General features: G+C 33.6%; 48 protein-coding genes (1 of these 48 running past the window's edge). 26 read left to right on the top strand and 22 right to left on the bottom strand.

Features of this window, described 5'->3' with window-relative positions:
* The 4 genes in view from FS85_RS0104690 to FS85_RS0104675 are tightly spaced (at most 33 nt apart) and all read left to right on the top strand, a layout consistent with a single transcriptional unit that may run on beyond the window.
* Positions 1–1011: the 3' portion of a hypothetical protein gene (locus FS85_RS0104690; protein WP_029489274.1), read on the top strand. Its footprint begins 435 nt before the window's first position; 1011 of the gene's 1446 nt are visible here — the last part of the coding sequence; its start codon lies beyond the left edge, outside the window; its stop codon occupies positions 1009–1011.
* 7 nt (positions 1012–1018) lie between these two features.
* The gene (locus tag FS85_RS0104685) at positions 1019–1573 is read left to right on the top strand and encodes an RNA polymerase sigma factor (protein WP_010134918.1); all 555 of its coding nucleotides are present in this window, start codon (positions 1019–1021) and stop codon (positions 1571–1573) included.
* 33 nt (positions 1574–1606) lie between these two features.
* Complete coding sequence (locus FS85_RS0104680; protein WP_010134916.1) at positions 1607–2074, top strand: hypothetical protein; 468 nt, start codon at positions 1607–1609, stop codon at positions 2072–2074.
* 2 nt (positions 2075–2076) lie between these two features.
* A complete protein-coding gene (locus FS85_RS0104675; protein WP_010134915.1) occupies positions 2077–2532 on the top strand; it encodes a hypothetical protein in 456 nt (151 codons plus the stop codon).
* On the opposite strand, the gene FS85_RS0104670 is transcribed toward FS85_RS0104675, so the two are convergent.
* Together FS85_RS0104670 and FS85_RS0104665 are read right to left on the bottom strand one after the other, a co-directional pair.
* Positions 2529–3569 (bottom strand): isochorismate synthase, encoded by a 1041-nt coding sequence (locus FS85_RS0104670; RefSeq protein ID WP_010134914.1) that lies wholly within the window; start codon positions 3567–3569, stop codon positions 2529–2531. The genes FS85_RS0104675 and FS85_RS0104670 overlap by 4 nt on opposite strands.
* 11 nt (positions 3570–3580) lie before the next feature.
* Positions 3581–3997: a PaaI family thioesterase gene (locus FS85_RS0104665; RefSeq protein WP_010134913.1), complete on the bottom strand. Its 417-nt coding sequence runs from the start codon at positions 3995–3997 to the stop codon at positions 3581–3583.
* Positions 3998–4077: 80 nt separating this feature from the next.
* Here FS85_RS0104665 and FS85_RS0104660 point away from each other — a divergent pair, with 80 nt between their 5' ends.
* Positions 4078–4596 (top strand): IS1096 element passenger TnpR family protein, encoded by a 519-nt coding sequence (locus FS85_RS0104660; protein ID WP_010134912.1) that lies wholly within the window; start codon positions 4078–4080, stop codon positions 4594–4596.
* On the opposite strand, the gene FS85_RS0104655 is transcribed toward FS85_RS0104660, so the two are convergent.
* Both FS85_RS0104655 and FS85_RS0104650 read right to left on the bottom strand, forming a co-directional pair.
* Complete coding sequence (locus tag FS85_RS0104655; protein WP_010134911.1) at positions 4593–5504, bottom strand: GYDIA family GHMP kinase; 912 nt, start codon at positions 5502–5504, stop codon at positions 4593–4595. The genes FS85_RS0104660 and FS85_RS0104655 overlap by 4 nt on opposite strands.
* The gene (locus tag FS85_RS0104650; protein WP_010134910.1) at positions 5504–6775 is read right to left on the bottom strand and encodes a hydroxymethylglutaryl-CoA reductase, degradative; all 1272 of its coding nucleotides are present in this window, start codon (positions 6773–6775) and stop codon (positions 5504–5506) included. The genes FS85_RS0104655 and FS85_RS0104650 overlap by 1 nt, the downstream gene beginning before the upstream one ends.
* Positions 6776–6918: 143 nt before the next feature.
* On the opposite strand from FS85_RS0104650, the gene FS85_RS0104645 reads away from it, so the two are divergent.
* The 4 genes from FS85_RS0104645 (at position 6919) to FS85_RS0104630 (ending at position 12494) form a co-directional block, all read left to right on the top strand.
* Positions 6919–8700, top strand: a complete 1782-nt coding sequence (locus tag FS85_RS0104645) for a hypothetical protein (RefSeq protein ID WP_010134909.1) — start codon at positions 6919–6921, stop codon at positions 8698–8700.
* An 11-nt stretch (positions 8701–8711) separates the two neighbouring features.
* Positions 8712–10049: a DUF5723 family protein gene (locus tag FS85_RS0104640; RefSeq protein WP_010134908.1), complete on the top strand. Its 1338-nt coding sequence runs from the start codon at positions 8712–8714 to the stop codon at positions 10047–10049.
* A gap of 101 nt (positions 10050–10150) precedes the next feature.
* The gene (locus FS85_RS0104635) at positions 10151–11914 is read left to right on the top strand and encodes a peptide MFS transporter (RefSeq protein ID WP_010134906.1); all 1764 of its coding nucleotides are present in this window, start codon (positions 10151–10153) and stop codon (positions 11912–11914) included.
* Between the two features lie 52 nt (positions 11915–11966).
* On the top strand, positions 11967–12494 hold the full coding sequence (locus tag FS85_RS0104630; RefSeq protein WP_010134905.1) for a thioredoxin family protein: 528 nt from the start codon (positions 11967–11969) through the stop codon (positions 12492–12494).
* On the opposite strand, the gene FS85_RS0104625 is transcribed toward FS85_RS0104630, so the two are convergent.
* From FS85_RS0104625 to surE, 4 genes are read right to left on the bottom strand one after another with little or no spacing between them, the layout of a single operon-like run.
* A complete protein-coding gene (locus FS85_RS0104625) occupies positions 12478–14496 on the bottom strand; it encodes a ComEC/Rec2 family competence protein (protein ID WP_010134904.1) in 2019 nt (672 codons plus the stop codon). The two genes, FS85_RS0104630 and FS85_RS0104625, sit on opposite strands and share 17 nt — an antisense overlap.
* A gap of 24 nt (positions 14497–14520) precedes the next feature.
* Positions 14521–15627, bottom strand: a complete 1107-nt coding sequence (lpxB, locus tag FS85_RS0104620; RefSeq protein ID WP_010134903.1) for a lipid-A-disaccharide synthase — start codon at positions 15625–15627, stop codon at positions 14521–14523.
* Positions 15628–15921: a hypothetical protein gene (locus tag FS85_RS0104615; RefSeq protein ID WP_010134902.1), complete on the bottom strand. Its 294-nt coding sequence runs from the start codon at positions 15919–15921 to the stop codon at positions 15628–15630.
* Positions 15914–16693: a 5'/3'-nucleotidase SurE gene (gene surE, locus FS85_RS0104610; protein WP_010134901.1), complete on the bottom strand. Its 780-nt coding sequence runs from the start codon at positions 16691–16693 to the stop codon at positions 15914–15916. Before surE ends, FS85_RS0104615 begins: the two co-directional genes overlap by 8 nt.
* Positions 16694–16849: 156 nt before the next feature.
* On the opposite strand from surE, the gene FS85_RS0104600 reads away from it, so the two are divergent.
* The 4 genes from FS85_RS0104600 to FS85_RS0104585 all read left to right on the top strand — a co-directional run bounded on the left by FS85_RS0104600 (position 16850) and on the right by FS85_RS0104585 (position 24526).
* On the top strand, positions 16850–18949 hold the full coding sequence (locus FS85_RS0104600) for a carboxy terminal-processing peptidase (RefSeq protein ID WP_033194568.1): 2100 nt from the start codon (positions 16850–16852) through the stop codon (positions 18947–18949).
* 5 nt (positions 18950–18954) lie between these two features.
* Positions 18955–19998, top strand: coding sequence for an ABC transporter permease (locus FS85_RS0104595; RefSeq protein ID WP_010134898.1), 1044 nt, complete (start codon positions 18955–18957; stop codon positions 19996–19998).
* Between the two features lie 72 nt (positions 19999–20070).
* Positions 20071–22992 (top strand): glycoside hydrolase family 2 protein, encoded by a 2922-nt coding sequence (locus FS85_RS0104590; RefSeq protein ID WP_010134897.1) that lies wholly within the window; start codon positions 20071–20073, stop codon positions 22990–22992.
* Between the two features lie 202 nt (positions 22993–23194).
* Complete coding sequence (locus FS85_RS0104585) at positions 23195–24526, top strand: PhoH family protein (protein ID WP_010134896.1); 1332 nt, start codon at positions 23195–23197, stop codon at positions 24524–24526.
* Positions 24527–24612: 86 nt separating this feature from the next.
* On the opposite strand, the gene FS85_RS0104580 is transcribed toward FS85_RS0104585, so the two are convergent.
* The 5 genes from FS85_RS0104580 to FS85_RS16065 form a co-directional block, all read right to left on the bottom strand.
* Positions 24613–25083: a YehS family protein gene (locus FS85_RS0104580; protein WP_010134895.1), complete on the bottom strand. Its 471-nt coding sequence runs from the start codon at positions 25081–25083 to the stop codon at positions 24613–24615.
* A complete protein-coding gene (locus FS85_RS0104575; protein ID WP_010134894.1) occupies positions 25073–26020 on the bottom strand; it encodes an NAD(P)H-dependent flavin oxidoreductase in 948 nt (315 codons plus the stop codon). The genes FS85_RS0104580 and FS85_RS0104575 overlap by 11 nt, the downstream gene beginning before the upstream one ends.
* A 17-nt stretch (positions 26021–26037) precedes the next feature.
* Positions 26038–27657 (bottom strand): S8 family peptidase, encoded by a 1620-nt coding sequence (locus tag FS85_RS0104570; RefSeq protein ID WP_010134893.1) that lies wholly within the window; start codon positions 27655–27657, stop codon positions 26038–26040.
* 10 nt (positions 27658–27667) lie between these two features.
* Complete coding sequence (gene mnmA / locus FS85_RS0104565) at positions 27668–28858, bottom strand: tRNA 2-thiouridine(34) synthase MnmA (RefSeq protein WP_010134892.1); 1191 nt, start codon at positions 28856–28858, stop codon at positions 27668–27670.
* Between the two features lie 78 nt (positions 28859–28936).
* Positions 28937–30532, bottom strand: coding sequence for a toxin-antitoxin system YwqK family antitoxin (locus tag FS85_RS16065; RefSeq protein WP_010134890.1), 1596 nt, complete (start codon positions 30530–30532; stop codon positions 28937–28939).
* 160 nt (positions 30533–30692) lie between these two features.
* Here FS85_RS16065 and purB point away from each other — a divergent pair, with 160 nt between their 5' ends.
* Positions 30693–32036: an adenylosuccinate lyase gene (purB, locus tag FS85_RS0104555; protein ID WP_010134888.1), complete on the top strand. Its 1344-nt coding sequence runs from the start codon at positions 30693–30695 to the stop codon at positions 32034–32036.
* Between the two features lie 4 nt (positions 32037–32040).
* Positions 32041–32412, top strand: a complete 372-nt coding sequence (locus FS85_RS0104550; RefSeq protein ID WP_010134886.1) for a hypothetical protein — start codon at positions 32041–32043, stop codon at positions 32410–32412.
* 41 nt (positions 32413–32453) lie between these two features.
* On the opposite strand, the gene sppA is transcribed toward FS85_RS0104550, so the two are convergent.
* Entirely contained in the window at positions 32454–34190 is a 1737-nt protein-coding gene (gene sppA / locus FS85_RS0104545; protein ID WP_010134884.1) for a signal peptide peptidase SppA, read from the bottom strand.
* A 63-nt stretch (positions 34191–34253) separates the two neighbouring features.
* On the opposite strand from sppA, the gene folK reads away from it, so the two are divergent.
* Together folK and FS85_RS0104535 are read left to right on the top strand one after the other, a co-directional pair.
* Entirely contained in the window at positions 34254–34754 is a 501-nt protein-coding gene (gene folK / locus FS85_RS15110) for a 2-amino-4-hydroxy-6-hydroxymethyldihydropteridine diphosphokinase (protein WP_010134882.1), read from the top strand.
* A gap of 10 nt (positions 34755–34764) precedes the next feature.
* Positions 34765–36066: a leucine-rich repeat-containing protein kinase family protein gene (locus FS85_RS0104535; RefSeq protein ID WP_010134880.1), complete on the top strand. Its 1302-nt coding sequence runs from the start codon at positions 34765–34767 to the stop codon at positions 36064–36066.
* Between the two features lie 53 nt (positions 36067–36119).
* Here the strand turns inward: FS85_RS0104535 and FS85_RS0104530 are convergent, their stop codons facing one another.
* Together FS85_RS0104530 and FS85_RS0104525 are read right to left on the bottom strand one after the other, a co-directional pair.
* Positions 36120–36839, bottom strand: a complete 720-nt coding sequence (locus FS85_RS0104530; protein WP_010134879.1) for a 3-ketoacyl-ACP reductase — start codon at positions 36837–36839, stop codon at positions 36120–36122.
* 179 nt (positions 36840–37018) lie between these two features.
* The gene (locus FS85_RS0104525) at positions 37019–38098 is read right to left on the bottom strand and encodes a serine hydrolase domain-containing protein (protein WP_010134878.1); all 1080 of its coding nucleotides are present in this window, start codon (positions 38096–38098) and stop codon (positions 37019–37021) included.
* A 276-nt stretch (positions 38099–38374) separates the two neighbouring features.
* On the opposite strand from FS85_RS0104525, the gene FS85_RS0104520 reads away from it, so the two are divergent.
* Positions 38375–39463: a dsDNA nuclease domain-containing protein gene (locus FS85_RS0104520; RefSeq protein ID WP_010134877.1), complete on the top strand. Its 1089-nt coding sequence runs from the start codon at positions 38375–38377 to the stop codon at positions 39461–39463.
* 44 nt (positions 39464–39507) lie between these two features.
* Positions 39508–41202, top strand: a complete 1695-nt coding sequence (locus FS85_RS0104510) for a coiled-coil domain-containing protein (protein ID WP_139062151.1) — start codon at positions 39508–39510, stop codon at positions 41200–41202.
* Between the two features lie 559 nt (positions 41203–41761).
* Here FS85_RS0104510 and FS85_RS0104505 read toward each other — a convergent pair.
* The 5 genes from FS85_RS0104505 to FS85_RS0104485 all read right to left on the bottom strand — a co-directional run bounded on the left by FS85_RS0104505 (position 41762) and on the right by FS85_RS0104485 (position 47439).
* The gene (locus tag FS85_RS0104505) at positions 41762–43504 is read right to left on the bottom strand and encodes an alpha-amylase family glycosyl hydrolase (RefSeq protein ID WP_033194572.1); all 1743 of its coding nucleotides are present in this window, start codon (positions 43502–43504) and stop codon (positions 41762–41764) included.
* 4 nt (positions 43505–43508) lie between these two features.
* The gene (locus FS85_RS0104500; protein ID WP_010134873.1) at positions 43509–44720 is read right to left on the bottom strand and encodes a glycosyltransferase family protein; all 1212 of its coding nucleotides are present in this window, start codon (positions 44718–44720) and stop codon (positions 43509–43511) included.
* Positions 44721–44723: 3 nt separating this feature from the next.
* Complete coding sequence (locus FS85_RS0104495; RefSeq protein ID WP_010134872.1) at positions 44724–45878, bottom strand: glycerate kinase type-2 family protein; 1155 nt, start codon at positions 45876–45878, stop codon at positions 44724–44726.
* On the bottom strand, positions 45871–46668 hold the full coding sequence (locus tag FS85_RS0104490) for an HAD-IIB family hydrolase (RefSeq protein WP_010134870.1): 798 nt from the start codon (positions 46666–46668) through the stop codon (positions 45871–45873). The genes FS85_RS0104495 and FS85_RS0104490 overlap by 8 nt, the downstream gene beginning before the upstream one ends.
* Positions 46669–46971: 303 nt before the next feature.
* The gene (locus tag FS85_RS0104485) at positions 46972–47439 is read right to left on the bottom strand and encodes a Dps family protein (RefSeq protein ID WP_010134869.1); all 468 of its coding nucleotides are present in this window, start codon (positions 47437–47439) and stop codon (positions 46972–46974) included.
* Positions 47440–47554: 115 nt separating this feature from the next.
* Here FS85_RS0104485 and FS85_RS0104480 point away from each other — a divergent pair, with 115 nt between their 5' ends.
* Positions 47555–48496 (top strand): hydrogen peroxide-inducible genes activator, encoded by a 942-nt coding sequence (locus FS85_RS0104480; RefSeq protein WP_010134867.1) that lies wholly within the window; start codon positions 47555–47557, stop codon positions 48494–48496.
* Positions 48497–48552: 56 nt separating this feature from the next.
* Complete coding sequence (locus FS85_RS0104475) at positions 48553–50334, top strand: AMP-dependent synthetase/ligase (protein WP_029489269.1); 1782 nt, start codon at positions 48553–48555, stop codon at positions 50332–50334.
* Here FS85_RS0104475 and FS85_RS0104470 read toward each other — a convergent pair.
* The gene (locus tag FS85_RS0104470) at positions 50331–50825 is read right to left on the bottom strand and encodes a metallophosphoesterase family protein (RefSeq protein ID WP_010134865.1); all 495 of its coding nucleotides are present in this window, start codon (positions 50823–50825) and stop codon (positions 50331–50333) included. The two genes, FS85_RS0104475 and FS85_RS0104470, sit on opposite strands and share 4 nt — an antisense overlap.
* Positions 50826–50934: 109 nt before the next feature.
* On the opposite strand from FS85_RS0104470, the gene truA reads away from it, so the two are divergent.
* The 5 genes from truA to FS85_RS0104445 all read left to right on the top strand — a co-directional run bounded on the left by truA (position 50935) and on the right by FS85_RS0104445 (position 57654).
* Positions 50935–51687 carry a tRNA pseudouridine(38-40) synthase TruA gene (gene truA / locus FS85_RS0104465; RefSeq protein WP_010134864.1) on the top strand — a complete coding sequence of 251 codons (753 nt, stop codon included), beginning with the start codon at positions 50935–50937 and terminating at the stop codon, positions 51685–51687.
* Positions 51674–53443 carry an ABC transporter ATP-binding protein gene (locus tag FS85_RS0104460; RefSeq protein ID WP_010134863.1) on the top strand — a complete coding sequence of 590 codons (1770 nt, stop codon included), beginning with the start codon at positions 51674–51676 and terminating at the stop codon, positions 53441–53443. The genes truA and FS85_RS0104460 overlap by 14 nt, the downstream gene beginning before the upstream one ends.
* A 3-nt stretch (positions 53444–53446) precedes the next feature.
* Complete coding sequence (locus FS85_RS0104455) at positions 53447–53827, top strand: Rid family detoxifying hydrolase (RefSeq protein WP_010134862.1); 381 nt, start codon at positions 53447–53449, stop codon at positions 53825–53827.
* A gap of 3 nt (positions 53828–53830) precedes the next feature.
* Positions 53831–56101, top strand: coding sequence for a transglycosylase domain-containing protein (locus FS85_RS15105; protein ID WP_010134861.1), 2271 nt, complete (start codon positions 53831–53833; stop codon positions 56099–56101).
* An 89-nt stretch (positions 56102–56190) separates the two neighbouring features.
* Positions 56191–57654, top strand: coding sequence for a potassium/proton antiporter (locus tag FS85_RS0104445; protein WP_010134860.1), 1464 nt, complete (start codon positions 56191–56193; stop codon positions 57652–57654).
* The last annotated feature ends 17 nt before the right edge of the window (positions 57655–57671 follow it).

The following is a 57671-nucleotide window of genomic DNA, read 5'->3' as shown; positions in this document are numbered from 1 at the left end:
TACAACGAAATTGTTTTGCACTTACGATTTAAGCAAACGGATGCTACTTTACAACAAGAAACCTTAGGAAAGTTAGGTGTAAACTTAATTTATGGTGCTTTTTATAACAACGACAATCCTAAAGACTTAATTTTGTCTTTGTATGACAACATTGAAAAAGACGAGTTAGAAATAGACATGATTAACTTTTCTGGACCTCGTTTTACCTATGTAGACAACCGTTTGATGAGCTTACAATTGGTAAAAAATGGCATGACCAATGCTGTGATGTTTAATGATAGTGGTAAAAACTTGTTGCCCGCTCAAGAACTTTACAAAAAGAATATTCTTGCCTTAAGAGGTCGTTTTAGACCTGTTACAAGAATTAATATGGATGTATATGAAGAATCTAAAAAGCTTTTTCATGAAAACCCAAAAGTAGATCCTAAAAATACTCGTACCATATTTGAAATTACCCTATCTAACCTAAAAAATGAAGGGCAAATAAATGAGCGTGACTTTTTAGATAGAGCAGACTTGTTGTGTTCTTTGGGACAAATGGTAATGATTACAAACTTTCAGGAATATTATAAATTAGCTGATTATTTTGGGGAATTTACCCACAAGCAAATATGTTTTGCTATGGGAGTAGATAGTATTATGAATATTTTTGATATCAAATACTACCATCACCTAAAAGGAAATATATTAGAAGGGGTAGGTAAGTTATTTTCTAACAACTTAATTATTTACCTATATCCTATTTTAGATAAAGACGGTAAAACCATAATAAACAGCAATAACTTAAAAGTAAACCACAGAGTAAAAGAACTGTACAAATACTTTAAACAAACCAATAAGGTAATAGATATTCCTAATTACAATGTAGAGTATATGGACATTCAAGGACCTGATGTATACAAAAAAATTGGTACCAACGAAGATGGTTGGGAAGATATGTTACCAGAAGGAATTGCAGAAACAATTAAATTTAAAGGATTATTTGGTTACAAAAAGCAAATAAACGGGTAGATAGAGCTTGGTAAAATTGACGACGGAAGAACAACAATTAGTAGCAGACCTTAAAAACAAACACAAACAGTCTCAAGCATTTGACAAACTAGTTTCACTGTACAAAGAAAGGTTGTATTGGCACATTCGTAAAATTGTGATAGATCACGAAGATACGGACGATGTGCTGCAAAATACATTTATTAAAGTTTATAAAAATATTCAGGGTTTTAAAGAAGAAAGTAAACTCTATTCATGGATGTATAGAATTGCCACCAACGAAGCCATTACATTTTTAAATAAAAGTGCCAAAAAATCTAACTTGCCTTTTGATGAATATCAAAAAGAACTAAGAACCTCTGTACAAGACGATGAGCTTTTTGATGGAGATAGCATACAAATTATACTACAAAAAGCCATTGCAGAATTGCCTCACAAACAACAGTTGGTTTTTAATATGAAATATTTTGATGATATGAAATACGAAGACATGTCCGAAATATTACAAACCTCTGTAGGTGCATTAAAATCCTCTTATCATCACGCAGTAAAAAAAATAGAAGCCTTTATAAAAAAATATTAAACCTTTTTTCACAAAAAACATCTAAAGTACAAGATGGAAAAAGAAACACAACATAGCGAAGATTTCTTAAAAGGTTTTACAAAAGGTAAAAATCCTTTTAAAACACCAAACAATTACTTTGATAATTTTGCTGATAAATTATCTGTTGCTAAAACAGAAAATCAGCTTCCTAAAAGTGATGGGTTTATTGTTCCCAAAAATTATTTTAAAGACTTTAAAGTTCAACAACCAAAACCCAAGCTAATACAACTAATGCCTTACGTTAGTATTGCTGCTGCTTTTGTATTAGGATTGTTTGTTTACAACCAAAACCAACAAAACACTGTACAACTAGAAGACCAAAATGTAATTAATTATCTAACTTACGAAGAGTCTATAGAATACGATGAAATACTAAACACTTTAAAAATAGAAGACTCTAGTACTATTACAAACGATTTGAATGGTGATTACGTAAACATAGAAGAATTATCAAAAGAATTAGATGTACTCGATTTTTAATTATGAAAAAACTACTATTATTCTTTTTCTTAATCCATGTAGTGAGTCTAAGTTATTCACAACAAAAAAACAACAATCAAAAGATTGATTATAAGCAAATTTATGCCTTAAGAAAAAGCTACATAACCGAAAAAATTGCCTTAACTCCTGAACAGTCTAAAAAGTTTTGGCCGGTATACAACAAATATCGCACGGAAACTTCTAAGCTAAATAAAGAGCGAAATTTACTGCAAAAAGGCATCAAATTTAAAGACTTATCCGAAGAACAAGCGGATGTTTTATTAAATCAAATACTAGACAAGGAATTAAAACTTGTTGAGGCTAGAATGGATTTAAGTAAAAATCTTAAAACTATCATCCGCCCTAAGCAAATTTTACGATTAAAAATGGCCGAGATTAACTTTAAGAAAAAGTTATTAGAACATATCAATAAGAAAAAGAAAAAACAGCAAAACTAAACTAAAATCTTTTTCATTACTTGACTTTTTGCTTGGGTTTCTTCCCACTCTTTTTCTGCTATACTTTGTGCTGTAATTCCACCTCCTACGTATAAGTTAATTAAATTGTTGACCCAGTTTAAACATCTTAGATTTACAAAAAGTTCTGTTTTTGCATTCCAGTTTACCACTCCCAAATAACCTGTATAAAAAGAGCGATTGTAATTTTCGTTGGCTAAAATAAATGCTTTGCTCTGCTCTTTAGGCAATCCGCAAACTGCTGGTGTAGGATGCAATAAATCAACAATATTTTTTAAAGAGTTGCAGTGGTCTAAACTTCCCGATATTTTGGTTCTTAGGTGTAATAAATTTCCTGCCTTTACAGTTTCAACATCAGACAAAGATAGATCGGAAACTACTGGTTTTAAATGTGATTCTATATAATCGGTTACCATTTTTTGTTCTTCTAACTCTTTTGCTCCCCAAGTTGCATTTATACTACCTTGATAAGGTAAAGTACCAGCCAAAGCCATTGTGGTAAATTGTTGTTGATGCACTTTGAGTAACGTTTCTGGTGTTGCCCCCATCCAAAGTCCAACCTTGGGATGATACCAAACATAACAGTATGCATTGGTATAATGGGCTAGTAAATTTTTAAAACTCTGAACACAATTAAAATTAGCTCTCTTTATGGTTTCTTTTCTAGACACCACAACCTTAGAAATCTCGGTAGTTTTTATAGTTTTAATTGCACTATTAACTAAGTTTATATGCTTTTGCTTGTCTTGTTTGTTATCTTTTATAGAAACAGAAGAAAACGGCTTTACAGATTCAGAAGTAAGTGTATCAACAAATACTTTGTCCGGAAACAAGAGATAAGCGGTTTGTGCATCATCAAACGGAGCAAACACAAACCCTGATTGATTAAAATCTGTAAATAGTTTTAATTCTTTAGAATTTTGCACCCATAAATGAAGTTGTTTTTCGTTTGGGTTTCTATAACTAACAAAAGGCTTTTCTTCCGCAATTGCTTGGGTTATTTCTTGTAAAATTTTCAATGTCTGTATTCTTATTTTTTAGGAAGTACAATATTGGTTATTTTACATATAGAAATCATTGCACCTTCCTCATCTCTAATTTCTACCTGCCACAAGTGTGTGGTTTTTCCTTTGTGTAAATTAATTGCTTTTGCAGTTACCAATCCCTTCTTTTTACTTTTAAGATGATTGGCAGAAATTTCAATACCCTTTACAATAAATTCTTCTGGATTTACAAATAAAAAAGATGCTGCACTTCCTACACTTTCAGCCAAAGCTACCGTTGCTCCCCCGTGTAATAATCCCATGGGCTGATGTACTTTACTACTAACAGGCATAGTAGCCACCAAAAAGTTTTCTCCTATATCTGTATACTCTATCTCTAAAGTCTCCATTAAGGTATTTTTACTAAATGCATTAACTTGTTGCAAAGCTTTTTTAAAATCCATGAAATTGTAATTTTAATCCTAGCAAAATTAAGTAATATTGAGTTTTATACCTACTTTTGTGACACAAAGTCGTAATTTATATGGTATATAAAATAAGAGTCATTTTAGACACTGAAAAAGATGTAATTAGAACTTTATTAGTAGATGCAAACGATACATTAGAAACGTTTCACTTACTTATTGCAAAAGTTTTTGGATTTAATGGTCAAGAAATGGCCTCTTTTTATAGATCTGATGATGAATGGAATCAGGGTGAAGAAATCCCCCTATTTTCTATGGACGAAGATCCTGATGCTCTGTCTATGTCCAACACCACACTAAAACAAAATATAGAAGATGTTGGTGAAAAACTAATTTACGTGTACGATTATTTAAACATGTGGACGTTTTTTTGTGAGTTGATTGAGGTAAGCCCTAGCACCGATACTGAATTGCCTAAATTGATTTTATCAGTAGGTGAAACACCAGATGAAGCCCCGGTAAAAGAATTTACCGCTCAAAAAAATGACGACGATGATTTTAACTTAGATGACGATGATTTTGATAATGATTTTGATGAGTTTGACAGTTTAGACGATGTTGATTTTGACAAATACTAGTTCAACAATAATTCATTAAAAGAAAAAATAATTGAATATCCTTTAGGTACAAAATAAGAAGCTACTTCTTCTTTTGTACCTGTTACCATTACAAAATCTCCCCCCCAAGCACCCAAGCTTTTTACTGATCCTAAATAATCAGAAAACAATTGTGTTTTTACAGGCTGTATTCCTAACAAATTAGCAATAATTGTTTCATGTTCGGTTACACATTGCTCAAAAACAGACAGTTCATCAGCTTGAACCATTGTTAGAGTTAATTGATTAATTTTAGAAATAGAGTTCTTTTTATCAATGGTTAAAGAACGATACATTTGAATTCCTTCTTTACTATCTTGCTTTTGATTTAAGTACACAAAAAACAATTGGTCTTTAAATTTAGGATTAAAATTTACAGGTTCAATTGTTGGACAAACTCCGTTTCTTTTAAAAAATATAGGAGTATCGTATTGTGCACAAGCAATATCATATCCACTACCTCCAAAAGATTTTTCTAGCAGTTCAAAAGCGTTAATTTCTGCCCATTGTGCAATGTTATTGATTAAGGTTGAAGATGTACCCAAGCCCCATTCATTAGGGAAATTCAAAGTTGTTTTTACAGACAGTCCTTTAGATTCTTTTAAAAAATTAGGATTCAATTTTTTGGCTGTTTGCAATATTTCCAGAAGTGTAGCTGCTATTTTTTTATCATTAAAAGTAAGTAAAGTTAGTGTGTTAATGTTAAAAGTTGCACTAAACCAACATTCTTTATTTACATTGTAACTGTGCCATTCAATACAATTGCTTTGGTTCTCTTTTAACTCTAGTGTTTGCCCGTATTTTGTAGGCACTGCCAAAGACAAAGCTCCGTCTAACACTAAATATTCACCTGAAATCAATAATTTTCCGTTGCTGTAAAATGTCTTCATTAAGCTCTTACTTTTTCTAACGCTGCTACTACTCCGCTATAACTAACTGTTTTTCCTTTCATGGCTAAGGTAACTTTTTCCTTTTCTTCAGCATCTGCTTCTAGCTGATTTAGGATGTTTACCAAATGCATTTTCATATGTCCCTCCTGAATACCTGTAGTTGTTAAAGCTCTTAAAGCAGCATAATTCTGAGCCAGTCCTGCCACAGCAATAATTTGCATCAACTCTTTGGCGGATGGATTGCCTAGTATTTCTAATGACAGTTTGGATAATGGATGAGTACTAGTTAAACCTCCTACTGTTCCTAAGGCCAAAGGAATTTCTATAGAAAATGTAAACACATCATCTTTTATTTGACATTTGGTTAAACTTTTATATTTTCCCGATTTGGCTGCATATGCATGAACCCCTGCTTCTATGGCTCTAAAATCATTACCCGTTGCAATTACCACAGCATCAATTCCATTCATCACTCCTTTATTGTGCGTTACTGCTCTATGTGGTTCTACATTGGCTATAGCTACTGCCTGCTCCATTTTTTTAGCGAACAAAGCTCCATCTGTAGGATGTAAATCATCAACATGGCAACTTACCGATGCTTTTACCAAACACTCTGGCACATAATTAGACAAAATACTCATTACTATTTCTACCTCATTGTTTTTAAACACATTGGCCATAGCTTCTAAGCAGGAATTGATAAAATTTGCTCCCATAGAATCTACCGTTTCAAAAGTTACATGTAGTTGATAGTAGTTTTCTAAATGACTGGTTATGTCTCTAAGTTCAATGTCTAAAATTCCACCACCACGTTTTTCCATGTTTTTGGTAATGTCTTTAGTAGCTCTGTATAATTCGTCTTTTTTAGCACTAAAATAACGCTCCAAATCAGCTTTAGATCCTTGATACATAAAATGTACTTGTCCAACTTTTACTGTATTTATGACTTTAGCAGTAAACCCACCTTTGTTAGACCAAAATTTAGCAACCAAAGAAGCTGCTGCTACTACAGAGCTTTCTTCTATAGCCATTGGTATGGTATAATGATTTCCGTTAATCATAAAATTTGGAGCAATTCCATAAGGCATATAAAAGTTAGAAATGGTATTCTCTATAAAATCATCGTGTAACTGTTGTAGTTTTTCATCAGAGTTCCAATAGGTTCTAAGAATTTCTTTGGCTTCTTTTGTGTTTTGCAAAAAATTTTGAGCCAACCAATCAATTTTTTCAGTTTTGGTTAGTTTAGAAAAACCAGAAATCAGTGCTGCCATTTGTTTTTGTTCAATTAGTTTTCATGCAAATATACATCCTATAAAAATATTATGGAGCAATAAGGGATTTTATCAGTTAACATATATTAATTATAATTTAGTACTTTAGTATTAGACTTTTTGTACTACTAAACCTTTTTTATATGAAAAACTATACCCTAAAAACATTGGGAGTTTTGGCTACCTGCTCTGTATTACTGAGTAGCTGTGCAGACTCTTTTGATACTTCCTTTTTTGAAAAGGAAATTGTAGATCCCGAACTACAAATTGCCCTACCCGTAGGATATGTAAGCTATACTGCCACAGAATTGTTTGAGGAACTTGGAGAAGATTTAACCGTAGGAGAAACACAAGATGGAACCAATTCTCTGATTTCTTTTACCTACAGTGAAAGTTTGAGTGGCTCTGGTAATGACGATTTTGTAAAGGTAGATAATCAAGGCTTTGAAGGAGAATTTAAGCTTTTTGACAATACGGACGAAATTCCGGATGGTGACTTTAACTACGCCTTAGGTACTGTTTCAGGAGATCAGGTAGAAGAAAACTTTTACGAAATTGAACCTTTAACACAAGCAGACAACACACCGTTAAATGAAGATTTTAAGCAAATTCAGTTTCGTTCAGGGAATTTAGCCATCAACCTATTTACCAACACTAGTTCAGAAACTGTGGTTACGTTTACTATTCCATCACTGATAAGAAAATCTGATAATTCCGAATTTTCAGAAACTTTTGTTTTGAACAACAACTCTGGTAGCGATATTACATTGGCCGATGTAGATTTAAGTGAATATATGCTAGAACTTACTTATGATAGCTTAAATCCAAAAACAAAAAATGGTTTTAACAATCTTGCTGTAGAATTAAATGCAATCATCAATTTTGAAGAAAACGATGCCATTAATAAAAACAATCTTTTGGCCTACACCATTACAACAGCTGGGCTTGAAATAGAAGCAGCTTTGGGTGATTTTAAAAACCGTTCTTTTCAAGTAAATAATCAAACGTTTGAGTTGGATTTTTTTGAAGAATTAGGAGATGGAAATATTGCTTTTAAAAACCCAACACTAAAAATTTCTGCCAACAACACTTATGGATTTCCTATTGGTTTGGAACTAGACAACATTAGCACCAATGCCAATACAAACAATAATTTAATGATTATTGACAATGGTAGTACTAATGATCATATTCTTAAAGATAACGGAATTAATTATGTTGTTTTTGATGCAGGAACATCAACCGATGGTGGAGTGACATCTACGAGCACAACTACAGAAATTATACTTAACAACAAGAACTCTAACCTTGTTGATTTGTTAAATCAAAAGCCTACGGAATTCAACCTAAATGTTTCTGGAATTGCCAACCCAGGAGCTACTACCACAAACGATAACTTTTTTAACCCAGCAAACAGCCTAGATGTAACCATTGATGTAGAAATTCCACTACACGCCTCTTTTGATGGACTTAGTTTTAGTGAAGAAATTGACTTTGATAATGCAGAAGACATTCAAGAAAACGCAAAAAGCATCACGTTAGATGTAAGAACCATCAATGCCATGCCTTTGGCAGGAACTATTCAATTGCAATTTTTAGACAATCAAAACAACAATTTAGGTATTGACAAAACTGTAGAAGCATTCAACGCTTGTCCTATAGGAAATGATGGTTATTCCACCGGAAGCATTGATGCCAATGGTACTGTTACAGGAACTATTTCTGACCAACATACAGAACTTGTTTTTACAGAAAATGAAATTGATCTTTTAGCGCAAGCAACCAAAATTAATTTGATTGTTACTTTTAATTCTACCGATAACAACGGAGACAACACACCTGATGCTATTAAACTAAGAACAACAGACACTGTTAGAATGCAATTAGGACTGGTAGGAGATTTAAAATTTAGTGATAACGAATAAAAGTAAAGACAATGAAAAACACAATTAAATTGATAGCCTTAATGGCAAACACTGTCTTTACAAGTCACAGTGTTTGTGCACAAAATAGTCAAGTTTCCTTATTCCATTTAGGAGATTATGTTCTTCAAACCACCAATATCTCTCCAGTTTACATCCCAAAAAATTCTTTTTCTTTAGGGTTGCCTGGTTTAGGAGGTGTAGGTGCACAACTTAGTAACGGATTTACTGCTTCAGACTTATTAAAGGAAGTTCCAGGCACAAACAGATTAGAATATGATTTTTTAAATACATACAATACAATTAAAGGTGATTACAATACATTAAGTCAAACTGCCAATGTTACTCTTCTAAACTTGGCTTTTAAAAGAAAAAAAGGGTCAATTAGTTTCTTTATCAATGCTAGAGAAAATGTAAACTGGCAAATGAGCAAAAAAGGACTGATTCATTTAATGGCAAATGGATTGACCCAAGAAAGCAATGGGATTTTTATAGACGACCAACTTAATACAACAGCATATATAGAAAGTGGTGTAGGATTTACACAACAATTTTTTAACAACAAACTGGCCGTTGGTATAAGAATAAAATCTTTGATTGGACTAGCAAATGGGTCAACTCAGAACAACGCTTTTGCAAGCATACAAGTTAACGACGATTATACATGGACAATTAACACGAGAAATGCTGTAGCTAGAGTTACTGGAATTCAGCTAGCAGACAACAATGAATTTGAATTTACAACTGACAACACAGGATTGGGCTTTGATATAGGAGCAACTTATGAAATAATCCCTAACCTAAACCTAGAAGTTGCAGTAAACGACATAGGCTCTATCACTTGGAAAAAAGGAGTAAAAGAATACTATATTGAAGATACCCAAAACTTAATTGTAGACGGAGTAGACCTAAAAACCGATGATGACATTTTAGACAAATTAGAAGACGAATTGGACGAAGACCTAGAAATGGGCGAAAGAGAAGGAAAATCTTATACCACTAAATTGGCAACCAACTCTTACGCTTCTTTAAGTTATTTGCTGGCAAGTAAACACCTTTTTAGAGCTACAATGTTTAACAAACACACTATTAAAAATACTGAGTCAGTAATTGCTTTGGGATATAATATTGCTTTAGACAAAACAACCTACGGTATTGTAGGTATTAAAAATGCTCAAGGTAATTTGGACTTTGGTTTTAACCTTGCCACCAAACTAGGACCTTTACAATTGTATTTAGTATCAGACAATGTAAACCAAATATTTGCCAAACCCGAAGATGCTCAAAATATCAATCTTCAATTTGGTATTAATTTAGTATTTGGCTACAACAAATGGCTAAATGCTAATTAACAAACCTATTTTATCTACATTTGTAAATTAAAAGACTGCTAAACAGCAGTCTTTTTTTATGAATAGGATGATATCTTTGTTGTTTTTAATTTGATGATCGTATGGAGTATATTTATGGTGGTTCAGAAACCAATCAAAAAACAATCTTAGGACACCCTGCAGGATTGTTTGTTATTTTTTTCACAGAAATGTGGGAACGTTTCTCTTTTTATGGAATGAGAGTCTTATTAGTTAACTTTTTAACCATGGCAATTACAGGAGTAAACAACCCTGGTTGGGGATGGAGCCCTGAACAAGCAGGTGCTTTATTTGGTACTTATGCCAGTTTGCTATACATTACTCCTATTCTTGGTGGAATTATAGCAGATAAAGTTACAGGATACAAATGGGCTGTAGTTATAGGAGCCTTTATTATGACCTTAGGACATGCTTCTATGGCTTTAGAAACAGAAGCCTCTTTGTATGTAGGTCTTGCTTTATTAGTATTAGGTACTGGTTTTTTTAAGCCTAATATGACTTCTATTATTTCTGAAATGTACAAAAACGTTCCTCAAAAAAAAGATGGTGCATACACAATTTACTATATGGGTGTAAATGCAGGTGCATTTTTTGGAATGATGCTTTGTGGTTATCTAGCCGAAACAAAAGGTTGGGCTTATGGTTTTGGTTTGGCAGGAATCTTTATGCTGTTTGGAACTTTACAGTTTTGGCTTGCTTCACCTTTATTTGGTGAAATTGGAGCTGTGCCAAAGCGTGAAAAAAAGGTAAAAGTAAAAACTGAAGACACTAACAAATTTACAATAATTGATAAAGTCTTAATTGTTATTTGTTCTGTTGTTGGTTTATTGTATTTGCTTAACGATCCTATGTCAAAAATTGCTAATATGCACTTGCTACCTCAAAAGTTTATTGGAGAATCAGATAATCTTGCAGGACCAACTCAGATTATTTTAATCACCTTAGGTTTATTTTTGGTATTAGCCATTAGCCGAATTGTAAGATACGAAAGAGTGGTAAGAGACCGAATGGTAGCTCTTATTATTTTTGCAATATTTACCGTTTTCTTTTGGATGTCTTTTGAACAAGGAGCAACTTCATTGGTTATTTTTGCTCGTGATTACACACAAAGAGAACTAACTGGAAACTATGCTGTAATTTTTAACATTATCAACACTCTACTTACCGTTATTCCTTTAGTTATTATCTCTTGGGTATTGTTTTTATTGTACAAGCAAACTCATAAACTTATCAAGATTTCTAACTTTATGCTTATCATAAGCTTTTTGCTTATTTGGGGAATTGTAGGAGGTATGGTTTATAAAGAATTTTCTGCCGATGTTACCACGGTAACAGTTTCTTGGTTTAGTACTTTAAATTCCTTTTTTATTATTGCTTTTGCTTCTTTGTTTTCTAAATGGTGGGAAAGTAAGTACAACCCTACATCAGCTCAAAAGTACGGTCTTGGTCTGGTATTATTAGGAGTTGGATTTGCCTTTTTAGCTTTTGGAGCCAAAGCAGTACCATCAGATGCATTACCTGGTGCCGTAAGAGTGAGTATGATTTGGTTAATTTTCGCTTATCTTTTCCATACTTTAGGAGAGTTATGTTTGTCTCCTGTTGGGCTATCGCAAGTAAGTAAGTTAATGCCCGCAAGAATGATTGGTTTTATGTATGGTATGTGGTACTTGGCCATTGCCATTGGTAACAAAATAGCAGGATCTTTAGGTGGACAAATTGAAAACATTACCCATCAGTATGACTTATCTACCTTTTTCCTTATTTTTACTTTTGTTCCAATTGTTTCTGGAATTTTGGTAGCATTATTGAACAAAACTTTGGTTAAAAAAATGCATGGAATTACGTAGCATTGAGTAAGGCTATTTTAGTAAATTCGACTGTTCTAACAAACATAATTTTATGAAAAAAATTTTCTCTGCTTTATTGCTATTTTCTTCATTGCTATTAGTAGCAAACAATCCAAAGCCTGTAAAAATTAAATGGATTAGTTTTGAAGAAGCCATTACTCTTAACAAAACCAATCCAAAACCTATTTTAATTGATGTGTATACAGATTGGTGTGGTTGGTGTAAAAAAATGGACCAAGCAACTTATGGACATGACAAAATTGCTGCGTACATCAATAAAAATTATTATGCGGTAAAGTTCAATGCAGAGCAAAGAGAAACCCTAACCTACAAAGGTGAAACGTTTAATTACATTAACAATGGAAGAAATGGGGTGCACGAACTTGCTTATGTACTTTTAAAAGGTAAATTAGCTTATCCTGCCACTGTTTTTTTAGACAAAGAGAACAATTATGTTGAAGCTGTTCCAGGGTATTTAAAACCTACCCAAATGGAAAAAATTATAACTTTTATGGCTCAAGAAACGTACAAAAATAGTGACTGGGAAACTTTTGAAAAACAATTTAAAACTCAGTTGTAAGTACAAAAGCACCTTTTTCGCTTATACTATAAAAAGGCACTTGTAAAAAATTACAAGTGCTTTTCCATTTTTGGCTATTGGTGTTGTAATTGTTTGCTTCAATTATTACAAGTCTGGGTTTTAAAGCTATTAGCAGCCTTTCTAAATGCACCTTAGGATTGTTTCTTAAAATCAAAACCATTCCTTTTTTACTTAGTTTTTGGTAAGCTAATGACTCTGAAACAATACAATACCACTGTTGCTTAAAGACAAAAACCTCATCGGATAAAACCTGTAGACTATCCACATTAGATTTATGAATCAATGGCAATATTGCATTTTTTATTTCTTTTGATGTTTCTTGCTCTCCATAAACAATCAATTTTGTTCCTTTCTGAACACTAATCAAGTTTGTAAAATAATTATTCTGAACAATCAATTCTTGTTGTCGACTTGCTATAAAACTATCAATTATTAAATAGGTCTGAAATACAATAACAGCTATAAAAACCCTGTATAAACTTTTAATTTTAAATTGTACCAAAAAATCCCAAAGACAAAAAATTATCAAATAATAAAAAAACACAGAACTTAGCTGAAAAGATATATCTCTTACCACCCAAGATTCCCAAGATGCGATATACTCTATAACTCTTAAATATCCTAAAATTGCTTGATCAAAATAATATTCTATCCAGTTAAAAAAAGAGAACCACATCAACTTTAAAAGCACTACCAAACCACCATAAAGTACCAGTGGTAATAGCGATACTGCAAAAAAATTAGCAATTAAAAACTGAAAAGGAAATTGATGAAAATAGTACAAAGACAAAGGCAACACACCCAACTGAGCAATCATAGAAACTAATAAAACATCTACAAAATACTGTTTTACTTTAGAATTGAATTTTAGTCTTTTTGATAACACCGGATAAAATACCACAATACTAATTACAGCTGCATAACTTAGTTGAAAACCAGCATCAAACAAAAAACTAGGTTTCACAATCAACAAAACCAAAGCAGAACTTAAAATTGGTTCTAACAACAATGTTTTTCTCTGAAACAGTTTTGAAACAACCACAAAACTAAACATCGTTACAGAACGAACTACAGAACTAGACAAGCCCGAAAAGAGAGCAAACAACCATAAACACAACAACACAATACCTACATACAGCCATTTACCGCAGGAAGGTTTTTTTAAAAATCCAAAAGTCCACAACAACAACACATACAAAACTCCAACATGCATTCCTGAAATAGCAATAAGATGTACCACTCCAGAATCTACAAAAGATTTTTGAGTGCTTTCTGAAATCAACTCTTTGTCTCCCAATAGCATTGCCATCATAAGACTTTGGGTTTCTTTAGAAATTTTGGCTTGATGTAATTTTTCTACAATCGCATTTCTAAATTGTTGAATGCTAATAAATACAGACCCTACTTCTCCTATTTTTCGTGCCTCTTTTACCACTATTTTTTGATACACATTGCTTCTAGTCAAATACGATTTGTAATCAAAATGATATGGAGAAACTGGCAGTGCTATTGAATGTATTTTAGATTGACTTAGCAATACATCGCCAATTAACCAATTCTTATTTTCTTTTTTGGGGATTTGTACTAAAACTTTTCCTACATATTGTTTGCAAGCCAACCTATGGACATCTGCATAAAAACGAACGTATTTTTTTGATGATTTTAGCCCCTGATACAAAACGATTTTCACCAAATTGTGTGTGTTTGGTTGGCTACAAGATGTTGTTTTTGGATATTTTTGTGTTATGTTAAGTTGTACAAAATGCGAAGTTTGCATTCCTAAAAAAAGAACTAAAAAAAAGATAATTGTGTTTTTTGCTATATCATTTTTAATCAATTTAACCGCACTCCACAAAGCCAATAATACCAATAGTAGTACTACCATCACAGGTACCAACTTGTAATCAGAAGGAGGAAAAAGAATCCCCAAAAGAACTCCCAACAAAAGTTGAGTTGGAATATAATTAAACAGTAATTTCATAGCCTTTTAAAGCTATAAAAAAAATTACATACCTAAAATACTGTTGGCCAATTTATCACTTGCTCCTTGTCCTCCTAGTTTTTTATGTAAAACTTGGTACGCTTCTAATTGCTGAGTTCGTCCTGGTTCTGTAAGTATTGCCAAAAGTTCTTGATGTACTTTTTCGGTATTACATTCTACCTGAATCAATTCTGTAACTACTTCTTGATCCATTACCAAATTAACCAAAGAAATATAGTTTAGCTTTACCAAAGATTTGGCAACGGTATAGGTAATTCCGCTAGTCTTGTAACAAACCACCTGTGGTACCTTAAACAAAGCCGTTTCTAAGGTTGCCGTCCCTGAAGTTACCAAAGCAGCATGCGATATTGACAACAAATCATAGGTCTGGTTATCTATAAACTTTACATCTAAACCTTCTATATAGGGTTGATAAAAAGATGGTGATTTACTTGGTGCACCAGCAATAACAAATTGATAGTCTGGAAAATGATGAACGACAGATAGCATAACCGAAAGAATTTTATGAATTTCTTGTGTCCTGCTACCTGGCAAAAGAGCCACAATGGGTTTATTGCCTAATTGGTGTTTTTTTCTAAAATCTGTTTCGTTTACTTTTTCTCTTTGATTGATAGCATCTAACAAAGGATTACCGACATAATTTACAGGAAATTGATGCTTTTTTTCATAATAATCAATTTCAAAAGGAAAAATAACGTGCATTACATCTACATCTCTTTTTATTTTATGAATTCGGCTTTCTTTCCATGCCCAAATTTTTGGAGAAATATAATAGTGAACAACAATACCATGTTTTTTTGCAAATTCGGCTATTCTTAAATTAAATCCAGGATAATCTACCAAAATCAAAACATCGGGTTGGTACTTTAAAAGATCTTGTTTGCACAAATCAATATTTCTAAAAATAGTTCTAATATTTTTTAACACCTCCAAAAACCCCATAAAAGCCATATCTTTGTAATGCTTTACCAAGGTTCCTCCAACGGATTGCATCAAATCACCGCCAAAAAAACGAAACTCCGCATTTGGATCTTTCTCTGTAAGGGACTTCATTAAATTAGAAGCATGCAAATCTCCCGAAGCTTCTCCTGCTATTAAATAATATTTCATTTAAACCAATTTTAGAAATACAAAAAACAAAGCCAGCAACATCATCGCAATCAATACTCCTCTAGCATGATATATTTGGTGTTTTTTTAAAAACCAATGAAACAACAATACATTAGGTATGGCTCCTAAAGAAATTACTTTGGTCAACAACTTATTTTTATACAAAGTGGCAAATATATGGCTAATTTCACCTTTGGGCAAAAACACAAGCACATAAAAAAGAACTCCTAATACACAAACACACAAGGCTACTATAAAACCAATACTTGTTTGTTTTAACAACTTTTTAGTCATTCAATTTCCAGGCATTTAGTTTTTGTATCATGTGATGTGCTGTTAAATCAAACTGAATAGGCACTAGAGAAATGTAGTTTTGTGCCAGCCAGTATTCATCTGTATCTTCACCAGCATCTAAGTTTTCAAACTGCCCTGTTAACCAAAAATATTCTTTCCCTATAGGATTTACACGTTTGTCAAATTTTTCTCTCCAATTGGCTCTTGCTTGTCTACAAACTTTAATTCCCTTGTAAGGAATTTCAGAAATCTTAGGAAAGTTTACGTTAAGCACTACCCCATCTGGCAATCCTTTTTCTAGTACTTGTTGAGCTATTTTTTTTACATACGATCTAGCTTCACTGAAATCGGCAGAAGCACCATAATCGCATAAGGAAAAACCAATAGACGGTATTCCTTCAATTCCTGCTTCTATAGCAGCACTCATAGTTCCTGAATAAATAACGCTGATAGAGGAATTGCTTCCATGATTAATTCCGGACACACACAAATCGGGTTTGGTATCTAACACTTCATTAATAGCCAACTTTACACAATCTGCTGGTGTTCCTGTACAAGCAATTTCTACCAAAGCATCCCCATCTACCTTTTGGGGTTTTAATTCTAAAATAGCATCAATGGTAATAGCGTGTCCTTTTCCACTTTGTGGACTGTCGGGTGCCACCACATATACGTCTCCTAACTGACACATTTCCTCTATTAAAGTTCTGATACCGTTGGCAGTAATACCATCATCATTAGTTACTAAAATTTTTGGCCTGTTTTTTGTCATCTTTGCGTATTGAATTTTCGAATTTTAATAAATTAAAAATAGAAAATTGCAACGAAGAAACCTTAGTTTTAGTGGGAATTAAATCCAATGAATCAAATTTTTGTATTGCCCTTAAAAAACTTACTTTAGTAACCATTATTTATGATATATGTTGATATGAAAAAATATGCAAAACACATTTACTTTTCAGCTATTGTTATTGCTGCACTGGCTTTTTATAGTTTCCAAGCTCGTCCAAAAGCAGACGATCCAGAAAAAGACCAAGTACTGATAGAAGCTTTAAGAGTTATTTTAGAAAGAGGTCACTATGCTCCTAAGATGATTGATGATCGGTTTTCTGAAAATATTTTTGACCAGTTTATAGAAAATTTAGATCCTTATAAAAGATATTTTTTGGCTAGCGATATTGCTAGTTTTAAAAAATATTATCACGATATTGATGACCAAATTTTACGTCGTAAGTTTGATTTTTACAAAGAAGTTACGGCTACATACTTAAAACGTTTGAATGAAACGGAGTCTTACTACCAAGAAATTTTAGGAAAAGAGTTTGATTACAATGTAAAAGAATCGATCTCTTTAGACGAAAAAACTATTGAATACCCAATAGACCAAGCAGCACAAAAAAACGTATGGAGAAAACACCTAAAATTCTCTACTTTAAGCAAATTGAACGATTACCTAAAGGAAGAAGAAGACAAAGCAAAAGACGACAAGGCTTACAAAATGAAAACATTTGCTGAGCTAGAAAAGAAAGCTAGAAACAAAACTTTAGAAAGTATTAAAGATTTGTTTTATTACGAACATCAAACCTTAGATGCCGAAAGATTTGCCACATACCTAAACTGTATAACAGAACAGTTTGACCCACATACCAATTATTTTGCTCCTGAAATGAAGAAAAGATTTGATTCTAGCATGGCTGGATCTATTGAAGGTATTGGAGCTCGTTTGTCCGATGAAAGAGGATACACAAAAATTGTAGAACTAATTCCTGGAGGTCCTGCTTACAAACAAGGAGATTTAGAAGTAGGAGATTATATTGTAAAAGTAGCTCAGGGAGACGGTGAACCTACAGATATTGTAGGAATGCGCTTATCTGATGCTATTGAATTGATCAAAGGAAAAAAAGGTACAACTGTAACTCTTACAGTAAAAAAAGTAGACAACACCTACCAAAAAATTGCTATTGTAAGAGATATTGTTGAGTTTGAAGAAACATTTGTTAAATCTTCTATCACCATAAAAAACGGTAAAAAGTATGGAATTATTCACTTACCTAAATTTTACATCGATTTTAAAAATCAAAAGCAACGCAACTCTGGAGATGACATGCGCAAAGAAATTGAAGCATTAAAAAAAGAAGGAATTGATGGTTTGGCGATTGACTTAAGAAACAACGGTGGTGGATCTTTAAGCACCGCTATAGACATCGCAGGTTTGTTTATAGAAAAAGGGCCTGTTGTACAGGTAAAATATAAGGATCGTCATCCTGATATTAGAAAAGACAATGACAGTAGTATTGTTTGGAATGGACCTTTGGTTATAATGGTAAATGAAATGTCCGCCTCTGCATCTGAAATTTTAGCAGCCGCAATGCAAGACTATAAAAGAGCCATAATTATAGGTAGCAAGCAAACCTATGGAAAAGGAACGGTTCAAAATATCATTCCTATCAACCAATATTTGCCCTACAGTAGCGATTTGGGAGCATTGAAATTAACCATTCAAAAATTTTATAGAATTAACGGAGGGTCTACCCAATTAAAAGGAGTAAGCTCGGATATTGTAATGCCAGACCGTTTTACATATTTAGATATATCTGAAAGTGAATTAAAATCTCCTTTGGCATGGGATCAAATTCCCAAAGCTAATTATGTAACACAAACTCACTACAGCAATTTTGATCAAGTAGTTACAGAAATGCAACAGTACATTAACAGCAACAAACAATTTAATAAAATTGATGCCTATGCCAAATGGTTAAAGAACAGCCAAGATGATGTTACGTATTCTCTTAATTTTAACAAATACAAAGAAAAACAAGAACAGTTAAATATTGAAGCGAAAGAATATAAGGATATTTTAAAATTTAATTCTCCATATCACTTTACACATCCTGCTTACGAAAATAATTTAGTTGTTAAAGACTCTATTCTAAAAGACAAACGTACTGCCTGGCATAAAAAATTAGACGAAGATATTTATGTACACACCGCAATTGAAACGTTAAGCAAATTAAAAATAGCACACTAAATCACATGAGATTGTCTTCTCATTTCATGTTTAAAAACCTATTAGCCAACCTTTGTGTTGGCTTTATCTGTTTAGGTAGTGTACTCGCTTTGTTAGCCTATTTTATTGCACCAGACAATACACCCAATGCCAACACCATGCATGTTACTTTACAGGCAAAACCACCTGGATATACTACTTACATGCTACAAGAAGTACAAAACAACAATCATAAAACTTCTGTATGGCATCAATTTTTATATGGCAAATCTATTTTTGTAAAAGAAACACCTATTTCTGAATATTTTACTAGTACTCCAGAAAAAATTACGTATCGACCCGAACGACAAGATGAATTTGTAGAAATAGCAAAAACAGAGCAAGTAAAGGTTGTTAAAAAAACCTTTTGGTTGGGTACAGATAAATACGGTAGAGATTTACTTAGTCGTTTGATTATTGGGGCACGCATTTCTTTTTCTATAGGAATAGTTGCCGTAAGTATTTCTTTAGTTATAGGTATGTTATTAGGAGCTTTGGCTGGTTATTTTGGCGGTTTTGTAGATAGTATCATCATGTGGATTATTAACGTAACCTGGTCTATTCCAACCATATTATTAGTCATTGCAATTACTGTAAGTTTGGGCAAAGGACTTTGGCAAATTTATGTTGCTGTGGGTTTAACTATGTGGGTAGAAGTAGCTCGTGTGGTAAGAGGTCAGACTATAAGTATTAAAAACAGGCAATATATAGAGGCTGCTAAAGTTTTGGGCTTGTCTGATTTTCAAATCATCATCAAACATATTATTCCTAATATTATTGGCCCCATTATTGTAATTTCTGCATCTAATTTTGCCGCATCAATTTTAGTAGAAAGTGGTCTTAGTTTTTTAGGATTGGGAGCACAACCTCCTACTCCTTCTTGGGGAATTATTATAAAAAACCACTACAATTATATTGTTACAGGAAAAGCTTTTTTAGCAATTATTCCAGGAATGCTTATTGTATTTTTAGTACTTTCTTTTATGATTATTGGAAATGTGCTAAGAGATAAGTGGGATGTAAAAAACTAATCTTATCCTAAACAAATCATTTGTGATAGTACTTTTTTAAACGATGTTGTAGTTTCGTGAAAAACAAATTTCATGAAACATTTTTCACTAATACTTTTCTGCTTTTTATGTGGCTTTAGAATATATTCGCAAGAACTCCCTAAAGGTTTTCCAGCAACAGAGCGAACAAAAATAAACCTAAAAACTGGATGGAAGTTTTTATTAGGCCAACCCGATGCCAAAAACTATTTACCCAATCTAGATGATACAAATTGGGAAAATGTTAGCATTCCTCATACCTTAAAACTGACCTCTTTAACCTTAGACGGTTTACAAGACGAAAAAACTCAGCTAATTTTTCATAGAAATGTAGGTTGGTATCGAAAAACAATTCCCGTAAAAAACCACCAAAAAAAGGTGTTTTTAGAATTCGAGGGCGTACATCAAAAAACAGATGTATGGGTAAATGGAGTGCATGTAGGAACTTCAGCCATTGGAGGTTATTCTCCTTTTCATTTTGATATTACACCATATGTTCACAAAGGACAAAATAACCAAATCACTGTATTGGCAGATAACCGACGAAGTGATGTTATTCCGCCAGATCCAGGTCCATTTGATTATGTAAAATTTAGCGGACTATATCGCGATGTTTATTTGGTAGAAACCGATCCAGTACACGTTACTTTTAACTGGGAAGCCATGGATACAGGAGTAAACATTACCACACCTACCATAGATGTGGTAAATAAAAATGCAACGATCAATATTAAAACATCGATTAAAAACGAGCGTAACACCCCAGTAAACTGCACTATCAAAACACGAATTATAGACAAAAAAGGACTGGTGGTTTTGCGTTTGGAGAATACACAAACTATAGATAAGAAACAGTCTTTCCAATTCAATCAAATAGGAAGCATTGAAGACAATGTTCACTTTTGGAATACCATCAACCCTTATTTATATAGGGTAAATAGCGTTATATGGGTCGATGGAAAAGCCGTAGATTTTGTAGAAAACAAAATAGGACTACGAAAATTTGAATTAGATCCAGAAAGAGGTTTTTTACTCAACGATCAACCTATCAAATTGATTGGTGCCAACCGTCATCAACATTTTCCTTATATAGGCGATGCAGTACCCAACTCGTTACATTACAAAGATGTATTACAGTTTAAAGAATATGGTTTTAACATTTTAAGGACCGCACATTACCCTCATGACAACACCATTTTAGATGCCTGTGACGAATTGGGAATTTTAGTTTATGAGGAAGCTCCTACTTGGATTTCTATCTCGCAAAAAAAAGAATGGTGGGATCATTTAGAACAAGCGGCTCGTGTATTGGTTAGAAATCACAGAAATCATCCGTCAGTAGTCATGTGGGGTGCCGGAATCAATCACAGAGGCTATGTTCCTAGAATACATAATACTATCAAACAAGAAGACCCTACTCGTTTAACGGCATCTCAGGGAGCTAGATGGACAGGATGGCAAAGTTCTGGACTTACAGATATCAATGCAAACATGCTTTACGGACCCTTTATTTGGGACCGATCCGAACCAATGTTTGCTATGGAAGGGAGACACGGTGCCGAAGCTTTGGGACCTTATTTTAGAGACCCAAAAATGACTGGATTAATTTCTTGGACTGCTCACGCCTATTATACTTTTCATCCAACTCATGCCAAAGCCAACGATTCTATAGACCGAACACGTAGCGGTATGATGACTATTTTTAGGCAACCTCGCCCAGAACTGGATTGGTACAAAACAGAATTAAAAAAAGAACCTTTTGTTAAAATTCTGGAGAACTGGCAACCCAAAACCAACCAAATAACTGTGTATAGCAATGCCAAAACAGTAGAACTGTTTGTAAACGGAAAAAGCGTAGCCAAACAGCAACCAAGCAAAGACACTATATACAACGGGCTACAGCATGCTCCTTTTCATTTTAAAAACATTCCATATCAAAAAGGTAAAATAGAAGCACGTGCTTACTTTAACAACGGAAATATACTTAGTAAAACCAAACAGACTGTGGGAAAACCCTATGCCATTCAGCTCCGTATAGACGATGCCAACAGAACCTTTGAAGCCGATCAGAGTGATATAGTACTTGCCTATGCCACAGTTGTAGATAAAAACGGAATGGTAGTTTCTAATTTTGATAAAAAAATACATTTTAGCGTTAACAAAGACGCTCAAATCATAGGAGATGCTACAGACATTAATGCCAACCCTATGTTTACAGAGTACGGTGTAGCACCTGCCTTGATACGAGCAGGAAAAGAAACAGGAAAACTAACCGTAAAAGCAAGCTGTAAAGGACTAAAATCTGCCAAAGCTACTACTTGGATTACTTCTTATACAGCTAATGAAATTGCTAAAAATGCTCAGGCAATTTATGATTTTGATACAGAGAGAGTAGATTTGGGAGCTCCAGATCAGTTAACACAGTTTGGATGGAACTACTGGAACGGCACAGACCAAAACCAACAATCAACCTATGTATTTAAAAACTTTAGCTATGCCTCTGTATCAATAAAAACTGCAAGTAACAAGGGAATTATTCGTTGGCTGGGTGAAATGAATGTGATTGGTAAATATGGTTTTGCTTATGGTGATGGTGTAATTGCTATCGACAAACAAGGAGTCAATTTGGTCTTTCAACATTTAGCAAAAGGAACCTACAAGCTCACCACTTGGCATCATGCTCCAAGAACCAATTCAGATTTGATGGATTCGAATACAAACAAACTCAAATCACAAAAAATATACAAATTGCCTTACGAAAAACAGATTGATATTACAGTAAAAGGACAAGAACAAAACGCGCATACAAAAATAAGCGAAGGGAAAAACAGACAGTACAAGGCATCCGAGACGGCTGAAATTGTATTTACATCCGATGGGACAAACGATGTGATTATTAATTATGATGGAAAAGAAGATAAAGGAATTTGGATCAATGCCTTTGAGCTCAGTCAGTGGAGTAATGACTTAAATTAAAAAAGTACCAAGCCGATGTTTTTAATAATACATCGGCTTTTTTGTAAAAATTAAAACAACCACACATACATGATTCACTCATTATCAAAAACTTAGTAAAAACCTATTAAAAAACAGCACCAATTAATAGGTCTTAGTTACTAGATTCCGTTGTTTCCCATAAAAAAGATTGCTACATTTAAGTACACTAAAACACCTTAATATGACAATAAAACATCCTAAAAAAATATTTGTCTTAGATACTTCTGTATTACTTTTTGACCACAACTCCATTAAAAATTTTGAAGATAACAATGTTGTAATTCCCATAACAGTTTTAGAAGAGTTAGACAATTTTAAAATAGGAAATGATACCAAAAACTTTGAAGCCCGATCTGTCATACGTTTTTTAGATAAAATATCAGACAACAAAAATTTAAACGAATGGATTTCTTTAGGAAAAGAAAAGGGAGATTTGTTTATAGCCATGAACAACAATCCTAAAGACAAAAGTGCCAAAGATGCTTATGGAACCGGTAAAAACGACCATAAAATTATTGACACAGCTTTGCTGATGAAAGAAGAATTTCCTGAAACCAAAGTAACCTTAGTCACCAAAGACATCAACTTAAGGATCAAAGCAAAGGCATTACAGCTAAAAGCTGAAGATTACAAAACAGGAAAAGTTGTTGATATTAAAAAAGTTTCCAAAGGCTCTATCAATCTAGATGATTTAGAATCGGACGTAATTCGTGAGTTGTATCAAAACAATGCTATTGATGAAAATGGCATTTTAGGCGATCAAAAAATGGCAAACGGGTATTATATTCTTAACAACAGCCAAGACTCTGTATTGGCTCGATACAATTCCGAAACCAAAAAGATAGAACGAGTAGAAAAAAGTTATGCCTACGGAATTAAACCCAAAAATGCAGAACAAACTTTTGCGATTGATGCACTACTTAATCAGGATATTAAATTAATTGCTTTACAAGGAATTGCAGGAACAGGGAAAACACTTTTGGCATTGGCAACTGCATTAGAACAAAAAAACTTATACAACCAAATTATTTTAGCCAGACCTATTATACCGCTTAGCAACCGTGACATTGGTTTTTTGCCTGGAGGTGCCGAAGAAAAAATATCTCCCTATATGCAACCTTTATTTGACAACCTAAAGTTCATCAAATCGCAATACAAAGCAGACTCTAGAAAAAGAAAAGCTTTGGATGAAATGGAAGAAAATGAAGAACTGGTCCTTACCGCTTTGGCTTTTATTAGAGGTCGTAGCTTGGCAAATGTAATTATGATTGTAGACGAATCTCAGAACCTAACACCACACGAAGTAAAAACCATTATTACACGTGCCGGAGAAGGAACCAAAATTATTTTTACGGGAGACATCAATCAAATTGATACTCCCTATATGGACGAACATAGTAACGGTTTAACTTATTTGATTGACAAATTAAAAGGACATGAACTTTTTGCTCATATAAAATTAGAAAAAGGAGAACGTTCTGAATTGGCCAATTTAGCCAACGACTTGTTATAATTTGTCTATTCTTCTTATATAAAACAGCTTCTAATTCTAAAGAAGCTGTTTTTTTTAATGATTCGTCCTTTAAAAAAGACACTTATTTATTTTTTATCTGGATTATTTTTTAGGTACAAGCCATTTAAAAAATTACGCAATACTTGATCTTGACACTTTTTATAATGATGATGTCCTGGTTTTCTAAAAAAAGCCGAAAGTTCTGATTTTCCAAAATTAAAACCTGCCAATTTAAGCAAGGCTAAAATATCAGTATCTTTTAGGTTTAGGGCTATTCTTAATTTTCTAAAAACAATATTGTTATTTAATTTTTGCTCGGCTACAGGCACTATTCCCTCTTTTTTTCCACGGTAGTGAACAATCATTCCGTTTAAAAAATTGGCAAACTGTTCGTCATCTAAAGATGTATTCTCTTTTTCAGAAGTATCTTTTGCTAAATAAGTTGTTATTTGTTCAGGAGTTATTGTAAGTCCCACTTGATTAAAAAAAGAGATCATATCTTGTGGAGTATAGTTAAAAGCGTATTTTAATCTTCTAAAAACATCATTATTTGTCATGTGATAAGTTTTGTTTTACCGTTTGGTATTCTTCAATTAAATTTTTCATGATAGTTTTTACATCATCAATTTGATGTAAAAGCCCTACTATTTGTCCTATTTCTAATTTTCCGTCTGCAACTTTTCCTTCAAAAATACCCGTTTTTAATTTAGCTGCATCGTAAAAAGCTTTTAGAGTTTCTATACTAGGATGTGTTTGGTACAATGCCAACAATTTTTGATAATATTCATTTTTTACAATTCTTACAGGAGCCAGTTCTTTAAACGTTAACTGTGTGCTGCCATCTTGCAACTCTGTCATTAATTCTTTAAAATTTTGATGAGCTGAAGACTCTTTACTCACCGCAAAACGACTTCCTATTTGTACTCCATCTGCCCCTAAAACTTCTGCAGCTAAAACGCCTCTCCCCGTTGCAATTCCTCCAGCGGCTATTAGCGGAATTTTAAGGTGTTCTTTTAGCATTGGAATAAGTGTAAACGTTGTGGTTTCTTCTCTTCCGTTGTGCCCACCCGCTTCAAATCCTTCGGCAACAACAGCATTCACTCCTGCTTCTTGTGCTTTTAACGCAAACTTAACACTACTTACTACATGCACCACTATTATTCCATGAGCTTGTAATTTAGCTGTCCATAATTTTGGATTTCCTGCCGAAGTGAATACAATTTTCACTCCCTCTTCTAGTACAATTTGCATCAACTCTTCTACTTGAGGATACATTAACGGAATATTAACCCCAAAAGGTTTGTCTGTATTTTGCTGACATTTTTTTATATGTTCTCTAAAGACTTCTGGATACATAGACCCCGCCCCTAACAAGCCCAAGCCTCCTGCATTGCTTACAGCAGTTACCAGTTTGTGACCACTTACCCAAACCATTCCTCCTTGAACAATAGCGTATTGTATCCCTAATAATTTTGTTATTCTATTCTGTTGCATTCTCTGTGTGTTTATCCTCAGTTTCCCACTTGTATTCTTCTGATTTCTGTTTGCTGCTGATATCTGTACTTTACCACATAAATTCCGCTAGCCAATTGCTTAAATGACTGTATGTTTTGATCTGGTGAACATTTCCAATGGATAAGCTTTTTTCCTGTAATGCTAAAAACATCAACCCAAACAAATCCCTTAAAATCAACATCAAACAAAACTTCTACTTGTTGAAGAGACCAAAAAAACTGGAATGGAAACTGTTTTTTTTCGGGAATAGTAATTCCTTTAAGATCTAGCACACCATATCCTTCTTGTGCTCTAGGTTGATGTACCCATTGAGAATTCTGAATGATCATCTCTCTAATTTCCAAGTTGGTTTTAAACGAAAATGCCTGCCACAAACAAGCTGCAATACCTGCTATGATAGGACAAGAAAATGATGTTCCACTCTGTTCCACAATTTGGTTGTCTGTATTCACTACTTTAACCGCAACTCCTTGTGCCAAAGTTTCTGGTTTTACACGTTCATCTGCAGTAGGTCCGTAAGAAGAAAAGCTTGCAATTTGCTTATGCACATCTACTGCACCAACAGCAAGAATATTAGGAGCATCTGCAGGTGCAGCCAAGTACTTCCATGATTTATTTCCTAAATTTCCCACAGCATTTACGACTAAAATTCCTTTAGATGCTGCTATAGCTGCTCCGATTGTTACAAAGGCTGTAGTCCCATTTAAATCTGCATAAGTATAGTTGTATTTAGCTTCTGCAAACTGTGTATATCCCAAAGAACTATTTATGATTGATACCCCTAAACTATCTGCTTTTTCAGCAGCTTGTACCCAATAAAATTCTTCTAACGGATGGTCTAACCCTTGGTAATCTTCGGTAACAAATAAGTGATAATTAGCGTTGGGTGCAGTTCCTATCAAAAAATCTTTCTTATATGCTGCTAAGGTAGATAATACGTGTAATCCGTGAGTTCTGCCTATTTCTTGATATACATCCGTTGTTTGATTCACAAAATTGTATGTGTTTTTAATTTCTCCATTTTCTAAGTTTCCATCCAACAAATGAGAAAATACCGAAACCTTACGAACTCCGTAAAACCCTTCGTCAAAAACAGCAATATCTATACCTGCTCCCAAATACCCTTTTTTATGGAGTTCATCTAAGTGTAATATCGAATTTTGAGATGTTGTATTGCCATAAAACTTGGCGGTAGAGTCTGCTTGCTGTATTTGCTGAGCATCTGTACTTTCGGGAATATCTATACTTAAATTTGTACGTTCTAAAGAACGATTGGCAAACTGTACTCTAGCTACAAAAGGAAGACTTAATGTCTTTAGCACTTGTTCTTCTGTTCCTACTACATGCACTGCATTTCTCCATTTAGAAGCTCCGTATACTTGTAATTCGGTTTCTCTTTTTAGGGTTTGTAGATAGTTAAGTGCTACGGGGACATCACTTAGGTCTAAAGCTATTTGCTGCTCAGTTCTACGATCCAAAGCTTTTTGAGAAAGCATTTGCAAAGGATTTTGCAAATAATACTTTGCTTGTGGTTTGTCTTTAAAAAAAATCCAAGCATGTTCCTGTGCTTTTAGCTGATAGGAAATGAACAACAAAAGCACAGCAAAATACTTCATTTTTTATATTTTAAGCAATCACGCCAGAACCTAACAATTCTTCCTTGGCATACCAAGCTACAAATTGCCCTTCTTGTATGGCTGATTGTGGATTGTTAAAAGCAACATACATTCCGTTAGCTACTTGGTATAAAGTGGCTTTTTCTAAAGGTTGACGGTAACGAATTCTAGCGGACACTTCTAAGGTTTGCCCAATATTTAAAGCCAAATCTTTTCTTACCCAATGCAATTCTTCATTGGCCACAAACAATACTTTTCTATACAAACCAGGATGTTGTTTACCTTCTCCTGCATAAATTATATTTTCTTCAACATCGGTTTCTATTACAAACAATGGCTCTTGGGTTCCCCCTACAGCCAATCCTTTTCGCTGACCTTTGGTAAAATAGTGAGCCCCTTGATGCTTGGCAACGGTTTTTCCACTATCAATGCTATACTCGTACTTTTGAGCATAAAAAGCCAGTTCTGCTTCTTTATTTTTAAATACAGGAACTTCTTGTTGATAGGCGTTGTAGTCTTTTGGAACTTGTACAATTACCCCTTCTTTGGGTTGTAGCTTTTGTTGTAAAAATTCTGGCAATCGTACTTTTCCAATAAAACAAAGTCCCTGAGAATCTTTTTTCTCTGCAGTTACTAAATCTAATTCTTTGGCAATTTCTCTTACTTCGGGTTTGGTTAATTCTCCTATAGGAAACAAAGCTTTAGCCAGTTGTTCTTGAGACAATTGACATAAAAAATACGATTGATCTTTATGGATATCAACCCCAGCTTTCAGTTGATATACTTCTTTACCATTATCATCACTTGTTACGGTTCTACGGCAATAATGTCCTGTTGCTACAAAATCTGCTCCTAAATCTAGTGCTATTTTCATAAACACATCAAACTTTATTTCTCGGTTGCAAAGTACATCAGGGTTGGGAGTTCGTCCTCGCTCGTATTCATAAAACATATAATTTACAATACGTTCTTTGTATTCTTCGCTTAAATCAACTACTTGAAAAGGAATGCCCAATTTTTCTGCTACCAACATGGCATCATTACTATCTTCTAACCAAGGACACTCATTAGAAATGGTCACGGAATCATCGTGCCAATTTTTCATAAACAATCCTATTACTTCATATCCTTGTTGTTGCAACAAATATGCTGCTACACTACTGTCTACGCCTCCTGAAAGTCCAACGACTACTCGTTTCATATTCAAAAAAATTTAAGTGCACAAAGATACGACAAAAAATTAAGAGCAGAATTGTTCACCTTTTGGAATTAACAAGCGTTAATAAAGCTTCTTTTTACTTTTCTTCTCTCTAGCTTCAATATTTTTTAAAATTTCTTCATCAGACAATTTCTGAACTTCCTTTTTAGGTTTTTCTTTTTTACGATCAATGTTTTCTAGTATTTCCTGATCTGTTATTTTCTTTATCCCTTTTTTCTTTTTGTTCTTTGCTTGATTTTTCTTTCTGATGTTTTCTAAAATCTCAGCATCTTCTATTTTTTTCTCTTCGATTAGCTGATCCATCTTAGAAGACATATTTCTTAGAATTTGATCATCCGTAGGTTTGTCGTATTTAGGTTGGGTTGCTTTAATACGTTTGGCTTTTATACTTGCCAAAATTTCCTCATCCGTCATTTTTTCGTAGTCAGGTTCGTTTTCTTCAACCTGTTGCTTGGCTCTAATATTTGCTAAAATCTCTTCATCTGTTAAACGTTCGTATTCTATAACCTCATTCCTTTTGGCCTGAATGTTTGCAAGAATCTGATCGTCTGACATTTTTGCGTACTGTTTTTCAGCTTCAGGCTGCTTTTTTCTAATATTTTCTAGTATTTCTTGGTCTGTAAGCTGTGCATAAGGTAGTTCTCCTGTTTCTTGTTTCGCTTTTATATTGGCCAAAATCTCTTCATCACTCAACTTAGCATAGCTCGGTGCTTGATTGGCGATTTCTTGCTTGGCACGAATGTTATCCAAAATTTCTGCATCGGTTAATTTCTCGTAACGTTGTACTTCTTGCTTTTTAGCTGCAATGTTTGCTAAAATTTGTTCATCGGTTAGTTTGGCATAATCTGGCTGTTTTAGCATTTGCTTTGCCCTTATATTTCTTAAAATTTGCTCATCGGTTAGTTTGGCATATTCTGGTCTATCAGGTTGATTTTTATCTGCTATGCTTTTTAAAATATGTTCATCCGAAGGCTTGTCTCTTTTTAAGTTAGGCTCTTTGTACCCCATATACTCTCCATCAATATAATAATCCCACCTTCCTACTTTATAATCTTTGTAATACAATCCCGATTCTTTTAGATTTCCATTAGCTTCGTAAAAATTGGCACGACCATGTAAAATTCCGTCTACAAAAGTCATTTCTAACAACTTATTTCCTTGTTGGCTATATCGGATCATCATTCCATCCTTAACTCCATTTTTATAATAGGCTTCTTCGGCAACTACTCCCGAATCAAAATAAACAGTTCGTTTTCCATGCAGTTGATTGTTTTTATAATTCTCTACCAAAATTACATTCCCTTTTCTGCTGTAAAACTCCCAAACTCCTTCGCGATTTTTTTCGTTTAATGTACCTTTGCTTTGTACACGACCATAAAAATCATAAAAAGTAACCTGTGCCAACGTTGAAGTTTCAGAAAACACCTTTTTAATTGCTGGATAATTGTTGGCAATTTTATTTTCATAAAAAAGAAACGTTCCTACTTCTTTTCCGTGCTGAAAAGCCCCCGTATAGCGAATTCTTCCAGAAGGATATCTTTTTTCCCAATAACCGTGTCTATTTCCTTGGTTGTCTGTTTGATTGATTTCTTTTTTTTGAGCGGATAAAGAAGTTGTAAATAAGAGTGAAAAAATTAAAAAAGGAACAAATTTCATCAATAAATAATTTGGTAGATTGCCACTGTTTGATTCGTAAATCTCAGTGTTTTATTGCAATTTTGTTTGGCTTAAAAGTACAAAGTCTAAAGTATAAAAAAAACATCTTTTTACTTTTCTTATTTTGATGTACTTTTGCACTTTAATCAAAATAAATAAGATGAGTTTATCCAATTTAAATGCGATTTCTCCTATTGATGGAAGGTACCGTAGTAAAGTAGCTTCATTAGCCGCTTACTACTCCGAAGAAGCATTGATAAAATACAGAGTAAAGGTAGAAATTGAATACTTTATAGCTTTGTGCGAAATTCCTTTACCTCAGTTAGAAGATTTTAATACTTCTTTGTACGATGACTTAAGAGCTATTTATCAAGATTTTTCTAGTGATGATGCTCAGAAAATAAAAGATATAGAAAAAGTAACCAACCACGATGTAAAAGCGGTAGAATACTTTATTAAAGAAAAGTTTGATGCCTTAGAATTACAAACATATAAAGAGTTTATTCACTTTGGTCTTACTTCTCAGGACATTAACAACACTGCCATTCCTTTGTCTATTAAAGACATGTTTAACCAAGTTTACTTTAAAGAATTGTCTTTAGTAGTAGACAAGTTAAATGAACTAGCTACAGAATGGAAAGACATATCTATGTTGGCTAGAACCCATGGTCAACCGGCATCTCCTACACGTTTAGGAAAAGAAATTAAAGTGTTTGTAGAGCGTATTGAACAACAATTAACATTGTTACAACAAATACCACATGCAGCAAAATTTGGGGGAGCTACAGGAAATTTTAACGCACATCATGTTGCTTACCCAACAATTGATTGGAAGTCTTTTGGTACTGATTTTGTTGAAAATATTTTAGGCCTGCATCATTCTTTTCCAACCACACAAATAGAACACTACGATCATATGGCTGCTATTTTTGATGCTGCCAAACGCATCAACACCATCTTGATTGATTTGGATAGAGATATTTGGACTTATGTTTCTAACGATTACTTTAAGCAAAAAATCAAAAAAGGAGAAGTAGGATCTTCAGCAATGCCTCATAAAGTAAATCCTATTGATTTTGAAAACTCTGAAGGAAACTTAGGAATTGCCAATGCAATTTTTGAACACTTGTCTGTAAAATTACCAGTATCTAGATTGCAACGCGATTTAACAGATTCTACCGTATTAAGAAATATTGGGGTTCCTTTTGGACATACATTAATTGGATTTGCATCTACATTAAAAGGGTTGAACAAACTGTTAATTAACACCGATGCTTTTGCCAAAGACTTAGAAAATAATTGGGCAGTGGTTGCCGAAGCTATTCAAACTATTTTACGTAGAGAGGCCTATCCAAACCCATACGAAACGTTAAAAGGGCTAACCCGTGTAAACGAAAAAATTACAGGAGCAACGATTGCTAGTTTTATTGATACGTTAGAAGTTTCTGACGACATTAAAACAGAATTAAAAGCCATTACTCCTAGCAATTATACAGGTATTTAATTACATGAAACATCTTATTTATATCATAGTAGCATCTGTTTTGACTTCTTGCGTTTCTGGAAACAAAACAGATGTTTCTTATTTTAAAGAAGGACATTTTAAAACCTATTTAGGCAAAAGAAAAGATAGCTCTACTTTTTACAGAACTGAAATGTTACAAATAGAGTTTTATAAAAATCAAGTAGATACGTTTTCCATTTACTGGAAATCTGATTTTGAATACGAGCTAAGAAAGGTAAATCCCAAAAGTAAACTGGACAGCATTCCGTTTGTTGTAAAAATTACAGGGATTAAAGAAAAATCATATCAATTTAAAGGCTCTTACCTAGGAAGCAACTTTAAACAAGAAGGAGAAACCATCAAAATAGATAAGTAAAATCAACTTTCACTTATCTATTTTTTGTTTCTGTTAAAGTTCTACTCTACCATCAATTCAAAAGGAATACGTGTTTGTGCAGATGGCTCTTCTAGCACTCTTTGCAAAATTGTAGCTTTGCTAGATACTTTTTTAGGCAAAAAAGCATTCCACCCAAATTTTGTCTGTAGCAAAGGAGAAAAACCTAACATTTCTTTTAAATCTAAGTCGTATTTAGGATATTCTTCTATCGAAAAATCTTGCAATGCTACTTGTTCTGATGCATAAATAATAGCATCTTCTAAACTTCCTAACTCATCAACCAAACCTATTTCTAATGCTTTGCTACCTGTCCACACTCTTCCTTGCGCAATTTGATTGACTTGTTGTTTGGTCATCTTTCTTCCCTCAGAAACACGAGTAACAAAAGTATCGTAAATGTGTTCTATGCTATTTTTTACAACTCCCTTAAACCTTTTGTCTACAGGATGAAAAGGACTGTAGTGAATTCCGTTATCGTGCGTGCTTACAACTTCTGTATGAATTCCTATATCCTGTGTTAGTTTGGCTGCATTGGGCAAAACTCCAAAAACACCAATAGATCCTGTAATGGTTGTAGGTTCTGCAAAAATTTTGTTGGCACCACAAGCAATGTAATAACCTCCTGAAGCAGCTAAATTCCCCATAGAAACCACCACTGGCTTTTTTTCTTTGGCCATTTGTACAGCATTCCAAATTAAATCGGAAGCTAAAGCACTACCTCCAGGAGAATTTATCCTAAGCACAATTGCTTTTACATTGTTATCTTCTGTTGCTTTCTTAAATGCTTTGATCATTTTTTCTTGACCAATGGTTTTTAAATCTCCTTTGCCGTAAATAATTTCTCCCTGTGCATAAATTACGGCAATTTTCTGAGTTTTAGGAAGCATCTCTAACAAAGTAACTTGAGCTAAATAGTCGTTCATTTTTACTTTCTCTAATGCTTCTGTTCCTAGTTTTTGTTGCATCAGCTTCTCATAAGCATCTGGATACAAAATAGCATCTACCAAACCGTGTTCTTTGGCTGAGGTGGCAGACTGTCCGTACAAATTCATTACAGCAGCATTGACATCAAAATTACGAGACGAATTGATTTCATTTGCTACCTGTTGCCACAAACCTGTAATTAAAGCTGTAATTTGTTCTCTGTTGGCATCGCTCATTTCGTTTGCTAAAAAAGGCTCTACTGCACTTTTGTATTTTCCGTGCCTTACCACTTCCATCTTTACTCCGTATTTTTCTTGAAAGTCTTTAAAAAACATAACTTCAGAGTGCAATCCCTTAAGCTCTACATAACCCAATGGAGAAATAAATAACTGATCTGCTACAGTATACAAATAGTATTTTTTTTGAGAATACACATCCTCATAGGCGTAAATAAATTTCCCACTCTTTTTAAAATCTTCTAACATAGCTCTAAGAGCTGTTAACTGTGCCCAGCCTATATTTTCAGGAATATTGGTTAGGCTAATCCCCTTAATTTTATCATCGTAAATGGCACTCTCTATAGCTTTGCTTATTTGGTTAAATCCGTAGGTTTGATTTTCTAAGCCCAATGCTTCTGCTACAGGGTTTAGCGCTGTAGGAGCGTAATCATTCAACTCACCCGAAAGGTCTATTTCTAGCACCGAATTGGGCTTTACTTCTTTTATAGCGTCTTTAGAGGCAACCATAGCAATGGCAACTCCTATGGTTACAAAAATAACAAGGGCCAAACAGATGGCTACTAAAGAGGCTAAAACGTTTTTTAAGAAATTCATGCTTCAATTTTTTATTCAAAACAAATATAAACCTTTTCTTTGCCTTTTTATTGCATTACAAGGATGAATACAGCACTTTTATCGCTAGGAACCAACCAAGGAAATAAGGTAGAAAACCTGAACAATGCCTTGCAAAAAATAAACAAGATAGGACAAATTACACACGTTTCTTCGGTATACCAAACTCCTCCTTGGGGATTTAAAAGTGAGGATTTTTACAACATTGCTTTATCGGTTAACACCACGCTACTTGCTAAAGATCTGATTGATGAACTTTTAAAAATTGAACAAGAATTAGGAAGAGTTAGAAATCACCAAACCACAGGATATACTGCTAGACCTTTGGATATAGACATCATTTTTTTTAACGATGAAATCATTCAAACAAAAAAATTAGAAATTCCACACCCCAGAATGCAAGATCGAAGATTTGTTTTGATTCCTTTGTTAGAAATTGCCCCCAACCATTACCATCCTACATTAAAAACATCTTTATCTCAGTTGTTAGAAAACTGTAAAGACGATAGTACTATTGTAAAAACAAATCAAACGTTAATTTTTTAATTCCCATAGCATGTTACATACCTTAGAAGCCTTAAAATCTGGAGCATTACTAGGAAGCAAAAAAGTAAAGTTAGCTTGTGGCCTGTCGGAATTTCCTCAAGAACTTTTTACGCTAGCAAACAGTCTAGAAATATTGGATTTGTCTGACAACAATCTGTCAGAGCTACCCAAGAATATGAGCGACTTTAAACACTTAAAAATTGTGTTTTTTGCACGCAACAAATTTCAGAAATTTCCGAGTGAATTGGCAGATTGTCCAGAATTGAGCATGGTAGGATTTCGATCGAATCAAATTAAGGAAATTCCAGAACATGTGTTTCCTAAAAAATTGCGTTGGCTGATTTTAACTGATAATAAAATTACTTACTTACCCAATAGTATTGGGACTTGTTCTTTGCTACAAAAATGTGGATTGGCTGGCAATCAACTTCTAGAACTTCCTGAGGCAATGGCTAATTGCAAAAATTTAGAGTTGCTACGAATTTCTTGCAATCAATTACAGAAATTTCCTTTGTGGTTGTTTCAACTCCCTAAACTAGCTTGGATTGCTTTTAGTGGAAATCCAGCAACACATCAACCTGAACAATTACATAATTTAGCTAGTTATCATTGGCAAGATTTTGAATTGAATACTTTGCTGGGAGAAGGAGCATCTGGAGTAATTTATAAAGCTTTATGGAAAAGTAAATCTACAGAAGTAGCCATTAAACTATTTAAGGGAACGGTTACCACGGATGGTTTACCAGAAGATGAAATGAAAGTTTCTATAGCCACAGGACTTCATCTCAATTTGATTCCTGTAATTGGGCAGCTAAAACACCATCCAGAACAACAAAAAGGTTTGGTGATGGAATTGATTCCTGCTGAATGCAACAACTTAGGAAATCCCCCTAGTTTAGCTACTTGTACAAGAGATACGTTTGATAAAGGTACCTCTTTTTCCTCTAGAGAGTTGTTACACATTTGCCAAGGGATTGCTTCTGTAGCTGCTCATTTGCATAAAAAAGGCATACAGCATGGAGATTTGTATGCACACAATATTTTAATCCATCCTTCTGGAAAAGCAATTTTAGGAGATTTTGGAGCTGCTTCTTTTTACGATGTTCGCTCTTCTCTTTCAAAATTTATAGAGCGTGTAGAAGTCCGTGCTTTTGGTTGCTTGGTAGAAGACATATTGCAATTGACCTCTACAAACACAATGCCCCCTGAAAAACGCACTGCTTGGGAAGCACTTATTACTGTGTGTTGCCACCCCACAGTAGATAAAAGACCTTGTTTTTCGGAAATTGTAACTCTTTTAAAAAACATATAAAAACCTATTTAGACAGACTTACATCAGCCCAAACAGGTTTTTATTTAAGAAACTTACGGATTTGTAGACCACAAAGAAGCCCCTTTTAACATGGCTCTCTTTGGCAATTTTAAACCAGCAACAATTAATTCTGCAAAATCTTCGGGTTGCAACACTTTGTCTTCAGAGTTTTCAGGAATCATTCCCAATTCAGTCGTCATGTCTGTAGCAATAGTACTTGGCGTTAAAGTACACACCCTTATGTTGTTTTTACGCACCTCTTTCATCAAAGATTCAGACAAACCTATTACTGCAAATTTAGAAGCACAGTAAGCAGATATGTTCGGGTTTCCATTTAACCCTGCTGTAGAGGATATATTAAAAATATCTCCAGAATTCTTTTCTAATAAATATGGCAATACTTCTTTGGTAACGTAATAAACTCCCATTACATTGGTCTGAATGGTCTGTGTCCATTGACTTACGTCCATTTCGTTAAAAGATCCGACAGCTGCAATTCCTGCATTATTTACTAAAATATCTACAGTACCCAATTGGTTTATCAAACCTTTGATTCCTGTTTGTACTTGCTCGTACACACCTACATCGAACACTGCATAAATGGCCGTTATGCCATAGGTTTCTAATTCTGCTACGGTAGCTTTTAATACTTCTTCATTTCTACCAGTGATAGCAACATCTATACCTTCTTTGGCAAAAGCAATTGCTGTAGCTTTTCCTAAGCCTCTACCTCCCCCTGTGATGATGGCTTTCTTATTTTTTAAAACAGTCATTTTCTATAATTTATTTAATGATTTCGTGTGGATTGACTCAATCAATCTTAAGAACAAATTTTGAAAAATAGAATGAGAGTACGGTTGAACTAGTTCAATAGGAAAAAAGAAATAACGTATCTGTTTTAGAAATACCTGCATTCCCAAAACCGATGCGTACCTTGTTTACTGCACACAGCTTAAAACTCGTTTTCTAAAATAACCTCTAGTATTTTAGCGCGTTGTTCTCCTTGGTCTTGTTCATTGCTTAACAAAACAATTATTCCATTAGCCTCGGGTACTAGTACCAAAAAGCTTGTAAATCCACGTACATCTCCCCCATGATGGTAAACGATTTTGTTATTCTGTTGTAAAGTAAACCAACCTGCCCCAGGAACATTAACGTCTTCTTGTGCATAAGGAGCAGCAAAAAACTCTTGTTTTTCTGTTTCTGTGTAGAAGTCTCCAAGCATAGCATCTCCCCATTTTTCTAAATCTGCCAAAGAACTTTCTAGTTCTCCTGCACTGTAAGCAATATTCATCTGATACGGTGCAACCTCATCATCTTGGTAATAGCCTTTTGCTCTTTCTGTTCCTGTTATTTCGTCAGGACTTTTTGCTGTGTGATCTAGTGCCAGCGGAGTGTATATTTTTTCTTGCAAATATTGTTGATAGGTTTTTCCTGTCAACCCCTCTATTAACATTCCTAAAATAAAATAATTGGCATTGGAATATGAAAAGTAATCTCCTGGAGTAAACTGCAACCCATCCTCTTGGATTGATTTTGTGATGACCTCCAAAATTTCTTCTTTTTCTATATAATAATCATGCTCCTCTACAAAGTCCTCCACTCCAGCTACATAATCATGTATTCCCGATTGATGTGTTAACAAATGTCTTAGTGTTATCTGATTTCCCAACGGAAATTCATCATCAAAATCACTTAATGGCTGATCTAGACTCTGAATAAACCCATCTCTTTTTAGCTGTATGATGGCAGCTGCTGTAAACGATTTTGTAACAGAACCAATACGGTAGATTAACTCAGGATTGTTGTTTGTAGAATTTGCTACATCTGCCAAACCAAAGCCTTTTCTTACAACATCTTTGTTTCCTTTTCGGATAAGCACACTTCCCCTAAAACCAATTTCTTTTAAATAAGTTTCTGCAGATTGATATGTAGGTTCTTGCAGACTGTTGGTGTTGTTGGTACAAGCAACAAGCCCTAACACAGCTAGCATTGTTGCCAAATAGCTAATTTTTCTAAAATATGTTTTCATCCTATTAAAATTTTATGTTTTTATTGAGACTACAAAACTCTAACGATTGTGTTGTTTAATCGCCCTAGATTATAATTTAACACTTAAAAAGGTGAGATTTAGAACGCACAAAAAACAACATATACAAATCTCATTTTTGTACACAGCAATTATTCAATTTGGTAGCATTTGATAAAAAACACCCAAACCAAAGATGATACATAGGGTGTTTTTAAAATTTATATTACATTTAGGATTCTTGTACGCTATACGCTGTTAAGGTCACAATACGAAAAAATGAAGCTAGAAAAAGAAATTATATCATTAATACCAAGGGAAGAATCTGGAAGTAAAACTGCTAGAAAATATATATTCCAGAAAAATCTTTCTCTTTATCTTCTTTTATCTAATCATGAGAAGAAAGATGATTATGTATTTCTATTTGATTTTCACGACGACCTTGTTGTTCTTGATTCTTCAACCAACCCGGATAAAATAGATTTCTACCAAATAAAATCTAAAGACTTTGGGAACTGGACAAATACTGCTTTAACAAAGAAAACCAAAAAAGAACCGCTTTCAATAAGTGGAAAGCTTTACTTAAATAAAATAAACTTCTCTAATAATACAAATTCTTTAAATTTTGTATCAAACGCAAAATTTTCCTTCAAGAACCTTGCAAACGGAACTGAATCTCTAAAAAAAACAATAATTAAAGCAGATGAATTAGATCCCAAAGTACTAAAGGTCTTTGAAGATGCAATAAAAAATGAACATTCTTTAAAAACAATTGATTTTAAAGATATTACTCATTTTCATGTCACAAATCTAAGCAACATTGATAGTTCAACACATTGTCTAGGAGAGCTAAGTAAATTAATAAACAAAATTAACCCAGAAAATAAAGTTAACCCTGAGTTGGCATATAAACAGGTGTTCAATGAGATTTCAAGAAGAACCGAATCTACAGTTACAGACAAATCTATTTCAAATTTAGAGGAACTAATTGAAATTAAAGGAATTAGTAAAAAACAATTCTTAGCTTTTTTAAAAAAAGCAGGTCTTTATAAAAGTATTGATGAAGAGTGGTTAGAAATTAAATATTCTATAGAAAGATGTAATATAGGTCATATCGAACTTTTAAAATTTAAAAAAGCTTGGCGAGACCTATCGGCAACTCTTATAAAAGACAGTAACAATATATTATTAAACAACCTATATCAGGATATTGAAACTATTATTAGTACTGAAATAGAAAATGGAAACATTAAAGATTCATTTGATTTGATAGAAATAGTAAACCATTGTGAATGTAAAATTGAAAATACTTTTTACGATAAATATTTTATAAAATGTTTAATTATTAAAGTTCTAAATGAAAAATAAAGGAAGCTTAAAAAAATTGGTAAGAAACTTAAGAGTAAAGAAGAATGAAAAAGTTATTCATATCGGAAATTCTATTGCTATCTCAAAAGGAGAAAAAAGCAAAAAGAGTTGAATTTGACAGACATAGAACCCTAATATATGGTAAAAACCATACTGGGAAATCATCATTAATTAAAAGTATATATAGAACTTTTGGTGCAGAACCATTAATGAACTCTAAGTTTAAAGGTGCAAATGTAATATCACTAGTTAAATTTGAACTTGACTCCGTTAGATATCAAATTATAAGAGACAACAAACGGTTTGCAATATATGACTCTAATGATGATTTACTGGGACTTTTTGACTCAGTAACAAAAGAATTAGCTCCTTTTTTAAGTGAACTATTCGATTTCAAACCTCTATTTCAATCGCAAAATAGTGGTTTTATAATTCCTCCTCCTGCATATTTGTTACTGCCTTTTTATGTAGACCAAGATGAAAGCTGGTCAAAAAGCTGGTCTTCATTTAAATCTCTACAACAAATTAAACAATATAGAAATCAATGTATTAACTACCATTCAGGTATTCGCCCAAACAAGTACTATGAAACAAAAAAAGAAATTGATTCATATTTAAGAATCATTGATGAGACTGAAAAGGAACAAAAAATAACTGGTAAAATCCTTAATGATATAAAAGAAAAATTATCTCAAACTCAATTTAATATAAATATTGAGGATTTTAAAGAAGAGATTACTGAGTTGTTAACTGAGTTAGAATTTTTAAAGAAAAAAGAAGAAAACTTAAAGTCTGATTTACACGATCTATATCACTTAAAAGCATCTTATGATACCCAGATAAACATTGTTAAGCAAGCAATTATAGAAAGCCATAATGATTTAAAGTTTGCATCTGAAAAATTACCTGAACTAATTGGGTGTCCAACTTGTGGTGCCGTTTATGAAAATTCTTTCACAGAAAGGTTTGAAATAGCTCAAGACGAACAAAAAAGTAAAGATTTATTAGTTGAGTTAAAAAAAGAAGTCAAAGAAATAAACGACAAGATATTTAATGAAAATAATAAACTGAATTCGACGGTTGGAGAGTTAACAAACCTTAATAAAATTCTCAATGAGAAAAAAGGTAAGTTAAATCTTAAAGACGTAATTGAAAGCTCTGGAAAAAAGCATGTCAAATCAATTTTTTCTCAGAAATACGCTGAATTAAAACAGATAATAGTTGAAAACACAATTGAAAAACAAAATCTTGAAAAAAAACTTAAAGAATTTGAAAGTAAAAAACGTAAAAATGAAATAGTTGTTTTTTTCAAAAATAAAATGACTTCTTTTTTAAAAAAACTTGACATACATTCTTTAACCGAAAACGAATATAAATCAATAACAAGTGTTATCGAATCAAAAGAAACTGGTAGCTCAAGACCTCGAGCTTTAATAGCTTATTATTTTTCATTCTTTCATGTTATGAAAAAATACTCTTCCTCTACTTACTTTCCATTGATAGTTGACTCTCCTAATCAACAAGATCAAGATATTGAGCATATAGATAAGATTATGCATTTTATTAAAGATTCTCAACCTAAAGACAGTCAACTAATTCTTGGTATTGCTGAATCTTATGGTGTTGATTTTGAATGTCCAATTGTAGAGTTAAAAGAAAAATATAGTTTATTACAAAAAGACGAATATGAGAACGTAGAAGCTGAAATGATTGGTAAAATAAGAGAAATGTGGATGTAAACTGTGATTAATAACGACAATACTTTCGTTAAATACTGAATTTAGCATTTACTTTTACTTTACTTGGCTTATCATTTAATTAAGTCCTAAAATAGAGTCTTGAACAGTCTTAAAATAGTTTTAAAACTTTTTTAAGTAGCTAGTAAAATCTATGTGTCTGTTACTTTGTATTAAAAGATTAGCTCCAAAATAGAAAAAACTTGGTAGCTTTTATAAACAAGGAATGTACGTTTTGCTTAAAAACCCTTGAGTATTTAAAAAAAACACAAAAGTAAAATAATTAAACACTAGGGAATTTATAGAATTGTTACTAAGCTTTTACTAAAAAGCCCTAGTGTTTTTATAGATTTCTAAGGTGTATTTTACACAAAGCTCCTTTACTTTTTATAAAAACATAATAAACTTTGTAATAAAAGTTTAGTTACTAATGCTTGCAATTTTAATGACAAAAAAAGCATATTTCTTATTGTAGAACAAAGTGTGTAAACATCAAAACACCCCAAAATGTTATTTACAATTTGGGATGTTTTGCGTTTAAACCTGTTCGTATTTATAAATTTTACAAAGCTCCTTTTAACCAGAGCATTTGATAGGGTTGCAATGTTAAAGTTCTGCCTGTTACTTTGGCATCGGTTGGAGGGAAATCTGCAATGCCTGTAGCCAATAAATTTGTTAATGGTAAACTTATTGAATCTGGTAAAGAAACCACTACCTCTTCGGCAGCAAAGTTATGAATGGCTACAATACGTTCGTTTTCTTCTTTGGCATGTTGGTCTACAGCAAATACTTTGGGACTTAAATCTAGAAAATCAAAAGTTCCAAATGGGTTAAATGCTGCTTCGTTAATACGAATGGCAATTAACTTTTTATAATTTTCAAAAATGGTTTTGGCCAACGTTCCTTGGGTCTGCAACTCTTCTTCTAGCCAATCTATATGGTATTTTTCTCTGTTAATGGTTCGGTTAATACGTGTATGTTTTACTCCATCTAGATAATTTCTAGACCCTACTAAAGAATGGAAATAGATTCCTGGTACTCCTGGCATTACCAACACCGAAGCCTGAGATAGCAACATACGTTTGTATCGGACTTCATCATCTGCATTAGGGTTGGTTAATGCATCAATATAGCTACAGTTTAGTTCGTAAGGAGACTGGCTTCCGTCAGACTCTGTTCGGTAAGACACCAAACCTCCATGACTTTTTACTCTAGACACCATTACATTTACCTCATCATCTGTTAAAATTCCTTTAATTGGTCTTAGCCCTACTCCATCGTGACTGGCTGTAAAATTAAAGAAACAAACCTTATCACTAGGCAAGGTTAATGTTTTTGCCCAAGCTGTTAATGTTTCTGTATTTCCGTTTAAAATAGAGTGCAATAATAAGGGAGGCAAGGCAAAGTTATAAACCATCTGAGCTTCATCATCTCCGCTACCAAAGTAAGATACATTTTCATGATGCGGGACATTGGTTTCTGTAATAATAATTACCTCTGGAGCAACTTCGTGCAAGACTTCTCGCATTAATTGAATGAGCTCGTGTGTTCCGTCTAAATGCACACATTCGGTTCCAATTTCTTTCCAAATAAAAGCAATCGCATCCAAGCGAATTAAGGTAGCTCCTTTTTCTACGTAATAAAACAAAGCATCCAGTACATTTCTTAGTACACGATGGCTTTTGTAGTTTAAATCTACCTGATCTTTACTAAAAGTAGTCCAAACATAACGTGTTTCTCCTTTGTCATCTGTATATTCACTAATCAAGGGGAGTGCCCTTGGACGAACAACTTTGCTTAAATCTAAAGAAGGATCTACTTCTATAAAAAAATCTTTAAAATATGGATCGCCCGCTAAAAAGGCCTTGAACCAATCTGAAAACTGCGAAATATGGTTGATTACTCCATCGACCATCAATCGATAGTCTGCACTAATTTTTTCTATCTCTTTCCAAGATCCCATTTTAGGATCTACAGCACTGTAATTTACCACCGAAAATCCGTCGTCTGATGAATAAGGGTAAAACGGAAGGATGTGAACAGAATTAATCACTCCATCCAAATGCTTGTCCATAAAATCTTTTAAGGTTTGTAGCGATGGCTCGTAATCTCTATTTACTTGGTCTCCGTAGGTGATTAGAATAATGTCTTTTTCACTTAAATGATAAGGAGACGATTTGATTCTAGACTTGTATTTAAAAATTAAATCTACAATGCTATCCACCGCTCGATCTGCAATTTCTGGCGGATACAACTTGTGCAATCTTTTGTTGATGGTATGTTCTTTGTCTGATATATGTCTCATAGGCTTATGCATTGTCTTTTTTAACAAAATCTACAAACTTTTTAGAAAAATCGGGCATTACCGAACGTACTGTAATCCAAGACGATAAAGAAGGAACTCCCATAGGATCTTCATAAAACTCATGCGAAGCCTCTTTGATTGCATCTTGAAAAGCTTCTACAGCTTTGATTTCTTTTTCTCTGTTGTATTCTAAATCATTCAGTTTGCTTAGTGCGTTGTATTTAGAAATTTCAAATCGTGATTCTTGAAAGTATGTTGCCAAAAGGGTTTTAAAGGAAGCTTTTGAAAAAATAACTCCTTCTTGAGCCATGACTCTAAAAATCGTTTTGGCAATATCTTTACTCATCTTATAAATGCCACCTCCCGATTGTTGATCGCCCAAATTTTGATGTTTGTGCTCGTAGGTTTCCATAATTTCTGTTTGGCAAATTCTTTTGTTAGAGGTACTTTTATAAACTTCGCTTAATGTAGAAACCTCTAATCCCCATGTAGGAGAAATAGCGATACCTCTGGCCAACGAGCGGATAAATGAAAACTCTCCTGACAAAGAATAGCGGAAACTTTCCATATATTCTAAATACTTATTTCTACCGTATACTTTACACAAAGCATTTACCAAAGGTGTGTACAATAAACGAGTTGCTCTACCGTGTAGTTTGTGAGTTACACGAGAGTAAAAACCTTTGTTAAATTCAAAATCTAAAGCAGGATGCACAATAGGATAAAACAAACGAGCAGGAATTTCTCTACTGTAGTTTACAATATCACAATCGTGTAAAGCAAAAGCATAAGCATCTTTATCTGCCAACGCATAGCCTAGCATGGTCCAAACATTTCTTCCTTTACCAGGAGTGTCTAACCCTGGAAAACCTTCTGTCTTTAAATCGTTGTACAACTCTTTTATTCTAGGACCATCGTTCCACAATACATCTACTTTAGAGGGCAATACAGACATAATTTCTTTGACTTCTTCAAACTGCTCTTTGGTTGCTCTATCAAGTCCTAAAATAATTTTATATAAGTATTTTACATTCTTTAATTCTTCTATGATTTTAAACATTGCTGGGGTTTCAAACTCTGAATACAAAGCAGGGAGCAAGAGTACCATTCCTCTTCTTTTACTAAACTTTTCTAGCTCCTTTTCTAAATGTTCTAAACTTCTATCTCCTAAATTTTGAAGCGTGGTAATGACCCCGTTCTGAAAAAAATCTGCCATATATTATAATTTTAAAATGATGATAAAATCCATCACATTGGTTCCTGTAATTCCTGTAACAAAGTCATACCCTAATGCTTTAAAAAAAGTATTGCTATCACTGGCTTCTAAGTAATGTTTTGGATTTAATTGTTTTATTTTTATTTGTTCATAAATAGTTGCATCTATATAAGCACCTGTTGCCTCCGAACGACCGTCAATTCCATCGCTCCCTGCACTTAATATACTTATATTTTCGGTTACAACTCCTTCTAACAACAATCTAAGTGCTAACTCTTGGTTTCTTCCTCCGTAACCATTGGTTCCTTTTACCACTGTTGTTGTTTCTCCTCCCAAAAGTAAACAGAAACTTTGGTGCTTGGCATCGTATTCTTGTATGTGTTTTTTTACTATTTGTGTTGCTTCTTCCGAACTACAATCCAACGTAGTTGTTATAATTTTGGCAACTGCCACCTTGTCTTCTACAAATTTTAGGGCTTCTTTTAGAGCCACGGTATTATTTCCTATTAAGTGATGTTTATACTTACCATTATACATAGGAGCAGAACCAATGGTATTTAAATCGTCACCTATAACATCACTCAACACCAAAACCTCTCCTTTTGCTTTTACCACATCGGCCAATTTCCCTCCCTTTATTTGTGATATTGCTTTTCTTACCGTATTCAATGCTTTGATGTCTATTCCAGAAGTCAACAAAGCCATTGAAATTTTAGTAAAATCGTCTAAAGTAATTCCCTGTACAGGTTTTTCTATCATGGCAGAAGCACCACCTGATAATAAGAATATAAAAACAGCATCGGGTTCCATAGCAGACATTGCTTGAATAAGCTCTGAACCTGCGTGAATACTTTTTTCGGAAACAAGCGGATGTGTTGCGGTTAGGTGACGACAGTATTGCAAACTTCCTGTTTCGTGAGATACCACAACGCCTCCCTGAATTCTTTCCCCTAACAAAAGCTCGCATTCTTTAGCCATAGCCAAAGCTGCTTTTCCTGCTCCAAACACGTAAATTTTAGTCTTGGGTTCTAATACATAGTGTTGATTTACTAGCTGTAAAACATTTTCTTTTAGCGAAACATTGTCTTTAATTAATGCCGATGCTTTTACTTTGTTTAAAGCCTTGTAATAAATTTCTTCTGCTAATTGTTTATACATTTTTTAAAATCATTTCGTTCCATCCTTCAGCCCCTTTATAGGTTGATTTTTGAAACTGTTTTGCATTGACTTCTATATATTTTCCTTCGTGGTTTTGAATGGCAATAGGAATGTCTACATTTTCTAGTAAAGGAATGTCATTTTCTCCATCTCCTAAACCAATAGAGCTGATGGGATGCTGAAATAAATCTTGAAACAGCGCTACACATTTAGCCACAGCTTTTCCTTTGTCTTGTCCTGCTCCTATTAGGTGATAAAAACGACCTCCTTTGGTAATTTTTAATCCATATTCTAAAGCCAAATCAGACAATTCTTCCAGTCGCTCTTCTTGCTCCCATAAAAAAGGCTCGGTAAAATCTCTATTTTTAGAAAGCACGGCATCCTTTTCTTTTAACCCAGTACATTCGGCAACTTGAGGCAAATCCATGTCGCTAAAACCATGCATTCCAAATGCTTCTTTGTATCGATTGTAAAAAGCTACTGTTTTGCCATAAGGCACTCCTAACATGTACACATAATAGTTTGCATCAAAAACATCTAAAAAAGAAAAATCAAAATCTTGATATCCTTTAGGAACAAAGAGTGCTGCTCCGTTTTCTACTATGAATGGTTCTTGTATGCCTACTTCTTTTTGTAAAATTTCTACTTCTTTTCTGGTTTTACTTGTGGTAAAAATTAGAGGAATTTTTTTTTCTTTTAGTACCGAAACTGCATTTAAAGAAGGCTCAAAAGAATAATCATCGTGATTTAAAAAAGTCCCATCTAAATCCGTAAATACCATTTTTCTCATAGACAAAAGCATTTTTTTATAGTTCTAAGTTTTAGTTTTTTTTTGTTAATCGCATCAGACTCTGTTGTCTTTTCTGTGTTTTTCCAATTGCTAACAACACAAATTTACAATAGGTTTCTGAAAATGGATATGAGATAAAACAGTATTTTATCTACATAATTGCATGGATGAAGATACATAACTTCGTGTATCTTTGAGGTATGATTATATTCTATTTTTTTAAATACCCCAACATTACCCCAAATTAAAAAACTCCTTTTTTATTTTAAAAAAAGGAGTTTTTCTTATACACTTAATTGGTATTTATGCCAACCAAGATTTTAGCATCCATAACGTTTTTTCTTGTTCACTAATAAACTCACTAATCAAAGCGTTGGTTCCTTCATCATCTGCTTTGTCTGTTAGGGTTAATAGTTCTCTTTCTATTTCTAATAATGTTTTGTAACCCGTTATTACCAACTGAACCGCAGCTACATCTTGGGTAATATTTTTCCCTACTTTAATATTAGAGTTTTCTAAATAGTCCGAAAAAGTGTGCAACGGTGTTCCTTCTAATGTTAGAATACGTTCTGCAATTGCATCAATTTTTTCTTGAGAATCGTTGTAATACTCTTCAAACTTGGTATGCAACTCAAAAAAGTTTTTCCCTTTGATGTTCCAATGCAACCCGCGTAAATTCTGATAGTGAATTTGAAAATTTGACAATAAAACATTTAGTTTTTTAGTAATTTCTTTAGAAAATTGATTTTCTATCTCTACAATTGTTTTCATTTGTTTCTATGTTTTTAATTACACTTCAAAAATAATACGAATTAAAACCGCTGTTATCATAAATATTATTGATACTTTTGATAATCGTATAAACAAACCTGATACACTATTTACAATGACCATTACTCAACTAAAATACGTTTTGGCAGTTGCCGAATACAGAAACTTTACCACTGCATCAGAACATTGTTTTGTAACACAGCCTACTTTAAGTATGCAAATTCACAAATTAGAAGAAGAGTTAGAGATTCAGATATTTAATAGAAATAAAAAACCGATTGAAGTTACCGAAGTCGGTAAAAAAATTGTGAATCAAGCCAAAACTATTGTCAACGAAAGCAGTCGTATTACAGACATTGTACAGCAAGAAAAAGGATACATTGGAGGAGAATTTAAACTAGGTATTATTCCTACCATAATGCCTAGCTTGTTGCCTTTGTTTCTAAAAAGTTTTAATAAAAAATATCCCGAAGTAGAACTAATTATTAACGAGCTTACCACAGAAGAAATTGTACAAAAATTAAAAGATGGACATCTAGATGCTGCTATTGCTGCCACTCCTTTACAAGAAGATCTTTTAAAAGAAGCCCCTATTTATTACGAACCTTTTGTGGGATTGGTACACGAAAACCATCGTCTGTTTGATCAAAAAGACTTAACTCCCCAAGACTTGGATGTTGATGATTTATTGCTTTTAGAAGACGGCCATTGTTTTAAGGAAAGCGTGCTTAACATTTGTAGCTCTCTAAACAATAAAAAAACCAAAAAGTTCTCTTTACAAAGTGGAAGTTTTGACACCCTTATTAAACTAACCGATGAAGGTTTGGGAATGACCTTACTCCCTTACCTAAATTCGATGGATTTAAGCGAAAGCAAACAAAAACTAATTCGTGAATTTAAAAGCCCTTATCCTGCCAGAGAGGTTAGTATTATTTATCATAAAGCAGGATTAAAGCTCCAAATTATCAATGCGCTAAAAGAAGAAATCTCTAGTATTATTAGAGGAATCATTGCTTTTAGTGATGTTGATATTGTAAGTCCTTTAAAAATGAAATAAAAATATTGCTAAGGATAAAAAAAAATCATACTTTAATTGAAACTAATTCAACTACAATGGTAAAAACTTCAAGAATTTTTGATTTTCCCATTTATCAACTACAAAACAACCCTTTAGAAAAAGCTTTTTCTACCAAAAAAAATGGAGAATGGATATCTATTTCTACCCAACAATATATCGAAAGCTATAACAATGTTTCTAGAGGACTTTTGGCTTTAGGAATTCAAAAAAATGATAAAATTGCTGTCATTTCTACCAATAACAGAACGGAATGGAATATTTTAGACATGGCGATTTTGCAAACAGGAGCACAAAATGTTCCTATTTATCCAACCATTTCTTCTAAAGATTACGAGTACATTCTAAATCACTCTGGAGCCACCTACTGTTTTGTTTCTGATGTAGAAATTCTAAACAAAGTAGAAAAAGTAAAGGACAATACCTCTTTAAAAGACGTATACAGTTTTGACCAGATTGAAGGCGTTAAACATTGGACGGAAATAGAAAACTTAGGAAAACACAGCGATGTTGATGAGCTTTTGGAAAGCAGAAAAAACGAAATTAAAAGTACCGATTTAGCAACGCTTATCTACACTTCTGGAACTACAGGAAACCCCAAAGGGGTGATGCTAAGTCATCAAAACCTTGTATCTAACACGGTAGATTGTACACCTAGAGTTCCCGTAGCCAAAGGAACTGGAAAGGCATTAAGCTTTTTGCCCGTATGCCACGTGTTTGAACGTATGATTTTATACTTGTACCAATACAACAGTATTGAAATTTATTTTGCAGAATCTATTGAGGCAATGAGCCAGAATCTAAAAGAGGTAAAACCTAATATTATGACTGCAGTTCCTAGACTTTACGAAAAAGTCTACGACAGCATTTATGCCAAAGGAAAAGAACTAACAGGCATAAAAAAAATGTTGTTTTTTTGGGCAGTAGAGCTGGGTTTAATTTATGAACCCTTTGGTGTTAATGGTTGGTGGTATGAGTTTCAACTAAAAATTGCTAGAAAATTAATCTTTAGCAAATGGAAAGAAGCGTTGGGAGGAAATTTAGAAGTTCTCGTATCAGGAAGTGCAGCATTACAACCCAGATTGGCCAGAGTTTTTGCAGCTGCAGGAATGCCTATTCTAGAAGGTTACGGGTTGACAGAAACTTCGCCTGTTATTGCTGTTAACGATATTAAAAACAAAGCTTTTAAAATAGGAACTGTTGGTAAACCAATACAAAATCAGACGGTTAAAATTGCAGAAGATGGAGAAATTTTAGTCAAAGGCCCCAACGTAATGATGGGATACTACAAGGATCCTGAAAAAACAGCTGCAGTAATGACTGGAGAATATTTTCACACAGGAGATATTGGAGAACTAGATGCTGATGGATTTTTGAAAATTACTGATAGAAAAAAAGAAATATTTAAAACTTCAGGAGGAAAATATATTGTACCTACCTTGTTAGAAAATGAGTTAAAACAATCTAGATTTATAGAACAAGTGATGGTTATTGGCGAAGGAGAAAAAATGCCTGCTGCTTTAATTCAAATCAATTTTAATTATGTAAAAAGCTGGTGCCTTATAAAACACATCAACGACGTGGATACTCCCCAAAAGTTAATTACCAATCCTTTGGTGTTAGAACGTATTCAGCAAGAGATAAAATTTTGCAATCAAAAGTTTGGCCAATGGGAACAAATCAAACGTTTTGAGCTTACCCCAGATGAATGGAGCATAGAAGCTGGTCATTTAACGCCTACCTTAAAAATGAAAAGACGTATTATTTTAGAACTTTATGCTGATTTATACAAAAAAATATATCCAAGAAAAGAAGATTAAGCTCGATTTCCTAATTCGATAACTTCTAAATTGGTGACTTGTTTGTTTTTAATCTCAAAACGCAACATGGTTCTTACTTGATGAAAACCATGTTTACCGGCAGCACCAGGATTCATATGTAACAAATTTAATTTAGCATCGTATTGAACCTTTAAAATATGAGAATGCCCACTGATGAATACTTTTGGTGGGTTTTTCTTTATTTCGTCTTTAATTCTAACATTGTACTTATTGGGATATCCACCAATATGAGTCATCCAAACCTCTACCTCGTTCACTACAAACCTATTGTCTAAGGGAAATTCTGCTCTGGCTTCGGTTCCATCAATATTTCCGTAAACTGCTCTTAAAGGTTTTATTTTTTTTAGTTGATCGGTTACTTCTATAGCACCAATATCCCCTACATGCCAAACTTCATCTGCTTGTTTTGCATATTTAAGAATGGTTGCATCTATGTAACTATGTGTATCAGACAAGAGTAGTATTTTCATAACACAAACATCGTTATTTTTATACAATTTTAAGCACTAATGTTGCTGTTGTCTAGTTGATACTGCCATCGGAATTCAATACCTTTACACTTTGTAAAAACAAACCATATTGAGATATTTTGCAGAACTTTCTTACTTAGGAAAAAATTATCATGGATGGCAAATTCAGCCCGATGCTATTAGTGTTCAACAAGAAGTACAAAGGGTCTTATCTACCATTTTAAGAACTCCTATAGAAGTTGTTGCTGCAGGTAGAACCGATGCGGGAGTACATGCATCGCAAATGTTTGTTCATTTTGACATCGATGTAGAATTAGATGCCACGGTTTACTGTTATAAAATCAACTCCCTTTTGCCCAAAGACATTGTATTCCATCATATTTTTAAGGTGCAAGACAATGCACATGCACGTTTTGATGCTATTCAACGAAGCTACGAATACAGAATATTGTTAGGTAAAAGTCCTTTTACGACAGATACTACATGGCAAATCAATCATCAACTAAATGTACCTGCCATGAACAAAGCGGCAAGTTTTTTGCTAGAATTTAACAATTTTCAATGTTTTTCTCGTTCTAAGACCGATGTAAAAACGTACAACTGCGACATCCGTAGGGCAGAATGGATTTTAAATGGAACTGAGTTGATTTTTCATATATCAGCAGATCGTTTTTTGCGTAATATGGTTAGAGCTGTAGTAGGAACGCTTTGCGAAGTTGGTAAAGAGAAAATTGATCCTGAAAAAATAATTGAAATTATAGAGAGTAAAAACCGTTCGAACGCAGGAGCTTCGGTACCAGCACACGGTTTATTTTTAACAGAAGTAACATACCCTGATACCATAAAAAATGTCATCATCTAAAAAAGGAAATATATTCGATTTGGCCATTTTTAGCCGAATTATGAACTACGCACTTGCTTACAGAAGCTTGTTTGTTTTCTCTACCATTTTTTCAATTGCTTTGGCAACGGTGTCTACACTAAGGCCTAAATTAATTATTGATGCTATAGACAATTATGTAGAAACAAAAACCCAAGAAGGTTTTGGAATGATTGTATTGATTATTTTAGTGGTTTTATTGGCCGAAGTAATTTTTCAACTACTTTTTATTTATTTGGCCAATTTGCTAGGGCAAAGTGTTATTAAAGACATCCGTAGTAAGCTTTTTAAGCATATTTTGTCTTTTAGAATGGCTTATTTTAACAATTCTTCGGTAGGAAAAATGGTAACTCGCGTAGTTTCGGATGTAGAAACTATTGCACAATTCTTTAGCCAAGGATTGTTTATGATTGTAAATGATATTTTAAAAATGTTGTTTGTTGCCGTGCTGATGCTAGTCATTAACTGGAAGTTGGCTCTTATTTCTTTTATTGTGCTACCTATTTTAATCTATGCTACCAAAATTTTTCAAAGGGCCATAAAAGTAACCTTTCAAGAGGTAAGGAACCAAGTAGCCAATTTAAACAGTTTTGTTCAAGAACGTGTAACAGGGATGAAGATTGTACAATTGTTTAATAGAGAAGCTATTGAATATCAAAAATTTGTAGAAATCAATAAAAAACACCGAGCAGCACATGTAAAAACTGTTTGGTATTTTTCTATCTTTTTTCCTGTGGCCGAAGTCTTATCTTCTATTGCAACGGGAATGTTGGTATGGTATGGGGCAAAAGACTTGATTGAAGGAAACGGAGTAACCCACGGAGAAATTATTGGTTTTATTATGATGACCGAAATGCTCTTTAGACCTTTGAGACAAATTGCAGATAAATTTAACACGCTGCAAATGGGAATGGTTGCCGGAGATCGTATTTTTGAAGTAATGGACACTCAAAGTCACATAGACAACCAAGGAACTTTTACGCTACCCGAAATTAAAGGAAATATACGTTTTGACAATGTGACCTTTAGCTACATCAAAAATGAACCTGTTTTAAGAGGAATTAGTTTTGACGTACAACAAGGAGAAACCGTAGCCATTGTAGGAGCAACTGGAGCTGGTAAGTCAACCATTACAAATTTAATCAATCGTTTTTATGATATAGATAGCGGAACTATTTTGGTAGATGGCACTCCAATTAAAAACTATGATTTGACCTTTTTACGTAACGAAATCTCGATTGTGTTACAAGATGTTTTCTTGTTTTCTGATAGCATACAAAACAACATCAGCTTGCAAAAAGAAGAAATTACTTTAAACCAAATAAAAGAAGCAGCCCAGCAAATTGGAATTAGTGAATTTATAGAAAGTCTTCCTAATGGGTTTGAGTATAATGTAAAAGAACGTGGAGTGATGTTGTCTTCTGGACAAAGACAGCTAATTGCTTTTTTAAGAGCCTATGTATCTAACCCAAGTATTTTAATTTTAGACGAAGCCACCTCTTCTATCGATTCACATTCTGAACAAATGATTCAGTTTGCCATAGATAAAATTACCCAAGGAAGAACTAGTATAGTTATTGCACACCGATTGGCTACTATTAAAAACGCTGATAAAATAATTGTATTAGATCAAGGAAAAATCGTAGAACAAGGAAAACATCAAGAATTGCTTCAAATTGAAAATGGTTATTACAAAAACCTACACGACAAACAATTTTCTAAACAAGAAATCGCTTAACCAATGAAAAAAATTATTCAGACCCCCAACGCTCCTGCCCCATTAGGTCCTTACAACCAAGCGGTGGCTAGTAATGGAACTTTATACGTTTCTGGACAAATTGCTATGGATGCCACAACAGGAAACTTTGTAACCGATAGCATTGCCAAAGAAACACATCAGGTAATGAAAAATATTCAAGCCATTTTATCCGAGGCAGGAATTACTTTCGAACAAGTTTTAAAAGCCTCTATCTATATCTCGGATATGAATAACTTTGCTGTCATTAATCAAGTATATGCTAGTTATTTTAACGAAGACACTGCTCCGGCAAGAGAATGTGTAGAAGTAGCTAGACTACCAAAAGATGTAAATGTAGAGATTTCTGTGATTGCTGAATTGTAAGATATGTTAAAAAAATTGCTCGGTTTTGTTATTAGACTCCTCATTCTTGGAATCTTTTCTATTGCTTTCTTTATCCTTTTGGTTTGGATTGGTGGTTTTGGCCCTATTCCTAATAAAAAAGAATTAACAGAAATAAAACAAGCACAAGCCAGTGTTGTTTATAGTACTGATGAGCAATTGATTGGAAAGTTTTTTTATACCAATAGAACCAATGTACCATACCATAAACTTCCAAAACATTTAGTACAAGCATTAATAGCTACAGAAGATGTACGCTTTTACGAACATCAGGGAATTGATAAAATTGCTATGTTACGTGTTATTGTTAAAACTCTTCTTTTAGGAGATCGTTCTTCAGGAGGTGGAAGTACACTTTCTCAGCAACTAGCCAAAAACTTATTTAAACGTAAGGACTTTTCTCTACTTTCTATGCCTGTAAACAAAACCAAAGAAGCAATTTTGGCCAACCGTTTAGAGAGTATTTACAGCAAAGAAGAAATATTAACTCTGTACTTTAACACCGTACCATTTGGTGAACGAGTGTATGGAATTGAGTCTGCTGCCCAGCGTTATTTTTCTGTACATGTTGATGAACTTTCTCTAGAACAATCTGCAATTTTAGTAGGAATGCTTAAAGCCAACTCATACTACAACCCTAGAAAACATCCTGAACATGCTTTTAAAAGAAGGAATGTGGTATTGAAACAAATGCAGAAAGTAAACTTTATTGCAGATAGCACCTATGCTTTGTTAAGCAAAAAGCCAGTTGAAACCCACTATAATAATTTAGAAATAGAAAATCCAAACGGTTATTTTTTATATCAAATAGCACAAAAAGCAGCGCTTTTACTAGAAAACAAAACCAAACCAGACGGCAGTCCCTGGGATTTGCAACAAGATGGTTTGATTGTGAAAACCACCTTGAATGCAGAACTACAAACACAAGCATTAAAAGCACGAAAAGCACATTTAATCCGTTTGCAAAAAACGATGGATGCTGCCTGGAAAAGAATTCGAAAACAAAAAAAGATTCAATCATTAATAACACAAGAATGGCAACAAAGCAATGTGTACCAACAATTAAAAAATAAAGGACTTTCAAATCAAGAAATAGAGAAAATAGCAACTCAAAAAAAAGATCGTCCAGTATTTCGTTGGGAAGAAGACAAACAGCTTTTATCTGCCAAAGATTCTATTGAGCATTACCTAAAAACAATTCACGCAGCAATCTACGGTTTAAATCCCAATACCGGAGCTGTACAAGTGTATGTAGGTGGAAATAATTTTGAGTATTTGCCATACAACTTAATAAAAAGCGAAAGACAAGCAGCATCAACTTTTAAACCTTTTGTATATACTGCGGCTTTAGAAAATGGAGAAAAACCTTGCGACTGGATTAACAACGAGGAAAAAGAATATGTGAATTACGAAGGTTGGACTCCTAAAAACTACGACCATTCTAATGGTGGTTATTACAGTATGGTTGGAGCTTTGGCTAAAAGTATGAACATCCCAACAGTAAACACTTATTTTAAAATTGGACATTCTGCTTTGCAAAACACGACCAAAGCTTTAGGACTAGACAAAACATTGCCCAACAATCCTTCTATTGCTTTAGGAACAGTAACTTATTCTCTAGAAACAATGGTAGCAGCTTATGTTCCTTTTGCTACCAGAGGAAAGCAAATCTCCCCGTATTATATCAGTAGTATAGAAACAGCAGAAGGTACTGTTATTTATCAACACCCAAAACTAAAGCATACAAAAGTGGATCTAAATCCTAAAAGTTTAGAAACCATGCAATATTTGTTAAAAAATGTAGTCGATAAAGGAACGGCTTTAAGCCTTAAAAATCGTTTTGGTGCTAAAGGATCGTGGGCAGGAAAAACAGGAACTGCACAAGACTATAGTGATAGTTGGTTTATCGGCTTTAACAATAGTATTGTAATTGGTAGTTGGGTAGGATGTAAATACCCTAGCATTACACTTCCATCCTGGATTGGCGGAGGTTCGGCTGCCGCTTTGCCTTTGGTGGGTGCTGTGGTTGGGCACAAATATCAACAAACCAGTCTAAACAAACAATTAAACAGTACTTTTCCTAGTTTTGATGCTGCTATTGTAGAAGATTGTGATTGTGAATTTTACAGAGAAGAAAACACTTTTGAAAAAATTTTAGATGTTTTTGACAAAAAGAAAAAGAAAAAAAAGAAAGGTAATTTTTTCTCCAGACTGTTTGGAAAAAAAGATAAGGAAGAAGAAGATACTAAAGAATAAAACCTTTGTAAAGAAAATAGGGCTTTTTTCTAATTTTATTTTGTGATACAGCAACCCTTTATAAACTTTAATAAAACCTAAGTAACAGCATGAATTTAGCAATCGAAAATATTTTATTAGTAGGGTCTTTATTGCTTTTTGTAAGTATTATGGTAGGAAAAACTTCGTATAAATTTGGGGTTCCTACATTGATACTTTTCTTAGCTATTGGAATGCTTGCTGGTTCTGATGGAATTGTAGGAATTGAATTTGACAATCCTAAACTGGCACAATTTATTGGAATTGTGTCTTTAAATTTTATTTTATTTTCTGGTGGTTTAGACACTCATTGGCCGGCTGTAAAACCCATCCTAAAAGAAGGACTACTACTTTCTACATTAGGAGTATTGCTAACTGCTACTTCGCTTGGGATGTTTGTGTGGTGGGTTACCGATTTTACACTTTACGAAAGCTTATTGTTAGGTTCCATTGTATCATCTACCGATGCTGCCGCTGTTTTTTCTATATTAAGATCTAAAAATTTAGCTCTAAAAACCAATTTAAGACCTACTTTAGAATTAGAAAGTGGAAGTAACGACCCTATGGCTTATGTACTTACAATTGCATTTTTAACTTTGGTTACTGGCGAAAATGACAGTGTTATTTCCATCATTCCTTTCTTTTTGCAACAAATGATTCTCGGAGGAGCTTTAGGTTTTGCTTTTGGTAAACTTAGTAAATACGTCATCAACCACATACAGTTAGGTTTTGAAGGGTTGTATCCTGTTTTAGTCATTGCTTTAATGTTTATTACCTTTTCTACTACAGATTTTGTAGGTGGAAATGGCTTTTTGGCTATTTACATCTGTGCTGTTTATTTAGGAAATCAAGAACTAATTCACAAATCTACCATTTTTAAAGTTTTTGATGGATTGGCTTGGTTAATGCAAATTGTACTTTTTTTAACATTAGGTTTGCTTGTATTTCCACACCAAATTATTCCTTATATGGGAATTGGCTTACTAATTTCCTTGTTTTTAATTTTAGTTGCAAGACCCATTGGAGTATTTATTTGTATGTTGTTTTTTAAAATGAAAAATAGAAGAAGGTTATATATTTCTTGGGTTGGTTTGCGTGGTGCTGTACCTATTGTATTTGCCACCTACCCTTTGTTAGCAGGAATAGAAAAAGCTCATATTATTTTTAACATTGTATTTTTTATCTCGGTAACCTCTGTGTTGATTCAAGGAACTACTTTAGCCACCTTTGCTAAATGGTTGAATGTAGGACTACCGGAAGATGAAAAAAGCGAAACACAAAATGACCGTTACATTTTAGATTTGCCTAAAACTGCAATGAAAGAAATTGTAGTACCCAATAATTGTAATGCGGTTGACAAAAGGATTGTGGATTTAAATTTTCCTAAATGTGCTTTTATTGTAATGATTAAAAGAGGGAATATTTTTGTTAGGCCTGGAGGTGCTACCGAACTAAAAGCCAATGATATTTTAGTAGTTTTATTAGATGATGAAAACAATATGTGTGAAATGGACAATTTATTTACCCCCAAGTAACACACCTATTTCCTCAT

It is taken from the genome of Ochrovirga pacifica (genome assembly GCF_000220525.1).
Lineage (GTDB): Bacteria > Bacteroidota > Bacteroidia > Flavobacteriales > Flavobacteriaceae > Ochrovirga > Ochrovirga pacifica.
Note: the sequence above shows the minus strand (reverse complement) of the source record. Positions and strands in the feature narration are given on the sequence as shown.

What these genes read in the sequence shown, in the direction of transcription:
- FS85_RS0104680 (WP_010134916.1), top strand. Translation starts at nt 1,607, where the DNA reads ATGGAAAAAGAAACACAACATAGCGAAGATTTCTTAAAAGGTTTTACA.
- FS85_RS0104675 (WP_010134915.1), top strand. Translation starts at nt 2,077, where the DNA reads ATGAAAAAACTACTATTATTCTTTTTCTTAATCCATGTAGTGAGTCTA.
- FS85_RS0104665 (WP_010134913.1), bottom strand. Translation starts at nt 3,997, where the DNA reads ATGGATTTTAAAAAAGCTTTGCAACAAGTTAATGCATTTAGTAAAAAT.
- FS85_RS0104660 (WP_010134912.1), top strand. Translation starts at nt 4,078, where the DNA reads ATGGTATATAAAATAAGAGTCATTTTAGACACTGAAAAAGATGTAATT.
- FS85_RS0104655 (WP_010134911.1), bottom strand. Translation starts at nt 5,504, where the DNA reads ATGAAGACATTTTACAGCAACGGAAAATTATTGATTTCAGGTGAATAT.
- FS85_RS0104650 (WP_010134910.1), bottom strand. Translation starts at nt 6,775, where the DNA reads ATGGCAGCACTGATTTCTGGTTTTTCTAAACTAACCAAAACTGAAAAA.
- FS85_RS0104645 (WP_010134909.1), top strand. Translation starts at nt 6,919, where the DNA reads ATGAAAAACTATACCCTAAAAACATTGGGAGTTTTGGCTACCTGCTCT.
- FS85_RS0104640 (WP_010134908.1), top strand. Translation starts at nt 8,712, where the DNA reads ATGAAAAACACAATTAAATTGATAGCCTTAATGGCAAACACTGTCTTT.
- FS85_RS0104635 (WP_010134906.1), top strand. Translation starts at nt 10,151, where the DNA reads ATGGAGTATATTTATGGTGGTTCAGAAACCAATCAAAAAACAATCTTA.
- FS85_RS0104630 (WP_010134905.1), top strand. Translation starts at nt 11,967, where the DNA reads ATGAAAAAAATTTTCTCTGCTTTATTGCTATTTTCTTCATTGCTATTA.
- FS85_RS0104625 (WP_010134904.1), bottom strand. Translation starts at nt 14,496, where the DNA reads ATGAAATTACTGTTTAATTATATTCCAACTCAACTTTTGTTGGGAGTT.
- lpxB (WP_010134903.1), bottom strand. Translation starts at nt 15,627, where the DNA reads ATGAAATATTATTTAATAGCAGGAGAAGCTTCGGGAGATTTGCATGCT.
- FS85_RS0104615 (WP_010134902.1), bottom strand. Translation starts at nt 15,921, where the DNA reads ATGACTAAAAAGTTGTTAAAACAAACAAGTATTGGTTTTATAGTAGCC.
- surE (WP_010134901.1), bottom strand. Translation starts at nt 16,693, where the DNA reads ATGACAAAAAACAGGCCAAAAATTTTAGTAACTAATGATGATGGTATT.
- FS85_RS0104600 (WP_033194568.1), top strand. Translation starts at nt 16,850, where the DNA reads ATGAAAAAATATGCAAAACACATTTACTTTTCAGCTATTGTTATTGCT.
- FS85_RS0104595 (WP_010134898.1), top strand. Translation starts at nt 18,955, where the DNA reads ATGAGATTGTCTTCTCATTTCATGTTTAAAAACCTATTAGCCAACCTT.
- FS85_RS0104590 (WP_010134897.1), top strand. Translation starts at nt 20,071, where the DNA reads ATGAAACATTTTTCACTAATACTTTTCTGCTTTTTATGTGGCTTTAGA.
- FS85_RS0104585 (WP_010134896.1), top strand. Translation starts at nt 23,195, where the DNA reads ATGACAATAAAACATCCTAAAAAAATATTTGTCTTAGATACTTCTGTA.
- FS85_RS0104580 (WP_010134895.1), bottom strand. Translation starts at nt 25,083, where the DNA reads ATGACAAATAATGATGTTTTTAGAAGATTAAAATACGCTTTTAACTAT.
- FS85_RS0104575 (WP_010134894.1), bottom strand. Translation starts at nt 26,020, where the DNA reads ATGCAACAGAATAGAATAACAAAATTATTAGGGATACAATACGCTATT.
- FS85_RS0104570 (WP_010134893.1), bottom strand. Translation starts at nt 27,657, where the DNA reads ATGAAGTATTTTGCTGTGCTTTTGTTGTTCATTTCCTATCAGCTAAAA.
- mnmA (WP_010134892.1), bottom strand. Translation starts at nt 28,858, where the DNA reads ATGAAACGAGTAGTCGTTGGACTTTCAGGAGGCGTAGACAGTAGTGTA.
- FS85_RS16065 (WP_010134890.1), bottom strand. Translation starts at nt 30,532, where the DNA reads ATGAAATTTGTTCCTTTTTTAATTTTTTCACTCTTATTTACAACTTCT.
- purB (WP_010134888.1), top strand. Translation starts at nt 30,693, where the DNA reads ATGAGTTTATCCAATTTAAATGCGATTTCTCCTATTGATGGAAGGTAC.
- FS85_RS0104550 (WP_010134886.1), top strand. Translation starts at nt 32,041, where the DNA reads ATGAAACATCTTATTTATATCATAGTAGCATCTGTTTTGACTTCTTGC.
- sppA (WP_010134884.1), bottom strand. Translation starts at nt 34,190, where the DNA reads ATGAATTTCTTAAAAAACGTTTTAGCCTCTTTAGTAGCCATCTGTTTG.
- folK (WP_010134882.1), top strand. Translation starts at nt 34,254, where the DNA reads ATGAATACAGCACTTTTATCGCTAGGAACCAACCAAGGAAATAAGGTA.
- FS85_RS0104535 (WP_010134880.1), top strand. Translation starts at nt 34,765, where the DNA reads ATGTTACATACCTTAGAAGCCTTAAAATCTGGAGCATTACTAGGAAGC.
- FS85_RS0104530 (WP_010134879.1), bottom strand. Translation starts at nt 36,839, where the DNA reads ATGACTGTTTTAAAAAATAAGAAAGCCATCATCACAGGGGGAGGTAGA.
- FS85_RS0104525 (WP_010134878.1), bottom strand. Translation starts at nt 38,098, where the DNA reads ATGAAAACATATTTTAGAAAAATTAGCTATTTGGCAACAATGCTAGCT.
- FS85_RS0104520 (WP_010134877.1), top strand. Translation starts at nt 38,375, where the DNA reads ATGAAGCTAGAAAAAGAAATTATATCATTAATACCAAGGGAAGAATCT.
- FS85_RS0104510 (WP_139062151.1), top strand. Translation starts at nt 39,508, where the DNA reads ATGAAAAAGTTATTCATATCGGAAATTCTATTGCTATCTCAAAAGGAG.
- FS85_RS0104505 (WP_033194572.1), bottom strand. Translation starts at nt 43,504, where the DNA reads ATGAGACATATATCAGACAAAGAACATACCATCAACAAAAGATTGCAC.
- FS85_RS0104500 (WP_010134873.1), bottom strand. Translation starts at nt 44,720, where the DNA reads ATGGCAGATTTTTTTCAGAACGGGGTCATTACCACGCTTCAAAATTTA.
- FS85_RS0104495 (WP_010134872.1), bottom strand. Translation starts at nt 45,878, where the DNA reads ATGTATAAACAATTAGCAGAAGAAATTTATTACAAGGCTTTAAACAAA.
- FS85_RS0104490 (WP_010134870.1), bottom strand. Translation starts at nt 46,668, where the DNA reads ATGAGAAAAATGGTATTTACGGATTTAGATGGGACTTTTTTAAATCAC.
- FS85_RS0104485 (WP_010134869.1), bottom strand. Translation starts at nt 47,439, where the DNA reads ATGAAAACAATTGTAGAGATAGAAAATCAATTTTCTAAAGAAATTACT.
- FS85_RS0104480 (WP_010134867.1), top strand. Translation starts at nt 47,555, where the DNA reads ATGACCATTACTCAACTAAAATACGTTTTGGCAGTTGCCGAATACAGA.
- FS85_RS0104475 (WP_029489269.1), top strand. Translation starts at nt 48,553, where the DNA reads ATGGTAAAAACTTCAAGAATTTTTGATTTTCCCATTTATCAACTACAA.
- FS85_RS0104470 (WP_010134865.1), bottom strand. Translation starts at nt 50,825, where the DNA reads ATGAAAATACTACTCTTGTCTGATACACATAGTTACATAGATGCAACC.
- FS85_RS0104460 (WP_010134863.1), top strand. Translation starts at nt 51,674, where the DNA reads ATGTCATCATCTAAAAAAGGAAATATATTCGATTTGGCCATTTTTAGC.
- FS85_RS0104455 (WP_010134862.1), top strand. Translation starts at nt 53,447, where the DNA reads ATGAAAAAAATTATTCAGACCCCCAACGCTCCTGCCCCATTAGGTCCT.
- FS85_RS15105 (WP_010134861.1), top strand. Translation starts at nt 53,831, where the DNA reads ATGTTAAAAAAATTGCTCGGTTTTGTTATTAGACTCCTCATTCTTGGA.
- FS85_RS0104445 (WP_010134860.1), top strand. Translation starts at nt 56,191, where the DNA reads ATGAATTTAGCAATCGAAAATATTTTATTAGTAGGGTCTTTATTGCTT.